We start from the raw sequence: 51,214 nt of genomic DNA on the forward strand, positions 1-51,214 counted from the left end.
TCACCGCCGTGCCGGAGGCGCAGCGCTCGGCGGAGGACTGGCTGTCCCTGGCCGAGGCGGATCTCGACATCGCCGGCCCCGCGGCCGCGGCGGCCGACCTGGCCAAGGCCCGCACCGCCTGTTCCGGCGTCAGCGTCCCGGCGGCGCGCGCCTTGGCCAGGTCGGCCGCCGCGGCCGCGGGGCCGGCGATGTCGAGATCCGCCTCGGCCAGGGACAGCCAGTCCTCCGCCGAGCGCTGCGCCTCCGGCACGGCGGTGACGCGGCGCTGCGCCTCGCGCCGCTCGCGGGCGGTGGTGTGGGAGGCGGGAAAGGAGTCGAAGACGCTGCCCGGCGCCAGCCAGAACAGCATCTGCTCGCGGTCCTTCGGCGTGGTGACGATGATCTTGGCCGGGGCGCTGCCGACCGCCGCCACCGCCGCCTCGCCGCGGCCGACGCTGACCCGGCCGAACGCGTTGCTCAGCTCGACCACGCCGGACAGCACCACCAGCGTGGTCCTGCCGTCCGGCCCGACCGCCAGCGACCAGTCGGTGCCGCGGATCGCCGCGGTCGCGGCCGGAGTCGCGATCTCGACGCCGCTGCCCCCGGTCACCGCCCGGGCCCAGACCGCGCCGGAGTCCAGCTCCATCCGCGCCGGGGCGCCGTCGCCGCCGATGTCGCGGACCAGCAGCTGCGAGTTGTTGTGGACGCGGATCTGGGTCTGGTCCGCGAACAGGATCGCCAGGCCGCCCAGCGGGCCGGTGCGCAGCGCGTCGCCGCCCAGCAGCACCTGCTGCACCTCGACATCCTGCCACAGCTCGGCGGCGGTGAAGCGGATCTCGGAGCCGCCATTGGCCTGGACGACGGAGCCGGCGGCCCGGCCGTCGCGCGGCACCACCGCCGCCCCGGCCGCATCGACGATGAACAGTGGAAGAGCGAGGCCCAGCGAGCCCGACAGAATCCGCCTGAGAACAAGGCGGCGCCCCGAACAATCGACCTTCATCAAATCGGACCCCCGCGGGGACTTATCAAAAACGAACGACCGCGGCCCCCCAGCCGGCAGACATCAAGACAATAAAGCGAAAAATGCCCGTGATCTCCCCTCCAATTGGAGGGGGTGAGGCGGTTTTGGCGATATCAATGGGGGAAGGACCGCCGCGATCGGGTATGAGGAGGCGCGGGGAGGGGCGATCAGTTCAGCTGTCATCCTCGGGCTTGACCCGAGGATCCAGGGGCGGCCAGAGCGGCTCTTGGTGGCCCCTGGATTGCCGGGTCAAGCCCGGCAATGACAATAAAGGGCGGGATCAGGGGCTCTATCCACAACCCCAGAAGCTCAACCGGACACCCCTGGGTCAAGCCCGGCAATGACAGCAAAAGAGAACGGGGCTCCCTTCGGCTCAGCGTCTGAGCTTCTTCCGGTCCAGCACCGCCTCGTTGACGCAGTTGCGCAGGGCGCCGCTGCGCAGATAGGCGACCGTGGTCTCGGCCGACAGGCGGCGGGCGTCGGCCTGGCTCTCCGGGCTCGACCACGCCGCATGCGGGGTCAGGATCAGCCGGCCGCGCAGCCAGTCCGGCTGCTCGTGATAGGCCTGCAGCAAGGCCGGCAGCGGCTCGGGCGGCGGCTCCTCCGGCAGCACGTCCAGCGCGGCGCCGGCGATCCGCCCGGCCTGCAGCGCACCCAGCAGCGCGTCGAGGTCGACGATGGCACCGCGGGCGGTGTTGATCAGCACCGCATGCGGCCGCATCACCGAGAAGGCGGCGTCGCCGAACAGCCGGTGCGTCTCCGGCGTCAGCGGCGCGTGGACCGAGACGATGTCGGAGGCCGAGAGCAGGTCCGACAGCGTCTCGACCCGGGTGACGCCCAGCGCGATCTCCATCCCGCGCGGGATGTAGGGGTCGTAGGCCAGCACCTCCAGCCCGAAGGCCTTGGCCCGCATCGCCGTGGCGGTGCCGATGCGGCCCAGCCCGACGATGCCGATCGTGGTGCCGCGGATGCGCCGGGTCAGGCGCCCGGCCTCCAGCGTGTAGTTGCCCACCGGGTCGGCCTGCAGCGCCCGGTCATAGGCCGGGATGCCGCGCAGCAGCGCCAGCATCAGGCCGATGGCGTGGTCCGCGACCTCGCTGGTGCCGTAGTCGGGCGTGTTCGCCACCGGGATGCCGGCGGCCCCGGCCGCGGCCAGGTCGATATGGTCGAAGCCGACTCCGGCGCGGACGATGATCCGGCAGCGCGGCATCTTGTCGATCACCGACTGGTCGACGCGCAGCTCGTGCCAGGTCAGCAGCGCGTCGCACTGGGCATAGACCTCGTCGGGGATCTTCTTCCGGTCGCGCTCGCGCCGGATCACGAATTCGACATCGGCGCCGCCGGCCTGCCGTTCGATCACGGCGTCATCGGCATATTGCGCGTCGGGCGTCAGGACGGTGAAGCGGGGCGCCATGTCCGGCCGGCCGGTCAGTGGTCGCCGCGGTGCAGGACGCTGCCCGCCAGCCCGGTGTCGTAGGCCAGGCCGTCGGCGGTGACGATGGCCGCGCCGGGGAAGCCGGAGCGGATCAGCCCCTTGCGCTCGAGCGCCGCGAACACCGCGATGTTGTGCAGCCCGGTCATGTCCCGGCCCATCACCACCGCGTCGCCGACATGGTAGTGGTCGCCATGCGGCGGCGGGAAGCTGGAGACCAGCACCGTGCCGTCCTCCTGCTGCGTGGCGAAGCGCGGCGTCTGGGCCATGTGCTGCAGCACGGTCAGGGTCTTGAGCTGCAGCGGGTTGAGGCCGAGCGGGTTCTTCTTGGCGGGCATCGGGGATCGTCGCTTGTGAAACGGGGGGCCGCAGGGGCCTGTCACCGAACGGTAGCAGTGCCCGCCGCCGGCCGCCACCGTCCTTGGGCGTCAGATCCCGCCGGGCGCGATGCCCTCGCGCATCAGCAGCCGGCGCAGCGGCGCCACCCGCTTCACCGCCTGCAGCGCCAGGGCGCGCAGGGCCAGGGCAGGGGCGGCGTCGGTCAGCAGCGACCGGTTCAGCAGGTCGACCCCGGCGGTGCGGCTGGCGACGTCGCCGCGCCGCCTAGCCTCGTAGCGGGCGGTGGCCTGCGCGGCGCCGGGATCGGTGCCGGCCCGGACGGCGGCGGCCACGATTCCGACGATGGCGTCGGCGTCGCGAAAGCCGAGATTGAGGCCCTGGGCGCCGATCGGCGGCAGGGCATGCGCCGCCTCGCCGACCAAGGCCACCCGCGGCAGCGCCAGTCGCCGCGCGGCGAGGCCGGACAGGGGGAACACCTGGCGCGGCCCGTCCAGCGTCACCGCGCCCAGGATCGGCTCGGCCCGCCGGCCGATCGCCCGGGCCAGGGCGCCGTCGTCCAGCGCCGCCAGCGCCTCGGCCTCGGCCGGCCGGGCCACCCAGACCAGGCTGGACCGCCGGTCGCCCAGCGGCACCAGGGTGAAGGGGCCGGCGGTGGTGTGGATCTCGGTCGAGATGTCGTCATGGGAGCGCGCGTGGCGCAGCGTGGTCACCAGCGCCGCCTGGTCGTAGCCCCAGCGCCGCACCCCGATGCCGGCCGCCGCGCGCACCGCCGAGTTGCGGCCGTCGGCGCCGACCACCAGCCGGCCGCGCACGCTCTCGCCGGCCGCGGTCCGCACCGTCACCCCGCCGACGCCGATGCGGATCTCCGCCGCCGCCTCGGATACCCGACGCAGCTTCGGGGTCTCGGCAACGGCTTGAGCAAGGGCGGCGACCAGGTCGCGATTGGCGATGTTGTGGCCGAAGGCGTCGCGCCCGATCTCGGCGGCGCGGAACAGCACCTCGGGCCCGCTGATCCGGCGGGCGGCATCGTCGATCAGCCGGATCGCCCGCATCGGCGCCGCCAGAGGCCGCACGGCCGGCCAGATCCCGGCCCGCTCCAGGATCGCGACCGATCCCGCCAGCAGGCCGGTGGTGCGGTGATCCTCCGGCGCCGGCGGAGCGACCAGCACGGTGTCGACGCCGCCCTGGGCCAGCAGCAGCGCCGCGAGCAGCCCGGCAGGGCCGCCGCCGCCGACGATCGCGTCGGTCTCCGGGGAGGGTGTCTTGCGGGTGCGAGTCATGCGCCGTTCATAGCAGCTTCCGCGGCCGGGCGGGGCGCGACACGCGGTCTGGCCCGCCGGCCGCCCCGCTCCCGCCACATCATTCCCGTAGGGATGCGGGGCGGTCGGGGAAGGGAGAGGGGGCGATGAGTTCGGGTGGATGGGCGCCTGCCCCTGGCCTGCGGCTGCGGGCGGCGGTGCTGGTGCTCGCATGGCTCTACCTCCTCTGCCCGCTGGCGATGGCGCAGGAGATCCCCGATCTGCGGGCACGCGTCACGGACGCGGCCGGCGTGCTGACCCAGGCGGATGCCGCCGGGCTGGAGGCCCGGCTGGCCACCTTGGAAAGGACCAAGGGAGCCCAGCTCGCCATCCTGCTGGTGAAGAGCACCGCGCCGTTGGATATCGACGCCTATGCCGGCCGCGTCTTCGAGCGCTGGAAGCTCGGCCGCAAGGGCGTCGACGACGGCGTCCTGGTCGTCGTCGCGACATCCGATCGCGCGGTGCGGATCGAGGTCGGGCGGGGGCTGGAGGGGGCGATCCCGGACGTCACCGCCGGGCGCATCAATCGCGAGCAGATGCTGCCGCGGTTCCGCGACGGCGACTTCGCCGGGGGGCTGGCCGCCGCCGTCGCCGCCATCGAGGCGCGGATCGCCGGCGAGGATCTGCCGCCGCCGGAACGGCCCCATGGCCCGGTCCCGCCATGGTGGTTCGTGATCCTTATCGCGGCCATGGCCGGCCTGATCCTGCCGCCGCTGCTCAGCATATTTCTGCTGATCCCACTTTCGCTCGTCGACCAGCCGCTTCCCGCGAAGGGCGAGGCGGAAGCCGCAAAGGCTTCGCGGTCGGAAAGCGATCGGCCGAGAAGGACCTCGTGGCTGTTCGCCGTGAACCTGCTCCTCGGCGCCGCGGCCGGATACTGGGTGTTGGGCAGCGTGTTCCACCTGACGGGCCTGCGGCTGGGAATCGCTCTTGCGATCTATTTGGTGCTAGGGGCGGGGGCGCTGCTCTGGATCCGGTTCCTGGCCCCGGAGCCGAAGGCGGGACCGGCCGGCGGGGCGGCAGGGACGCCGGCCGACACACCGTCATCCGACACGTCGGATTTCGGCAGCGGGTCCTCCGGCACCGATTTCTCCGGCGGGGGCGGCAGCAGCGCCGGCGGCGGCGCGTCGGATCGGTGGTAGCGCCGCTTCCCCTGGCCTTCCGAGCCCCCATGGGCTAAAACCCGGGCCTTCCCCACAGGGTTTGCGAACGGAGCGGCTTCCGATGGCCTCCTACCAGTACGTCTTCGTGATGAAGGACATGACCAAGGCCTATCCGGGCGGCAAGGTCGTGCTGGAGAAGATCTGGCTGTCCTTCCTGCCGGGCGTGAAGATCGGCGTGCTGGGCCCGAACGGCTCCGGCAAGTCGAGCCTGATGCGGATCATGGCCGGCATCGACAAGGAGTTCACCGGCGAGGCCTGGGTCGCCCAGGGCGCCAGCGTCGGCTACCTGTCGCAGGAGCCGGAGCTGGACCCGGCCAAGACCGTGGCCGAGAACGTCATGGAGGGCCTGGCGCCGATCAAGGCGATGGTCGACCGCTTCAACGCCGTCAGCGAGGCGATGGGCGAGCCCGACGCCGATTTCGACGCGCTGATGGCCGAGCAGGCCGAGCTGCAGGAGAAGATCGACGCCGCCGACGCCTGGGACCTCGACCGCACGGTCGAGATCGCCATGGACGCGCTGCGCTGCCCGCCCGGCGACAGCGCCGTGACCAACCTGTCAGGCGGCGAGCGGCGCCGCGTGGCGCTGGCCAAGCTGCTCCTCGCCAAGCCCGACCTGCTGCTGCTCGACGAGCCGACCAACCATCTTGACGCGGAATCGGTGGCCTGGCTGGAGCGGCACCTGGAGGACTACAAGGGCACCGTGGTCATGGTCACCCATGACCGCTACTTCCTGGACAACGTCACCGGCTGGATCCTCGAGCTCGACCGCGGCCGCGGCATCCCCTACGAGGGCAACTACTCCGCCTATCTCGAGGCCAAGGAAAAGCGCCTGGCCCAGGAGGCCAAGGAGGAGTCGAGCCGGCAGAAGACCCTGGCCGAGGAGCTGGAGTGGATCCGGCAGGGCGCCCGCGGCCGCCAGGCCAAGCAGAAGGCGCGCATCCACGCCTATGAGGACCTGCTGGCGCAGAGCCGCGAGCAGGCCCCGGGCCAGGCGCAGATCCTGATCCCGACGCCGGAGCGGCTGGGCGACAATGTGATCGACGCGACGGGCGTGTCGAAGGGCTTTGGCGACCGGCTCCTGATCGACGACCTCAGCTTCCGCCTGCCGCGCGGCGGCATCGTCGGCGTGATCGGGCCGAACGGCGCCGGCAAGTCGACCCTGTTCAAGATGATCACCGGGCAGGAGAGCCCGGACGGCGGCGCGCTGAAGGTCGGCGAGACGGTGAAGCTCGGCTATGTCGACCAGAGCCGCGACGACCTCTCCCCCAACAAGACGGTGTGGGAGGAGATCTCCGGCGGGCTCGACGAGATCGACCTCGGCAAGCGCAAGATGCCCAGCCGCGCCTATGTCGGCGCCTTCAACTTCAAGGGCGGCGACCAGCAGAAGAAAGTCGGCCAGCTGTCGGGCGGCGAGCGCAACCGCGTCCACCTGGCGAAGATGCTGAAATCCGGCGCCAACGTCCTGCTGCTCGACGAGCCGACCAACGACCTGGACGTCGAGACGCTGCGGGCGCTGGAGGAGGCGCTGCTGTCCTTCCCCGGCTGCGCCATCGTGATCAGCCACGACCGCTTCTTCCTCGACCGCCTGGCCACCCATATGCTGGCCTTCGAGGGCGACAGCGAGGTGGTGTGGTTCGAGGGCAATTACGAGGATTACGAGAAGGACCGCCACCGCCGCCTGGGCACCGAGGCGGACCAGCCGCACCGCATCAAGTACAAGCCGCTGACCCGCTGAGGCCTTCGGCGGGCTGAACGTCCCCCGCCCTCGTCATGGCGGGGGAGTGGGGCGGCCGTCATGCTCGGACGCCGAAAGCAGAGATGAGGCCACCGGCGGCTCCGTCACGGACGTCCGGACCCATTCGGGCGCGCGTCGACGCCCAGCTCCCGCGAGCCGGCGGGAGCGTCCGCTAGAGCATGATTGTTTCAGGTTGAATCACGCCGGTGCACTCCAGCCGAGGAACGACAGGATGCCGAGCGCCTTCGCGCGTTGCCTCTCCCGCCGGATGCGGGAGAGGTCGGGCGCCCGTAGGGCGACCGGGTGAGGGCTGGCCCAGGCCTCGACAAAATCCCCTCACCCGGAGCCGCTTCGCGTCTCCGACCTCTCCCGCAAGCGGGAGAGGCAACACCCGGTGCGGCTCCTCCAGCGTGACCCGACCTCAATTCATCCCACGCTAGTCAGGCCGATCAGCTTGCCGCTTCTGGGTGTTCCAGCCCTCCCGCCGGGCGAAGACCCGGGTCACCTCCGCCATGTGCTCCGTGCCCCAGGAGCAGAGCGGCACGAGGGCTTCGGCCAGGCTGCGGCCAAGGGGGGTGAGGCTGTAGTCCACCCGTGGCGGAACCTCCTTGTGGTCGGTCCGCTTCACGAGGCCGTCGGCCTCCAGCTCCTTGAGCTGCTGGATGAGCATCTTGTCGCTCACATCGCGGACGGCCCGCCGCAGCTCGCCGTAGCGGGTCGTGCCGCCCTGGGCGACGAAGTAGAGGATCAGCGGCTTCCACTTTCCGGCGATGACCCGCAACGTCGCGTCGAGGCCGCAGGTGAAGCCGGGCAGCGTCGGCGTGCAGCTCTGGACGGGCAGCGGGGTCGGGCGTGGCGGGTTTGACGACATTCTGGGTACTTACCAAAAGGTGCATACTTGTTGATAGGTGGGCACGTCGCCAGCTCAGTGCAACCTCAACCAAGGGGCACATCATGAGCAGACTGCAAGGTAAGACGGCCGTGGTGACGGGCGGCGGCAGCGGCATCGGACTCGGGGCCGCCAAACGCTTCGTCGACGAAGGAGCCTTCGTCTACATCTTCGGGCGGCGGCAGGACGCGCTCGACGCCGCCGTGGCGAAGCTCGGCTCCTCGGCGCGAGCTGTCAGGGGCTCGGTCACCGATCTGTCCGATCTCGACCGGCTGTACGAGGCGGTCAGGGCCGAACGAGGCGGGCTCGACATCCTGTTCGCCAATGCCGGGACCGGGGCGTTTGCGCCGCTCGGCGAGATCACGCCCGAGCATTACGACCAGATCTTCGACGTCAATGTGAAGGGGCTGGTGTTCACGGTGCAGAAGGCCTTGCCGCTGATGTCGGCCGGGTCGTCGATCATCCTGACCGGGTCGAGCACGGGGGTGATGGGGACGCCGCAATTCAGCATCTACAGCGCGACCAAGGCCGCGATCCGCAACCTGGCGCGCAGCTGGGCGCTGGACCTGCGCGGCACGGGCATCCGCGTCAATGTGCTGTCCCCGGGGCCGGTCAAGACCGAGCTGGCGCTGGAGATCGTGGGCGAGGACGCCATGGAAGCGCTCGGGGGCACCACGCCCGTGGGGCGCATCGGCGACCCGGCGGAGACGGGGGCGGTGGCCGCATTTCTGGCGTCGTCGGACAGCAGCTTCATGACCGGCGGCGAGGTTTTCGTCGATGGCGGCCTGGCCCAGGTGTGAGGCCTTGAGCCTCTGAGCAGGAGGGCTTCGGTCACCGGAACCGAAGCCCTCTTTCCGTCCTTCCCCTTTTTCGGCCGGTCGGGCTGAAACGGGGGCGCCCGAGGCCGGCCGCCGCAGGGGACGGCCCCGCAACGGTCATGACCGGACGCGGCCGGTTGGAGCCGCTCGAACCGCGGCGTAAGGTGAGACGATGAAGATCCGGCGGAGCACCATGGAGCATGTCGAGCCGTGGGCGCGGTTACGTGCTGCGCTTTGGCCGGACTATTCTGTCCAGCACCATCGGGACGACGTGGTTCGCACCTTCCTGGCCGGAAACGACCGGGCTGCCGCGTTCATCTGTGAAGCCGATGAAGGCGAAGTGATCGGATTTGCCGAAGGCACGCTGCGCAGCGACTACGTCAATGGCTGCAAGACCTCTCCCGTTCTCTTCCTTGAAGGAATCTATGTCCTGCCCGGCCGCAGGCAGAAGGGCGCGGCGCGACTGCTCTGCGATGCAATGGCAGGGTGGGGCAAGTCCGTCGGCTGTTCCGAGTTCGCGTCCGACGCCCTGCTGGACAATGCCGTGAGCCACAAGTTTCATGCGGCGCTGGGTTTCGAGGAGACGAGACGCGTCGTCTTCTTTCGTAAAAGCCTCTAGGACCACTCTCCGCCGCTTGCCGCCGGTGCGACCAGGCGGGGCCGCGCCATATCCGCGGGAGGACAGGGGCGCGGAGACTGTCACACCCCCGCGCAGCGGCCCGGTGGGCGCGGCGGGGCCGGGAAGAGCGTCGGCTTGCTGCGGAATGGATTGCTTCGTCGGCTTCGCCTCCTCGCAATGACGGTTTGGGGGCGAGCCGCCCTTGCCACCCCTCAGCGTCATCGCGAGCCCGGAGGGCGTGGCGATCCAGGTTGGCGCCGGCCGCGCCGGTTAAGGTCACGCAATGTTTCATTGCGCAGCCTCGCGATTCTCGTTCATGATACGTTCTATGGAGCCCGCACCAGAGGATCTCGACGTCCAGGCCTATTGCCGCAGCCTCGCGCTGCAGCAGATCCAGATGCTCACGCGCCTGGCCGAGATCGCCATGCAGCTGGCCGAGGCCGAAGGGGCGCGGGCGATCGCCGCCCAGGTCCGGGCTGCCGCACCCAAGGCCGATGAGGCCGCGGTGCAGGACGCCCGGGCCGAGGCGCAGGAGGCCGGGATGGCCTTCAGCCGCTTCTCCCGCTCGGTGCACCGCTCTCTGGCGCTGCGCAGCCGCGCCGCCGACAGCCTGTGCGCCCGCGACAAGGCCCAGGCCGCCGACCGCGCGGCCGCCCGCCAGGACCGCCGCGACCGCCACCGCAACGAGGTCGAGGGCGTGCTGCGCCACATGATCTGGGACGAGATCGGGGATTTCTCCCGNGGCGCCCGCGCCGTCGCCGCCCAGGCCAGGGCCGTCCAGCCCAAGGCCGATGAGGCCGCGGTGCAGGACGCCCGGGCCGAGGCGCAGGAGGCGGGGATGGCCTTCAGCCGCTTCTCCCGCTCGGTGCACCGCTCTCTGGCCCTGCGCGGCCGCGCCGCCGACAGCCTGTGCGCCCGCGACAAGGCCCAGGCCGCCGACCGCGCGGCCGCCCGCCAGGACCGCCGCGACCGCCACCGCAACGAGGTCGAGGGCGTGCTGCGCCACATGATCTGGGACGAGATCGGGGATTTCTCCCGCGTCGAGGCCCTGCATGCCGAGCTCGAGGAGCGGGTCGAGGAYCTCTACGATGACGAGACCCTCCGGGTCGAGGACCGGCCGTTGGGCTCGGTGATGGCCGGTCTGGCCTGCGGCCTGGGCCTGACCGAGGAATGGGGCCGCTGGTCGCCCGCCTGGCCGGGCACGCCGGACCCGGCGCGTCCGGCCGGCGACGCGGCCAAGGTCGCGGTCGAGCGGGCCCGGCGCCGGGACGCGGCCGTCGCCGCGGTCGAGCGCAGCTTCGCCGACCTTCCCGACCCGGCCCGGATCCCCGGGATCCGGGCCGGGCTGGCGGCCCGGGTGCGGGAGGCCGACGTCATCGCCTGGCTCGACACCGAGACCACGCAGACCGTCGCCCGGCGCCTCTGCCGGTCCCTCGGCATCGACTCCTATAACTGCTTCGAGAAGCCCGCCATCGCCGATACGGGGTGAGGGGCCGGCGGCGGCGCTGCGCCATTTTCCTCTGGATCGGCGAGAGTGAAGGGGCTCTCCTGTCCGCCGGCGCCGAACCGAAGGAATTGCGGCATGGGTGATCTCGCGAAGGTGATCGCGCTGGCGGCGGAGCGCCGGGGCGGGATGGACGTGCTCGAACGCGCGCTCGCCGAGACCGGGTCGAAGACGCCGGCCGAGATCGCCGCCACGCCGGACGACCGCATCCTGGCGGAGATGACCCGGCGCATCTTCAACGCCGGCTTCGCCTCCAAGGTCATCACCGCGAAATGGGAGGGCTTCGAGGCCGCCTTCGACGGCTTCGACCCCCGCCGCTGCGCCGCGCTGTCGGAGGAGGAGTCGGACGCGCTGCTGCAGGACAGCCGCATCGTCCGGCACGGCGCCAAGATCCAGTCGGTCGCGGCCAACGCCCGGTTCCTGCTGGACCTGGCGGCCGAGCATGGCAGCGCCGCCCGGTTCCTGGCCGACTGGCCGGATGCGGATTATGTCGGGCTGCTGGAGGTGCTGAAGAAGCGCGGCAACCGCCTGGGTGGCGACACCGGCATGCGGTTCCTGCGCGGCATCGGCAAGCCGGCCTTCATCCCGACCGGCGACGTCGTGGCGGCGCTGATCCGCGAAGGCGTGCTGACGAAGCCGCCCGGCGGCAAGGGCGACTTCAAGGCGATGCAGCAGGCCTTCAACCGCTGGTCCGAGGAGTCCGGCCGCGACCTGACCGAGATCAGCCGGATCCTGGCCATGAGCATCGGCAATGTCGGGCATGGCCGGCGGTAGAGCTGACAGGTTGCCTCTCCCGCTTGCGAGGCCGTTTCAGAATTCAAACACCGTCATTGCGAGCGCAGCGAGGCAATCCAGGGGCCGGTGCGCACCGGCCCCTGGATTGCTTCGTCGGCTTCGCCTCCTCGCAATGACGGCGAGGGATGCCGTTCAAGGAGCGAACCGCGTGAAGACGTAGTCATGGTCCTTCACATTGGCCTCATGGCAGCCCCAGCAGGTCTCGTGCTGGGCCTGGTCGACCGGCTTGCCGTCGATGAAGCGGCCGAAGCCCCAGCCGCCGGTGTCGGCATAGCGCTTCGAATCCTTGACCATGACCTGCACCGTGGTCGCGGCGCCGGGGACATAGGCCGGCGCGAACTCGGTCGACTGGACATGCTTCCAGGCCAGCTTCACCAGGATGGTGCCATCGGGGAAGGGCAGGGTGCCGGCTTGGTAGGCCTTGATCGCCGTCGGGTTGCCGACCACGACGCGCAGCTCGTTCAGCGGGTCGGTCTCATGCGCCGGGGCGATGAACTGCCACTGCCGGTAGCCCTCCGGGATCGTGACCCCGTAGATCGGCGAGGCGTTGGCGGGCGTGTCGGCGCCGCCGGCCTGGGCGGCCAGCGCGACCGCGCCGAAGACGGTGCAGGCCAGGGCGGCCCCGAGCAGGGCGGTGCAAGCGGGTTTCATCGGGGACTCCATACGGGCGACGATTCGGTGCGGCGCATCCCAGCAGAGATCGCGCCGCGCCGCCCGTTAGGAGTTGTGAGCGGCCCCCTGCCGCTCTGCCGTCCGCTACCGCTCGGCCGTTGCCCGTTTCGGCACCAGCGACATCGCGCCCAGCACCGCCAGCGTCACCAGGATCAGCACCACGGTCAGGGCGGCGCCCTGGAACACGTCGCCGCGATCGGTCAGGGCGAAGATGCCGACCGGCAGGGTCACCCAGCCCGGCGGATAGACCATCACCGTCGCCCCCAGCTCGCCCATCGACAGGGCGAAGGACAGGCTGAAGGCGGCCAGCAGATAGGGCGTCAGCAGCGGCAGGGTGACATGGCGCAGCCGGAAGCCGGGCCGCGCGCCCAGGCTCTCCGCCACCTGCTCGAACTCCGGCGCCAGCCGGGCCAGCCCGGCCGAGACGTTGCCGAAGGCGAAGGCCGAGATCAGCACCAGATGCACCACCAGCACGATCGCCACCGTGCCGTTCAGCAGCAGCGGCGGCTGGCTGTAGGCGACCAGCACGCCGAGGCCGACCGAGACCGAGGGCACGGCGCTGGGCAGGAAGAACGCCAGGTCCAGGATGCGGCGCAGCCGGCCGGCCAGCGGCCGCAGCGCCAGCGCCGCCCAGGTGCCGGCCGCCAGCGCGATCAGGCTGGCGACGGCGCCGGTGACCAGGCTGGCCCAGATCTGCTCCGCCGAGGGGCCGGAGACGGCGTCGGCGACGTGCCGCAGGGTCGGGTGGCTGGGCAGCACGCCGTTCCACTGGCTGGAGAAGGCGGCCATCAGGATCACCGCCAGCGGCGCGACGTAGAGCACGCCGACGATCACGGCGGTGACCGCCCAGGCCGCCGCGCGCCCGCGGTCAGACCACAGCAGCATGCCGCCCTCCCAACCGCCCGATCACCACCCGGTACAGCGTGAACAGGCCCAGCGACAGCACGACATTGACCACGGCGATGACGCAGGCGGTGGTGTAGTCGAACTCCTGGATCGCCTTGTCGTAGATCAGCAGCGGCAGGGTGATGACGCCCTTGGCGCCGATGAACAGGACGATGCCGAACTCGTTCACCGTCAGCAGCAGGCACAGGCTGCCGCCGGCCAGCAGCGCCGGCAGGGCGGCGGGCAGGATCACCTGGCGGACGATCCGCGCCGGCCGGGCGCCCAGGCTGCTGGCGACCTCGATCTGCGCCCGGTCGACCAGCGAGAAGGCGGCCATCAGCGGGCGCATGACGAAGGGGGTGTAGACCGTCACCTCCGCCAGGATCACGCCCCAGGGCGAGTACAGGAAGTCGACCGGCGGCGTGGCCAGGCCGAAGGTCTCGACCAGCCCGGCATTCAGCATGCCGGCGGAGCCGTAGAGGAAGGTGAAGGCCAGCGTCACCAGGAAGGTCGGCAGGGCGATGACGGTGTCGATCAGCCGGGCCACCAGCCCGCTGCCCGGGAAGGGCACGAAGGACAGCAGCAGCGCCAGGGCCAGCCCCGCCAGCAGGCAGCCGGCGGTGGCGGCGACCGCGATCTCGATGGTGTTCAGCAGCGCGTTGTGGAAGGCGCGGGTGCCGATCACCTGGGTGAAGTTGGCCAGGCTGGCCGCGTCGCCGTCGCCCACCAGCGCCTGGCGCAGGATCAGGGCCAAAGGATAGGCGAACAGCAATGCGACCAGCAGCAGCGGCGGCACCGCCCACAGCGCCTTGGCGCCGGGCAGCGCCGGTGCGGTGCGGTCCGAGGCGACCGTCACCGCCGCTCGTCCTCGGGCAGCAGGCTGGCATCGGCCGCGGCGAAGTGCAGCGCCAGCGTGCCGCCGATCTCCGGCGTCTCACGCAGCGGCGCCGAGACCACGCGGATCACCGTGCCGGCGATGTCGGCCGTGATGACGTGCTGCTCGCCCTGCCACTGCACCTCGCGCACCGTGGCCGGGACGGTGTTGTCGCACTCCGGCCGCGGCGCCAGCGACAGCGCGTGCGGGCGGACGCACAGCAGCGCCCGCGTGCCCCTGTCCAGGGACCGGTTCGGGGTGGCGGACAGAACATGGCCGCCGATCCGCACCTGCGCCGTCGGCCGGGCGTAGCCGCCCTCCTCGATCGTCACCGGCAGCAGGTTGGCGCGGCCCAGGAATTCCGCGGCGAAGCGGTTTGGCGGGGTGCGGTACAGCGGCCCGGTCGCGCCATGCGCATGCAGCCGGCCGTCGCGCATCACCGCGATGCTGTCGGCCAGGGTCAGCGCCTCGCTCTGGTCATGGGTGACATAGAGCACGGTCAGGTCCGGCAGGTCGCGGTGCAGCCGCGCCAGCTCCTCGACCATCGACCGGCGGATCTGCGCGTCGAGCGCCGACAGCGGCTCGTCCAGCAGCAGGACGCGGGGCTGGATCGCCAAGGCGCGGGCGATGGCCACGCGCTGCTGCTGGCCGCCGCTCAGCTCGCGCGGATAGCGCTGGGCATAGGCGCTCATGCCGACGATGCGCAGGCACTCGGCCACCCGCTGCGCGATCAGGTCGCGCGAGGCGCCCTGCGCCCGCAGCCCGAAGGACACGTTCTCGGTCACCCGCATATGCGGGAACAGCGCGTAGTTCTGCACCACCATGCCGATGCCGCGGCTGTAGGGCGGCAGATCGGTGACGTCGGCATCGCCGATGCGGATCCGGCCGGAGGTCGGGCGGACGAAGCCGGCGACGGCCCGCAGTGCCGTGGTCTTGCCCGATCCGGACGGGCCGATCAGCGCCAGGATCTCGCCCGGCCGCACCTCCAGCGTCAAATGGTCCAGCACCACGGTGCCGCGATAGGCGACGGTCACCGCGTCGAAGCTGATGCTGTTGCCGGCGCCCGCGGCCGTGGCCGCCGCCCGGACCGACGGCGCGTCCTGTGCGCCGTCGGCCATGGTGGAGGGGACTGATGTCAACTGCCGGTGACCTCGTGCCAGCGGGCCACGTCGGCCTGCAGGTCCTTCAGCACCGCGGCCCAGTCGGGCGTCCAGATCTCGACGCCCTGCATCGCCTGCTCGATCTTCCTGTAGTTCTCGTCGGTCGGCTTCACATCCTGCCGCACCGGCAGGCCAATGGCCACGGCGCTGACCTTCTCCTGCGCCTCGCGGCTCAGCAGGAAGTCGATCAGCTTCCTGCCGTTGGCGCTGTTCGGGGCGCCGTGGACGAGGGCGACGTAGTAGGGCAGGGCGAAGGTCGACCGCTTGCCGTCCTTGCCGGCCGGCCAGAACACCCGGATGTTCGGGTTGTCGGCCATCTGCGACATGTTCATCTGCAGGTCGCCATTGGCGACGAACAACTCGCCCTTGTTGACCAGCGCGGTCAGCTTGCCAGTCGAGGAGGACGGGCCGACATTGTTGTCCTGCAGCTTCTGCAGATAGGCGAAGGCCGCGTCCTTGCCGCCATAGGCATGGATCGCCTGGATCATCACGGCGGTGCCGTCGCCGGCCTGGCCGGGGGTCGAGTACTGGATCTTGCCCTTGAACCTGGCGTCCAGCAGGTCGTCGAAGGTCTTCGGCGCGTCGGCCAGGGTCGCGCCGTTGTAGATGAAGCTCAGATAGTTGTTCACCAGCGGCAGGTACAGGTCCCCCTTCTCCGCGGCCGGGATCTGGTCGGAGCCGGCGGCGGCGTAAGGCTCGAGCAGGCCGGTGGCGGCAGCGTTCTGGATGAAGGGCGGCAGCGTGACCAGGACGTCGGCCTGCGGGTTCGACTTCTCCTTGGCGATGCGGTCGACCACGACGCCGGAGCCGGCCTCGATGTACTGCACCTTGATGCCGGTGGCCTTGGTGAAGGCGTCGAACTGCTCGCCATACCAGCTCGGCGTGCCGTCATGCAGCCCGTCGGCGCTGTAGATGGTGACGACTTCGGCGGCAACGGCCGGGCCGGCGCCGAGCAGGGCGAACGCGCTGGCCGCGATCGCCAGGGTCTTGATCGACATGGGAGGACCTCTCGGTTCCACGGGAGTCGTGGCGCGCCGGAGCCTATACCCCTTATGTGAAGCTTCCGTGTCGGTCCGGACGCGGCCGGCGACCGTGGCGGATCGGCCGCCAAGCCGCTGGTCTATATGGGAATTCAGGCCTGCCCGACTCCGGCCGGGCAGGCTGCGTTCCGCCGCTCAGTTCAGTGGGATCGAGAAGTTCAGCGTCAGCGTCTCGACGCCGGGATTCACGTCGCCGATGCCGGCATTGGAGATGTGGTGGAAGGCGGCGCCGATCCGCATCTTGTTGTCGAACTCCCACGCCGCCTCGACGCCGGTGCGGAATTCGAGGGTGGAGCCCATGTCACGGCCATCGCCGTTGAAATAGGCGCCGAGCGCGGCGTTCGGCGACAGGATGAAGTGCTCGCCGAAGCGGACGTCGAACATGCCGCCGCCATAGACATAGGTGGCCGAGTCCGTGTTGGCCTCGACGCCGATGAAGGGCCGGATCCGCAGGAACTCCTGGTTGAAGCGCAGTTCCACCCGGCCGATGCCGGCGCCGCCCTTGTCGCGGTCCTCGTGGCCGGGCTCGCCCTTGTCGTTCAGGATGTTGTAGTAGCCGGCCCCGAGCGTCAGCGACAGCGGCAGGTCGCCGGTGCTGTTGCCGACCCGGATGTCGCCGATATCCGAAGTCTCGCCGAGGATGCCGGCGGCGAGGATCGCGGCCGAGCCGATGCCGATCCAGATGGGCACCGAAGCGGCCTGCGCCGCCTGCACGGATCCAAGCAAGACAGCAGCCGCCGCGACACCGGTCAGGAGCTTCTTCATTCTGCACCCTTCATTCCTGCCGGGACTGCGGCCCCGGGGTCGGGGATGATTACGGGCGCGCGAAACCCGACGCAACGCTTTTCCGCCGGCTCACTGTGCCGTGGCGGACGTGTCCGGGCCGCTGTCGCCGCGCTGGTCGAGGCGCAGCTCGATGCGGCGGTTGCGGCGATAGGCATCGGGCGTGCTGCCCGTGTCGAGCGGCTGCCACTCGCCGAAACCGGCCGCCGCCATGCGCTGCGGCGGAATGCCCTGGGTCGCCAGGAAGTTCAGCACCGACAGCGCGCGGGCGGTCGACAGCTGCCAGTTGCTGGCGAAGGGGCCGCCGGTGATCGGCTGCCGGTCGGTGTGGCCGTCGATGCGCAGCAGCCAGTCGACATCGGGCGGGAACTGGGCCGCGATTCGCTTCAGCGTGGCGGCGAAGGCGGCCAGCTGCTCCTCGCCGCCCGGCTGCAGATCGGCCGAGCCGACCGGGAACAGCACCTCGGACTGGAACACGAAGCGGTCGCCGACGACCCGGACATCCTGCCGGTCGCCCAGCACGTCGCGCAGGCGCCCGAAGAAGACCGAGCGCGAGCGGCTGAGCTCGTCCACCCGCCGCACCAGCGCCTGGTTGAGCCGCGAGTTGAGGTTGGCGATCTCCAGGTCCTTGGTGCTGACCGTCGCCTCGGAATCGCGCAGCGTCGATTCGATCTGCGACAGCTGCTGGCGCAGCGCCGCGGCCTCGGCCGCCAGCTGCTCGCCGCGGCTGCGCTCGGTCTCGCCGGCCGACTTCTCGGTCGCCAGCGCCGCGGTGGCGCGGTCGAGCGTGCCGCTGAGCTCGGCGATGCGGCTGTTGAGCTGCTCGACCCGGGCGGTCAGGTCCTGCACGTCCTTCTGCGAGGCGGCGACCTGCGTCTCCAGCGCCTGGGCCCGGTCCTCTCCCGCCTTCACATCCTGCTGCGCCGCGGCGACCTGCGCCTGCAGCGCCTGGGCGCGGTCCTGCCCGGCCTTGACGTCCTGCTGCGCCTGGTCCCGCTCGGACCGGGTGCGGTCGAGCTCGGCGCCGAGGTCCGAGGCCTCCTTGCGGCTGGCCTCCAGCGAGCTCGAAAGCTGGCTTGCGGTCAGGTCACGGTCCTGGGTGCCGGTGCGCAGGGTCGCCAGATCGGATTGCAGCTGCGCCAGCTCATGCCGCTGCCGGTCGATCGTCGACTGGTTGTCCTGGATCACGCGCGCCGCTTCCTTGAGCTGCGCGTCGCGGTCGGTGGTGCCGCCGGTCAGGGTCTGGATCTGGGCCAGGGCGGTGCGCAGCTGCCGGTCGATGGCGTCGCGGTCCTGCTGCAGGGCGGTGAGGCGGCTGCCGAGATCGGTGCGTTCCTTGGCGCTGCCCTCCAGGTCGGACGACAGCCGGTCGATCCGGGTCTTCAGGTCGCGCCCGCTCTCCTGCTCCAGCGCCAGCCGGTCGGTCAGCTCGGAGACCTGGCGGTTCAGCCGGCCGACGGTCTCGTCCCGGCCGCTGACCACGGTCGACAGGTAGAATTGCGAGGCCAGGAACACCATCAGCAGGAAGATGACGACCATCAGCAGGGACGACAGCGCGTCGACCCAGCCGGGCCAGACATCGACCTGGCGCCGCTCACCGAAAGAGTAACGGCCGCGCATCGCCATGGATCAGCGGGCCTCGGGGCCTTCCGCCAGCGCGGCGATGGTGCGGGCCAGCAGCTTGATCTCGCCGCGGATCTCGCCGGAGAGCTGGATCCGGCCGGTCGACATCTCCTCGATCATCCGGCGCATTGTCGTGTCGAGGCTGCGGATGTGCTGGCGGGTCGGCTCGTCCATGCCGAAGCGGTCGGATTCGAGCGCGGTGGCGAGGCGGGTCAGTACCGCGGCGGTGGCCTGCTCGCCCTCCGCCAGCCGGGCCATCAGCGCCTGCTGGCCCTGCAGGTGGTCGTCGATCGCCGCCAGCTGGGTGGCGACGGCGCCCAGCGCGCCGCCCTGGCCCCGGCGATCCTCCTCCGCCTGCACCGTCAGGCGGCGCAGGGCGTCGAGATTCTCGGCGGTCTGCGCCACCACCGATTCGATATAGGCGGGGAACACCGGCTCGCCGGCCTCCACCTGCAGGCCGCTTCCCTGCGGGCCGCCGGAGAGGCGGGTGTTGGCCGAGAGCCAGTCCTCCAGTTCATTATAGAAGCGGTTCTGCGCCTGGCTCGCCTGCAGCTCGAGGAAGCCGAGCGAGAGCGAGCCGGCGAGGCCGAACAGCGAGGCGCTGAAGGCGGTGCCCATGCCCTGCAGCGGCGCCTCCAGCCCGTGCTTCAGCGTGGCGAAGGCGGCGCTGGGGTCGGCCGATTCCATGTTCAGCCCGGCGATCACGCCGCTGGCCGAGCGCACGGTCTCCAGGAGGCCCCAGAAGGTGCCGAGCAGGCCGAGGAAGATCAGCAGTCCGATCAGGTAGCGCGAGATCTCGCGGCTTTCGCTGAGCCGGGCGCCGATGGCGTCGAGCAGCGAGCGCATGGCGAGAGGCGAGAGGCTGAGCTCGCCCTGCTGCTCGGCGATCACCCGGGCCACCGGGGCCAGCAGGCGCGGCTGCACCGCCGCCATCCGCCCGCCATTGACGCGCTGCGCCAGATGGGCCTCGATCCAGCGGATGTCGGGCTCCAGGTTCAGCACCGCCCGGAAGCAGAAGACGATGCCGAACAGCGTGGCGGCCAGGATGACGCCGTTCAGCGCCGGGTTGGACATGAAGGCCGAGGACACGCCGGGCGCCAGCAGGGCCGCGACGATGGCGACGATGATGACGAAGGCCGTCATCCGGACGACATACCGCCTTGGGCTGGACATCGCCGGGCGCATCGAGGACGGGCGGGATGCCAGGGCGGTCATCGACATCAGGAGGCTTTCTACTGGATCCGGAGGTCGACCCGGTCCGCGGGCTGGTCCGGCGGCGAGGTGTTGCCGAGCGCGCGCAGGGCGATGCGCTTGCTGTCGATGCCGCGGTCGATCAGGAAGGAGCGGATGTTGAGCGCGCGGCTGAGCGAGACGCGGCGGGCATTGGCCGGGTCCGGCTTGGCCCCGGCATAGGCGCGGATCTCGATCTGGCTGCCGCCGTCGGCGGCCAGCTTCTCGACCAGGCCGGACAGCAGGTCGCCGGCCTCGGTGCCGATCTCCTCGGCGCCGGGGGTGAAGCGGATCCGGAAGCCGTCTCCGACCAGGAGGCCGACCATGTCGTTGGGGTTCATCCCCGGCATGGCCTTGACCTTGACGTTCGGGTCGGCGAAGCCGGTGCCCTTCACCATCACGTCGGCGTCATAAGCCGGCGCCGGCTCGTCGACCAGGCCGGGCAGGGACGGGATGGCCGCCGGCTGGTACGACGGCTCCAGGAACGGGATCGGGCCGGTGACCGGGCCGGCGGAGGTCGGCACCGGCAGCGGTGCCGGACGCGCGGCCTCGCCGCGGGTCAGGAGCCGGGTGTCGAGCGACAGGTCGCCCCCGGCGAGCGGATCCTCCGCCCTCGCGATCGCCGTCCCCAGGACCAGGGCGGCAGGAAGCACCAGGACCGCCGCGCGGGCCCATGCCCGCTGGCCGGTCTGCTGACGATTGGCCAAGCCGAACCTCATAACGCTACGGACCATGGATCATACACCCGCATGCGACGGCGCGGACCATAGCCTAGCGGAGGAGGGCGAAACAATCGCCAAGCAGCGTCAGGACAGGCCTATCCGTCGAAGGAAGGCAGCCTTACGACGGATATCCTAGATCAGGACGCCGCAGCCGTCTTCGGCGCGCGCGGGGCGCGGGCCTTGGTGATGGCCAGGGCCAGGGTCTTGTGGATCAGCACGTTGCCGGCCACCGCGGTGTTGGCGTTCAGGGCAGGGCTCTTGCCGTCGACATCGGTGACGAAGCCGCCCGCCTCCTGCACCAGGACGATGCCGGCGGCGATGTCCCAGGGGTTCAGCCCGGTCTCCCAGAAGCCGTCGAAGCGACCGGCGGCGACATAGGCGAGGTCGAGCGACGCCGCGCCCATCCGGCGGATGCCGGCGACATGCGGCATGATCATCTGCAACTCGCGCTGATAGGCGAGGCTGTCGCCGCGGCCCATGAAGGGCATGCCGGTGCCGATCAGCGCATCCGGCAGGTTCTTGCGGCTGGAGACGCGCAGGCGCCGGTCGTTGAGGAAGGCGCCGGCACCCTTCTCGGCCCAGTACAGCTCGTCGGTCACCGGGTTGAAGATCACCCCGGCCACCGGCACGCCTTCCTGCTCCAGCGCGATCGAGATCGCGAAATGCGGGATGCCGTGCAGGAAGTTGGTGGTGCCGTCGAGCGGGTCGACGACCCAGCGGCGGTCCTTGTCCTCACCCTCGATCACGCCGCCTTCTTCCATCAGCCAGCCGAAGCGCGGGCGGGCGCGCGTCAGCTCGTCGCGCAGGGTCGCCTCGGCCTTGAGGTCCGCGGCCGACACGAAGTCGGCGGGGCCCTTGCGGCTGACCTGCAGGTTCTCGACCTCGCCGAAATCGCGGACGAGGCCGCGCCCGGCCTTCTGGGCCGCGCGGATCATGACGGTGATGAGGGGGGAACGTCCGGCCATAAGAGAAGATCAGTCCTTCGCGCGCTCGAGATAGGTGCCGTCGGCCGTGTTGATGACGATCCGGGTCTCCGAGGAGATGTGCGGCGGGACCATGACGCGCACGCCGTTCTCCAGCACCGCCGGCTTGTAGGAGGAGGAGGCGGTCTGCCCCTTCACCACCGGGTCGGCCTGGGTGATCAGCATGGTGACGGTCTGCGGCAGCTCGACCGACAGGGCCGAGCCCTCATACATGGTCACGGTGCAGACCATGCCTTCCTGCAGGAAGCGCGCCGGCTCGCCGACCACGTCGACCGGCACCTGGGTCTGCTCGAAGCTCTCATTGTCCATGAAGGTGAAGTGATCGCCTTCCTGGTACAGGAACTGCATCTCGTGCTCGTCCAGGCGGGCGCGCTCGACCGTCTCCTGGGTGCGGAAGCGCTGCTGCGTCTTGGTGCCGGTGCGGGCGTCGCGCATCTCGACCTGGATGACGGCGTTGCCCTTGCCCGGCTGAATGATCTCGATCTTGGTCACCAGCATCAGCTTGCCCTCGTATTCGAGGACGTTGCCGGGCCGGATCGTGATGGCGTTGACCTTCATGGCGGATCTTCTGCAGATAAATGCGTTTCGCGCCCCGCTGGCGCGCCGGGGCGGCACGACAGGGTGGCGCGATGGGCGCGGACCCTAGCAGCAAGTCCCGCCAAGGGCAACGTCGAGTCGGTACGATGACAGCAACGCTGCGCCGCGCCCGGCGACCTGCTATCGAAGCGGCATGACAGGATCGGACGGGATCATGAGCACGGAACCGGGCATTCGGGGCTTGCGCGGCCGCTGGTGGCAGAGCGGCGTCTATGCCCGCAAGCGGCCTTACCTGGAGGCGCGGGCGCGGATCACCGCCGCGGTGCGGCAGGTCTTCGCCGGGCGCGGCTTCCTCGAGGTCGACACCCCGGCGCTGCAGGTCTCGCCGGGGCTGGAGCCGCATCTGGTCGCCTTCGCGACCGAGCTGCGCGGGCCGCATCCGGACGACGCGCAGCGCCTGTACCTGCACACCAGCCCCGAATTCGCGATGAAGAAGCTGCTCGCGGCCGGGCTGGAGCGGATCTTCCAGCTGAGCCACGTCTTCCGCAACGCCGAGCGCAGCGCCACCCATCATCCCGAATTCTCGATGATCGAGTGGTATCGGGCCGGGGAGGGCTACCGGACGCTGATCGACGACTGCCAGGCCCTGTTCCAGGCGGCGGCCCGTGCTGCGGGACGGGACAAGCTGAGCTGGCGGGGGCAGGAGTGCGACCCCTTCGGCGAATGGCGGGTGCTGACGGTGCAGCAGGCGTTCCTGGAGTTCGCCGGCATCGACTTGCTGGCGACCACGCCGGATCCGCTGAACCCCGACCTGGCCCTGCTGAACGCCGCGACCACGGCGGTCGGCATCCCGGCGCGCGACGGCGACCGCTGGGACGACCTGTTCTTTCGCGTGTTCCTGGAGCGGATCGAGCCCAAGCTGGGCCTCGGCGCCCCCTGCGTGCTGATCGAGTACCCGGTGTCGATGGCGGCGCTGTCGCGGCCGAATCCGGCCGATCCGCGCACGGCGGAGCGGTTCGAGCTCTATGTCGCCGGGCTGGAGCTGGCGAACGCCTTCGGCGAGCTGACCGACGCGGCGGCGCAGCAGGCCCGGTTCGAGGCCGACATGGAGCTGAAGCAGCAGCTTTACGGCGTGCGCTACCCGATCGACGAGGACTTCCTGGCGGCGCTCGATCCGGACCGTGGCGGCGGCCTTCCCGATTGCAGCGGGATCGCGCTAGGCTTCGATCGCCTGGTGATGCTGGCGACCGGGGCGGACCATATCGATGACGTGCTGTGGGCGCCCGTCATCGGGACGATGACAGCTCGATGACGTCATCGGAACGATGGTCGCGCGCCGAGCGTTTCGGCCGGGCACCGAGCACCGTCCCGTCGATCCGGAGTTCTTGATGATCCTGCATCCCGACTGCGAGGCGTATCTGGAAGCGGTGGAGCGCTGGCGGGAAAAGACGAGCATCCAGTCCTGGGCCGATATCGGGGCGGACCGCGCCAAGGCGGTGTTCAGCGAGCTGAAGCTGTCGCGGATGCCGAAGCTGCCGGAGATGGATCTCGTCGAGGACTACGAGATCGAGGGCCGGGCCGGGCCGCGCCGGGTGCGCATCCTGCGGCCGAAGGGGGCGGGGACGCGCCCGCTGCCGGTGGCGCTGTACTTCCATGGCGGCGGCTATGTGCTGGGCGGCATCGAGGAGAGCGAGGACGAGGCCAGGCGGATCGCGGCCAACACCCCGGCGCTGGTGATCTCGGCCAGCTACCGCCTCGGCCCCGACCATCCGTTCCCGGCGGCGATCGACGACGCCTATGACGCGCTGCTCTGGGCCGCGCATCACGCCGCGTCCTTCGGCGGCGACCCGCGCCGGCTGATGGTCGGCGGCACCAGCGCCGGCGCCGGCCTGGCCGCCGCGATCAGCCGGTTGGCGGCGACCGAGAACGGGCCGCGCATCGCCCTGACCTATCTGCTGTGCCCCTGGCTCGACCTGACCATGAGCCAGCATTCGGTGCTGGATTACGGCGACGGCTACGGGCTGGACCGTGTCGACCTGGAATGGTTCCGGCAATGCTATCTCGGCCCGGACGAGGCGCCGGACCATCCGCTGGCGTCGCCGATCCTGCATCCGGTGCCGCCGCGGCTGCCGAAGACCTTCGTGCTGGCGGCGGAATGCGACCCGCTGCGCGACGAGGCGCGGGTCTATGCCCGGATGCTGAAGGAGGCGAAGGTGCCGGTGACCTATGTCATGGCGCCGGGCATGGTCCATGCCTTCAATGCCCTGATCCACCTGATCCCCGGCGGCCTGCCGCAGATCGCCGCGATCGACGAGGCGCTGCGGGGCGTCTGACGCTCAGCCCCGCCCGCGGCAGGTGAAGACGGCGACTTCGGTCCGGGGACCGGCCGGATCGGAGCCGGCCTGCCTGTCCCGGACTTCGATCCGTTCGAAACAGCCGGCCAGCTTGTCACGGACCGTGTCCTCCTCCAGCGCGATCTCGTGGATGGTCTCGGCCAGGAGCTCGTAGTGGTCCGGCGAGGCCGGCGTGAAGATGCGGATGTGCATGTCGACGGCGATCGGTCCGGGGCGATCGCGCCGCGCGACCTCCATGATGTAGTGGTCCCGGCCGCTCGTGTGATAGCGCGCCGGGGCGCCGGCCAGCCGCTCCAGCTTGGCCGGCATGTTGAGCTCGAGCACGAAGAGCCCGTTCGGCCGCAGGTGCTGCGCGGCCCGCCGGAAGACGAGATCCCAGTCATCGGCCTCCGGGACCTGGTTCAGCGAGTTGAAGAGCAGCAGGATGACGTCGTAGGATCGGCCGGTCTCGAAGGACCTCATATCGGCCTGGATAAGTGTCGCGTCAGGCAGCTTCCTGCGGGCCTCGTCGATCATCGCCGCCGACCTGTCGAGGCCGGTCAGGCGGAAATTCTCTCGAAACGAGAGGAGCATCTCGCCAGTGCCGCAGGCGAGCTCGAGCAGATCGCCCTGCATGGTGCCGTTGCGGTCCAGGATCTCTGCCAGATAGTGCCGATCCGCGGTGCGGTCGCCGATGGCGCTGTCGTAGCGGCGTGCGATCGCGTCATAGGGCGCGCTGGTCAAGGGACTGTCCTCCGCCTTTCATGATCATCACCCGGACTGGACGCCTGCCGGAGGGTACTGCCCTGCGGACAGGCATTGCGGTTGCCTGCGTGTTGGGTAATCTTGTTCCATTCGATCGATCTTTTCTTGCTTCGACGTCACTCCGTCCGGTTCGGCCGAGCGATGCGACTGAGACCCGACTCGCCGATGTTGACCCTCCTGCTGGGAGGGGTTGCGGCATTGCCCTCCTGGGCGATCGACGCCGCGTTGCCGGCCTTTCCGGCGATCGGGCGGGACCTCGCCGCGTCTCCGTCCCAGATCGGCTTTACGATTGCCGCCTTCATGGCCGGGCTCGCTGTCGGCCAGCTGGTCTTCGGGCCCCTGTCCGACCGGCTGGGCCGGCGACCGAGCCTGTTCGCCGGCATCGGGCTGTTCGTCCTCTCGGCCCTGGCCTGCATGCTGGCGCCGGGCGCGACCACGCTGATCGTGTGGCGCCTGTTGAGCGGCATCGGGGCGGCAGCCGGCGTGGCCATTGCCTTCGCCATCATCCGCGATCTCTTCGACGGTGCCCGGGCCCGGGCGAAGCTCGCTTTCGTGAATCTCCTCTTCGGCCTGGTCCCCCTGGTCGCTCCGACCCTGGGCAGCTGGGTCCTGGCCTCCTTCGGATGGCGCTGGATCTTCGGCGCGCTTGTCGTCATCGGTTCCGCACTGGCCCTGATCACCTGGTTCTGTCTCGATGAATCCAAGGCGCCGCGCCGGGCATCGGACCGCGTGGGCATCGTCGGCCTCTACGTCCCGGTCCTGGCCAACCGCGCCTTCGTCGCACGCGTGCTGGTCGACGCCCTGAGCTTCGGCGCCATGTTCACCTTCGTGGCCGGTTCGTCGCTCGTCCTGATGACGGGCTTCGATGTCGGCCCGTCCACCTTCAGCCTCCTGTTCGCCTGCGCCGCGTTCGGGGGCATGATCGGGGCCTGGATCAACGGGCCGCTCGGCCGGCGCGGGGTCGGCGCCGGCGCGATCCTCGATCTGGGCCTTAGCCTGTCCGCGGCCAATGCGGTCCTCCTGGTGGTGCTGTCGATCGCCGGGCTTGCCAGCGTCGCGACGATGATGCCGAGCCTCGTGCTGGCCCTGTTCTGCCGTGGCCTGGTCATGCCGAGCATCGTTCAGGCCGCGTTGGAACCGATGGATGGTCGGGCGGGAGCCGCCTCGGGCGTCCTCGGATGCCTGGAGATCCTCGCCGGAACCGCGGCCAGCGCCCTCGTCTCGCTCCTCTTCGGTTCTCTGGGGGCGGCTAGCATGCCGCTGGCCATGGCGCTGTTCGCCGTCCTGGCGCTTGCTCTCTGGGGTTCCCTGGTTCGTCCAACCCTCCAGCGGTCCGGCTTCGTCCAGGCCGGGCCGCCCGACTCTCAGTAGATCTCGAAGTATTCCTGGTGCTCCCAGTCGGTGACGCTCGCGAGGAAGCGGGCGACCTCGAACTCCTTCAGCGCGACGAGATAGGTGCTCAGATGCCGGCCGAGCGCGGCCTGCAGCAGATCGTCCCGCCGGAACGCATCGATCGCCTCCATCAGGCTGCGGGGCAGGCGGGGCTGCCCGCCCTGGTAGCCCGCGCTCGCCGGCAGGCCGGCATCGAGCCGCCGTTCGATGCCGTCGAGCCCGGCGATGAGCTGCGAGGCGATGTAGAGATAGGGGTTGGCGCAGGGCTCGCCGACCCGGTTCTCGATATGGATCTGGCCGCTTTGCCGCGCGCCGACGATGCGCAGCATGGTGCCGCGGTTCTCATGCCCCCAATTGGCGTGGCATGGCGCGAGGCTGTCGGGCCGATAGCGCTTGTATCCGTTGATCGTGGGCGTGGTCAGGACCGAGGTCCCGGCGGCATGGGACAGCAGCCCCGCGAGATAGCGCATGCCGGTTTCGGACAGCGGCGCTGGCCCGCCGTCACCGGCGAATGCGTTGGCGCCGGTCCGGATGTCCTGGAGCGACTGGTGCAGGTGCCAGCCGCTCGCCAGAGCGTTCGGGATCTTCGGAAGGGTCATGAAGGTGGCGTGGCAGCCGCGGCGGCGGCAGAGCTGCTTGACCGCACCCCGCAGCAGCAGCATCGCGTCCGCCGCGGCGAGCGCCGGCATCGGCTGGAAGGTGATCTCGCACTGTCCAGGGCCCCATTCCGCGTCGAGGCCGGCGAGCGGCAGCCCCATGTCGAGCATGGCGGAGCGGATCGCCGCCAGCACGTCCTCCAGCTCGTCGGTGCGGTTCTCAGACATGTACTGGTAGCCATGCGCGAGATTCGCCACCGCGGGAGGGGCGGGAGGGTTGCCGGACTGCTCCGCACCGAGGCGGGCGTCGACCAGCCTGAAGATGTGGAACTCGACCTCCAGGCCGATGATCGGCTCGAAGCCGGCCTGGTTCAGCCGCGCGATCTGACGCTTGAGGAACTGGCGGGTGCACAGGGGGTCGGGCTGGCCGTCCTGCAGATGCATGTCGCCTAGAACCCAGGCGGTGCCTTCCAGCCAGGGCAGCCTGCGGTAGGTCGAGGGATCCGGCAGCAGCACCACGTCCGGCAGCCCCGATATCCCCGGCAGATCCAGATGGTTGCTGTCGGAGAACGGGTAGAGGATCGGATGGTTGGTCGTGTCGAAGATGGTGAGGCTCGGGAAGTCCTTGCCGGTCTCGACGGAGCTGAGGAACTCCCCGGTCGTCAGGGTCTTGCCGCGGACGATGCCGTGCTGGTCCCCCCAGCCGAGACGAACCTGGCGGATGGCGTGTTCCTGCAAATCACGCTCGAGGCGAGCAAGCGGCGACGCAGAATCATCCTGGTTCCGAGGCATGGTCGACCCTCCGTCCACCCCACGGGCCCGGTCCGGCTGTTATCCACCTATGGGACGGGGCTCCCATTCCGCAGTCTGGCAGATCTCTCCGCGAACGCCAGACCTTCAGTCGGCCTAGCGGATCGTCGTTAGACCAGCCCTCCGCCGCCGATCCTGCGCCGGATGGTGGAGGCAGCCGGCTATCCGTAATCCTGCTCGACCCGGAACCGGGTGCCGACCACGGCGGCGATGCGGATGCGGGTGCCGGCCGGCAGGTCCGGGCCTTCCACGCCCCAGGTCGCGTCGGCGATGCGGATGCGGCCGACGCCGTTGGCGATCGGCTCGCTCAGCGTGACCACCCGGCCGACATACTGCTCGCCGCGGCGGTTCAGCGTCGGCTGGTCGCTGGCCTCGGTGTGCGGCTTCAGCCAGGCACGCCAGGCCACGACGCTGATCACCGACAGCACGGCGAAGATCAGCACCTGGAACTCCCAGCCGATCGACGGGACCAGCCAGGACAGGAGGCCGACGATGCCGGCGGAGATGGCGAGCCACAGGAAGAAGGTGGCGGGCACCATCACCTCGAGGATCAGCAGCACCACGCCGGCGATCCACCACCACCAGAATTCCGGGCCCTGGATCATCATGCCTTCGGTCCCCACGGGCCGCCCTCGGGCGCCGGGGCGCCGGGATCGGCGGGCGGCCGCCGCGGCGGGACGGCCGGCGGCGCCCCGCCGTCCGGCCTCGAGCCGGAGGGGCCGAACGCCTCACGCGCGATCTCGGCGATGCCGCCGATGGCGCCGATCACGTTCGACGCCTCGAGCGGCATGAACAGCACCTTCTGGTTCGGCGCACTGGCGATCGCCTTCAGCGAATCGACATATTTGGTGGCGACGAAGTAGTTGATCGCCTGGACGCTGCCGGACGCGATGGCTTCGCTGACCGCCGTGGTGGCCTTGGCCTCGGCCTCGGCCGAGCGCTCGCGCGCCTCGGCATCGCGGAAGGCCGCCTCGCGCCGGCCCTCGGCCTCCAGGATCGCCGCCTGCTTCATGCCTTCGGCGCGCAGGATCTGCGCCTGCCGGGTGCCTTCGGCCTCCAGGATGGTGGCGCGGCGGTCGCGCTCGGCCTTCATCTGCCGGCCCATGCTGTCGACCAGGTCGCGCGGCGGGGTGATGTCGCGGATCTCGATGCGCGTGACCTTGACGCCCCAGGGTTCGGTGGCGTCGTCCACCACCTTCATCAGCCGGGCATTGATCTGGTCGCGGTTGGACAGCAGCTCGTCCAGGTCCATCGAGCCCATGACCGTGCGGATGTTGGTCATGGTCAGGTTGATGATCGCGGTTTCGAGGTTGCCGACCTCATAGGCCGCCTTCGCCGCGTCCAGCACCTGGTAGAAGATCACGCCGTCGACCGTCACCATGGCGTTGTCCTTGGTGATGATCTCCTGCTGCGGCACCTCCAGCACCGTTTCCATCATCGACAGCTTGGCGCCGATCTGGTCGACGAAGGGGACGATCAGGTTCAGGCCGGGGCGCAGGGTGCGGGTGTAGCGGCCGAACCGCTCCACCGTCCATTCGCGGCCCTGGGGCACCGATTTGACGCCCATGAAGATGACCAGGATCGCCAGGACCAGGATGGCCAGGACGACGATCGCGAACGGGGAAATCGGCATGATGGGCTTCCGTTCCTCTTGGCGCGGCCACAGTGTGCCATAGCGGCCACAGGGCCGGCCGGATTATTTCACCGGAACTTTGTGGCGGAATCTCAGCCGACTTCAGCGGTCAGAGGGCGTCGCGAAACTCGCTCCGGCGAGTCAGCTGGCGTGGTTTTCGAGAACCGGCGCGCAGCGGACGTTCAAGTCCGTGAGCACCGGAAGCGCTGAAAACCGCGTCAGATGGCCGTCGGAGCGAGTTTCGCGATGCCCTCTACGGCTCGAACTGTTCCTTCAGGATTCTCTCCTCCAGCGTCTTGCCGGGGTCGAACAGCAGATTCAGCGACACGGTCCGGTCCTCGGCGATCTCGACCCGGGCGACGTCGCGCACCTCGGTCGAATCGGCGACGGCGCTGACCGGGCGCTTCGGCAGCTCCAGCATGTCGAGCACGATCTTCGCCCGGTGCGGCAGCAGGGCGCCGCGCCAGCGCCGCGGCCGGAACGCGCTGATCGGCGTCAGCGCCAGGATGCCGGCGCCGAGCGGGATGATCGGGCCGTGCGCCGACAGGTTGTAGGCGGTGCTGCCGGCCGGGGTCGACACGATCGCCCCGTCGCAGGTCAGCTCCGGCATGCGCACGATGCCGTCAACCGTGATTCGCAGCTTCGCCGTCTGCCGGGTCTGGCGCAGCACCGACACCTCGTTGATGCCCAGCGCCTCGTGCACCGTGCCGTCGACCGTGGTCGCCCGCATCCGCAGCGGGTGCAGGATCACGGTGCGCGCCGCCGCCACCCGGCCCCCCAGGTCCTCTTCCTGGAAATCGTTCAGCAGGAAGCCGACCGAGCCGCAATTCATGCCGTAGATCGGCCGTTTCCGCTCGACGCAGCGGTGCAGCGTCTCCAGCAGGAAGCCGTCGCCGCCCAGGGCCACGATCACGTCGGCCTGGTCCGGGGAATGCTGCCCCCAACGGGCGACGAGCCGGGCCTGGGCCGCCAGGGCCTCGGCGGTGTCGGCGGCGAGAATCGCCATGCGGGGCGAGGCCGGGGCGGAGGAGGCGGAGGTCATGGCCGGCGACTGTAGCCGAAGGGGAGCCCTGGTCTACCCCGTCCGTGAACACCTGTGAAAGAGCCGTTCACGGTCGTTTCACGGTGGAAGGGAGAGAGTGACGGCGTCATCGACGAAAAAAGCCGAGAAGGAGGTAGGGGATGATGGTCCCGGCTTTGGTGGGAACGTTCGTGACGCTCGCCGTGCTGCTGTCGCGCTGCGGCCTGCATTTCGCGGTGGTGACGGCCGGCACGGCGGTGTCGGGCACGATCCTGATGCTGACGCTGTCGTGAGTCAGCCGCCGGTCACGCTCATGTGCCGCGCCACGGCGGGCTGCATGTGGCGCCGGTCGATGAAGAAGTCGTGCCCCTTGGGCTTGCGCAGGATGGCCTCGCGAATCGCGGCCTCCAGCGCGGCATCGGACCGGTCGCTGCGCAGCGGCGTCCGCAGATCCGCGGCGTCGTCCTGGCCCAGGCACATGTAGAGGGTGCCGGTGCAGGTCAGCCGCACCCGGTTGCAGCTTTCGCAGAAATTATGGGTGAGCGGGGTGATGAAGCCGAGCCTTCCGCCCGTCTCCTCCACCCGGACATAGCGCGCCGGCCCGCCGGTGGCGTAGTCGGTCTCGGTCAGCGTCCAGCGTCGGGCGAGGTCGGCCCGCACCTGCGACAGCGGCAGGTACTGGTCCAGCCGGTCCTCGCCGCCGATGTCGCCCATCGGCATGACCTCGATCAGCGTCAGGTCGTGGCCGTTCTCGCCGCACCAGCGGATCAGCGAATCGAACTCGTCGTCATTGACGCCCTTCAGCGCCACGGCGTTGATCTTGATCTTGATGCCGGCGGCCTTGGCGGCGGCGATGCCGTCCATCACCTTGTCGAACTTGCCCCAGCGGGTGATGGCCAGGAACTTGGCCGGGTCCAGCGTGTCCAGGCTGACATTGATCCGGCGCACGCCGCAGGCGGCCAGGTCCTCGGCATGCCGGGCCAGCTGGCTGCCATTGGTGGTCAGCGTCAGCTCTTCCAGCGCGCCGGTGCCGAGATGCCGCGACAGGCTGCGGATCAGCGTCATCACGTCGCGCCGCACCAGCGGCTCGCCGCCAGTCAGGCGCAGCTTGCCGACGCCGTAGCGCACGAAGGCGCTGCACAGCCGGTCCAGCTCCTCCAGCGTCAGCAGCTCCGCCTTCGGCAGGAAGGTCATCTCCTCCGCCATGCAGTAGACGCAGCGGAAGTCGCAGCGATCGGTCACCGAGACGCGCAGATACTTGATGGCGCGACCGAACGGATCTACCAGCGGGGCGCTGGAAGACGGCGATGGATCGATCTTGGGCGTCGGCAGCTGGATCGTCATATACGGCAATATAGTGCGCCCCCTCGCCGAACGCGATAGGCCGCCCATGGCGGAGCGCGTATGCTTTTCCGCGATGTGGAAAGACAGTGGGGACCGATGATCCACAGGCTGATCGGCGTGCTGCTGCTGGTGGCCGGCGCGTTCATGGTGTTCGGCGCGGTCACCGATGCGTGGGATCGCGAGCAGTGGCGTCAGGATGCGGTCTGGCTCCAGGGCGTGGTGCTGCCGCCCGGGGCCGGGGACCGGTCGACGCCGGCGCTGGCCGCGGCGAAGACCGTGGTGCGCCTGGGCACGCTGCGCGCGATCTACGCCGCCGTCGACACCGGCCTCGCGACGGCCCCGCAGCCGGGCCAGCGCGTGGCCGTCCTGATCGATCCCGACCGGCAGGACCAGGCCGTGCTCAACGATCCCCTGGCGATCTGGGGCAACCAGATGATCGCCGGCGGTGTCGGGGCGATCATGGCGCTCGTCGGACTCGGCATGATGCGCGGCCGGTCCCGCCGCCCGGCGGCGACGGGCGATGCGGCGGCGGCGCTCACCTCCGTGATGCGCCAGGTCGCGGCCCGGCGGGCGGAGGCCCGATCCATATCACGGCCGACGAGGACGCCTCCCGCCCGGTCGCGGGCTGCATCAGGCGCCGTGATCCAGCGCATGCGCGACAGCCCGGTGACCGTGCAACGGGCCGGCGGCCCGGCCGTGACCCGCACCATCGAGCGGCCGAGCGGCATTCTCCCGATCCTGATCTTCGTCGTCGTGGTGCTGGCCCTGGCCGCCTATCTGGTCGCCGGCGCTTAGACTCCGGCCGCCTATTGCTGGGGAAAGGCCCGGCCCTGCAGCCGCAGATGTTCCAGGCGGATCGGCGGCGGCGGCAGGGGCGACAAGGCCAGGACCCGCTGCAGCGCTTGCCGGTCGACGTCCGGCTCCCCCGTCGATTGCGTCACCGTGGCGGAGCTGATGGTGCCGTCCAGCTCGATCGTGACGACGATGGTGAAGGGGGCCACGCCCGGGAGCTTCCCCGTCAGCTGCCAGCGCATGCGGCCGTTCAGCATGGCGCCGTAGTCGGCCAGGCGCTGCGTGAATGCCGCCTCGGAGATCGGCTGCGCTTCGTCCCCGCGCTGCTGGCCGGCGTCCGGCGCCGGCTCGATCGGCGCGGGAATCATCGTTGCGGCGTCGCTGTCGGAGGTCAGGATCTCGAATGGCAGGCCAAACCGTGCCTGTCCGTCGCTGCCGGCCGCCGCGGCCTCCCCGCCGGGCGGCGGCGGGGGCTTGTCGATCTCCGATGGCCTGTCCGCGTCGGCGAGGGGGCTCTGCCCGACGCTGAAGGGCGAAATCCAGCCGGCCTCGGCCGGCCTCGGGGCCACCGCCGGGCCGGCGGCATCCTGCCGTGGTTCGGGCCGACCGGCCGCCCGGGCGGCGTCGATGGATGCCGCGTCGCTGGATGTCACTGCCGGCGCTGGATCGTCCTCGGCCACGGCCCGCGCCGATGGGTCGTCCTGCAGGGGCTGGGCGGGCGGTTCCGTCGGTGGGTCGTCCAGCCGGACGAGATCGACGGAGATCGGCGGCGTCGCGGCGGGAAGGCTGCACCGGTATGGCAGCAGCGCGAGGATGGCAACGGCATGGATGGCCACGGAAGCGGCAAGGGAGAAGCCGCCGATGCGAGGACGCGACACATCGGGCCGATCTTGCCGCTTCACGGATTGCCCCACGCCGGAGATGCATCAATATGGCGCATCCTTCAGCGCAAGGCAGGTCTCCTGGTGAAAGGACTCGATCGGTGATGGCAGCGGACGCCGCGCTCGGCGTGATCCTGGCCGGCGGCCTGGCCCGGCGCATGGGCGGCGGCGACAAGGCGCTGCGGCTGATCGGCGGCGTCACGCTGCTCGACCGGGTGATCGCCCGGGCGGCGCCGCAGGTGTCGGGGCTGTGGCTCAATGCCAATGGCGACCCGGCCCGCTTCGCGCGCTGGGGCCTGCCGGTGGTGCCGGATGACGTGCCCGGCGCGCCGGGGCCGCTGGCCGGAATCCTGGCGGCCCTGGACTGGGCGGCCGCGACCCGGCCGGAGGTCGATTTCGTCGCCAGCTTTCCCTGCGACGCGCCCTTCATCCCGCGCGACCTGGTGGCGCGGCTGGCGGCGGCGCGCCGCGAGGAGGGGGCGCAGATCGCCGTCGCCGCCTCGGGCGGCCGGATCCATCCGGTGGCGGCGCTCTGGCCGGTGGCGCTGCGCCACGACCTGCGACGGGCGCTGGTCGAGGAGGGGATCCGCAAGGTCGAGCGCTGGGCCGGCCGTCATGGCTTTGCCGTCGCCGATTTCGCCGGCGACCCGGTCGATCCGTTCCTCAACGGCAACACGCCGGAGGATCTGCAGGAGGCCGAGCGGCTGCTGGCCGCCCATCCGGAGCTGGCCTGACGGCCGCCGGGCCGCGGCGGCGGCCAGCGCGCGGTGAAGCCGCTAGCGCGCCTCGATGACGAAAGGCGCCGTGATCTGTGTCGCAAACCCCTCGGGGGGTTCAGGGGCGGACAGGCGCCCCAACACCCGCAGCACGTTGTCGTCGACCCCCTCGCTTTGCGACGACGCGACGATCACCGGATTCTCGATCTCGCCATCCGGGTGGAGGATGAAACGGATCGTGATGGTGGTGTTCTGTCGGACCCTGATGCCGGCCCGGTTCAGCCGCGACTGGATGTAGCGCATCAGCTTGTTCTCGTATGCGGCCTTGGCCTGCGAACTCGCCGCGGACGCTGCGGCCGGCGGCGGCGGCTCGGCGCGCGGCGGCGGCAGCGCGGCGGTCTGGGTGGGCGTCTCGACAGGCCGTTCGATCCGGCGCGGCGGCTGGCGCTGCGGGCGCCGCTCGGCCGGCGGCTTCGGCCGGACCGCCGGCGGCGGTACGATCTCCGGCTCCGCGGCCTGGACGGTCTCCGGCACCGCGGCGACCACGGCCTCGGTCTCGCCGGTCGTGGTCACCAGCTCCGGCGGCGGCTCCTCGGGTGCCGCTTCCGGCGGCTGGATCTCCGCCGTCTCGGTCTCCGGCGTCTCGGCCGGCGGGGGCGGCTCCTCGGTCACGGCCTCGACCGGCTGGTCCTGCACCGTGTCGGGCGGCACCGTCTGCACCGGTTCGGGGGGCACCGTCTCGGTCGGCGGGACAGGCTCGGCCTGCGCGGTCTCAACCGGTTCCGTCGCGTCGACCGCCTCCGAGGTCCCGGCGAAGCTGGGCATCTCGATCGCCATCGGCGTCTCGGCCGGCGTCGGTGCCGCCGACCCGGTCAGGCTGGGCAGCAGCGCCCAGACCACGCCGCCGTGAATCAGGGCGGACGCGGCATAGGCGACGCCGCGTCCCGACAGGCGCAGGCGGGTCATGGCGCGGTCGGCGCGGCGCCGGCCCCGGCTGCAGGTGTGGGGCTGCCGGCCGCGGGTGTCACGATGCCCGCGGCCGGCTGCGGCGCCATCCCCTGGGCGATCAGCGACACCTTGGCGAAGCCGGCCTGGCCGACCACGCCCATCGCCTCCATCACCTTGCCATAGGGCACGTCGCGGTCGCCGCGGACATAGACGATGGCGTCCGGGTTGGCCTGGTGCGCCGCCTGCAGCGCCGCCGGCGCCGTCTCCGGCGTCAGCACCTGGCCGTTGTCGATCGACCAGGTGCCGGCCTTGTCGACGGTCAGGATCACCGGCTTCTGCGGCTGGCCGATCTTGGCGGCGCTGGTCTTCGGCAGGTCGACCGGCACGCCGACCATCATCAGTGGCGCCGCGACCATGAAGATGATCAGCAGCACCAGCATGACGTCGACCAGCGGCGTGACGTTGATCTCGGCCAGCGGCGCGTAGTCGTCGCCGTCGCCGCCGGAATCGAGCAGGGCGCCGGCCATTACTCGGCGGCCTCGCGCCGGGCGGCGGCGGCGCGCCGCGTGCCGGACAGGTGCTCGGCCATCTGGCCGATCGCGGTGATGAAGGTCTGGTTGATCCGGCGCAGATCGGTCGAGAACTTGTTGTAGGCCATCACCGCCGGGATCGCGGCGACCAGGCCGACCGCGGTGGCGAACAGCGCCTCGGCGATGCCCGGGGCCACCACCGCCAGGCTGGTGTCCTGCGAGCTGGCGATCGAGGTGAAGCTGTTCATGATGCCCCAGACCGTGCCGAACAGTCCGACGAAGGGCGCGGCGGAACCGATCGTGGCCAGGAACGGCAGGCCCAGCTCGCGCCGGCGCACCACCTCGCCGGCGGCGCGGCGCATGGCGCGCTCGATCCGGTCGCGGCATTCGGCTCGGCTTTCCTCATGGTCGACCGCCCGCCACTGGGCCAGGCCGGCCTCGACGATCGGCTTGGCCGGGTCGGCCGGGATCACGTCGATCTCGTGATCGGTGTCGACGCGGCGGCGCAGCGCGGCGGCGGCGCGGCGCAGCCGGCCGATGGTGAACAGCTTGTCGATGACGATGCCCCAGCATCCGATGGAGGCCAGGACCAGCAGCGCCAGCACGCCCTGGACGATGACGTCCGCCTGCTGCACCAGGGCGATGATCGAGAGATCGTGCGACATCGGGGACCTCCTCAGCGCATCAGGGCGACGGGCAGGCGGGACTTCGTCTCGACCCGGTCGATGCAGTCGGCCACGGCACCGGCCTCGGTGCGGCAGTCGAGTACGTCGTTGACCAGGACCGAGCCGATGGCGTCGCAGGCCAGGCCGGAGATCTCGAAGGCCTTGACGCTGGTCTTGCGGGCCCGCAGCGGCGCCGCGTCGACCGCCAGGCGCTTGCGGATGGCGCCGTCGGTGCCGAAGAAGACGAGGTCCAGCTTGAACGACTGGTAGGCGTCGTCGCCGGTGCCGAACACCATGTTCACGGCGCAGTTCTGGCCGCGCGGCTCGAGCGTGTTGAGCTCCAGGCTGACGCCGTTCGGCGCCGTCCCGGCAGCCAGGGCCGGCGCGGCGGAAAGGGCCAGAAGCAAGGCGGAGAGCGCGGACACTGATTGGCGTCGGCTGGTCATGATGTCCTCAAAGCGGAACAAGGTAGGGCCTGTCGGAATGCGGGTTGGGAACGATCTCGACCGGGCAGCCGAACACGGCCTCCACGGTCGCGGCGGTCAGCACCTCGGCCGGCGGGCCGGCGGCGAAGACCCGGCCGCGGCGCAGCAGCACGATGTCATCGGCGAAGCGGGCGGCCTGGTTCAAATCGTGCAGGATGGCCAGCACGCCGGTGCCGGCATCGGCCAGGGCGCGGGCGACGCGAAGCACCGCGGATTGATGCGCCAGGTCCAGGCTGGCGGTCGGCTCGTCCAGCAGCAGATAGGTCGGCGCGCCGGCGGCTCCGTGGATCTGGGCCAGCGCCCGGGCGAACTGGACCCGCTGCTGCTCACCCCCTGAGAGGGTCGGATAGGAGCGGCCGGCCAGCACCGTCACGTCGGCCGCATCCATGGCCGCGTCGACGGCCCGGCGGTCGGCGGCGGCATCGGCGACGCCGCGATGCGGGCCGCGGCCCAGCGCCACCACCTCGCGGGCGGTCAGCGGGAAGTCCAGCGTCACCTGCTGCGGCAGCACCGCCCGGCGCCGGGCCAGCGCTACCAGGTCCCAGGCCGCGATCGGCGTGCCGTCGAGCGTGATTCGGCCGGACGCCGGCGCGATTTCGCCGCACAGGCAGCGCAGCAGCGTCGACTTGCCGGCGCCGTTCGGGCCGATCACGGCGGTGAGGCGGCCGGGCGCCACGGCGAGATCGATGCCGTCCAGCAGCGGCGTGCGGCCGATGCGGTAGGCGAGGGCTTCGGCCCGGATCACGGCTCGGATCTCCGCCGCCGCAGCAGCAGCGCCAGGAAGACGGGGGCGCCGAGGCCGGTGGTGACGATGCCGATCGGCAGCTCGGCCGGCGCCACCGCGATGCGGGCGACCAGGTCGGCGCCGAGCATCAGGGCGGACCCGAACAGGGCCGCGGCCGGCAGCAGGCCGCGATGATCGGCCCCGATCACCAGCCGCAGCATGTGCGGCACCAGCAACCCGACGAAGCCGATCATGCCGCTGACCGCGACCGCCGCGCCGACCGCCAGTGCCACCGTGCCGACCAGCAGGCGCGTCAGCTTCTCGACCGGGAAGCCCAGGTGGAGGGCCACGGCCTCGCCCAGCAGCATGCCGTTCAGGGCGCGGGCGGCCAGGGCCACGGCGGCCAGCAGCACCAGGGCGAAGGGCACCACCGCCAGCACCGAGGTCCAGGTCGCGCCGCTGAGGCTGCCCATGGTCCAGAAGGTGATGGTGCGCATCGCGTTCTCATCGGCCTTGAACACGATATAGCCGGTGCCGGTGGCGACCAGCGCGTTCACCGCGATGCCGGACAGCAGCATCATGGTCACCGACACCCGGCCCTCGCGCTTCGACAGGCGGTAGACGGCGATGGTGGTGACCAGGCCGCCAAGGAAGGCCGCCAGCGGCAGGGCGTAGAGGTTCAGGAGGGGAATGCCGGCCAGCGCCCCCGGCAGCCCCAACGAGATCACCGCCACGCCGGCGAAGGCGGCGCCGCCGCTGACTCCGATCAGGCCGGGATCGGCCAGCGGGTTGCGGAACAGCCCCTGCATCATCGCGCCGGAGACGGCGAGCACGGCGCCGACCATGGCGCCCAGCAGCGTCCGCGGCAGCCGGATGGCGTCGATGATGGCGGCGTCGCGCGCGGTCACGGCGTCGAGGCCGCCGAGCCCGAGATGATGGCCCAGCACCGCCAGGACATGATCGAGCGGGATGTCCGCCGGGCCGATGCTGATGCTGGCGAGAACCGCCGCGGCCAGCAGCAGCACCAGCCCCGTGAGCGTGAGCGACAGGCGCTGAGCCCGCCGCCGCTCTGCCGGGGCCGGGGCCGCGCCGCTGGCCGTGAGCGCCGTCACGAACCCGCGCTCCATGCCCGGTCGGGCAGGGTGGGCGGGGTCCAGCCGGGATGCAGCACGACCGCCAGGTCGCGCGCCGCCTGCGGCGTCCGCGGCCCGAAGCCGAGGATGTAGAGGGAATCCAGCGAGACGATCCGGCCCGCCTTGGCCGCCGGGGTCTGGGCGAAGACCGGCAGCGCCGCGATCGTCTCCAGCCCGCCATTCGGCTCGACGGCATGACTGGCGATCACCACCACCTCCGGCGCCGCAGCGGCCACCGCCTCCGGCGACAGTGGCTTGTAGCGCTCCATCTCGCCGACCGCGTTGACGCCGCCGGCCAGCCGGATGATGCCGTCCGCCGCCGTGCCGCTGCCGCCGCCCAGCGGCGTGCCCTGGGTGATCGACAGCACGAACAGCACGCGGGGCTTCGAGGGTGCCTTGGCGACGGCGTCGGCCACCGTGGCGAAATCGGCCCGCACCGCCTGGCTCAGCCCCGGGTCGGCCACGCCGAGCGCCTTCTCCACGCCGACGATCTTGGCGACCACGCCCTCCGCCGTATACGCCTCGGGCAGCGCCTCGACCGGCGTGCCGGCGGAGCGGATCTGCTCCAGCACCGCCGGCGGGCCGGCCGACACGGTGGTCAACACCAGGTCCGGGCTCAGCGCCAGGATGCCCTCGGCCGCCAGCTGCCGCAGATAGCCGACCTGCGGCCGCTCCCGCGCGGCGCGCGGATACAGGCTGGTGGTGTCGACCCCGACGATGCGGTCCTCCGCATGCAGGGCGTAGACGATCTCGGTCAGGTCGCCGCCGGCGACGACGACGCGCTGCGGCGGTTCCGCCTGAGCGGGCAGGGCGGCGAGCAGCGCCGCGGCGGCGAAAGCGAGGGGAAGGAGGGGGCGCATCAGACGGCCCCCAGCGCGCTGACCTTGGCCACCAGCGCGCGCCAGTCGGCCCGCTCCGGCTGGCCCGGCTTGCGGGCGCCGAACAGCATCGCCATCAGCGTGCCGTCGACATCGAACAGCTCCAGCGAGGTGACGACGCCGTCCTTGGTCGGCTTGCGCACCACCCAGGCGCTGTCGATCCGGTCCTCGCGCAGATGCAGGTTGAAGCCGGGGTCCAGCACGTTCAGCCACGGCCCCATGTCGTGCAGCCGGTGCACCGGGCCGGTGTGGATCTGGATGCAGCCGGGGTTGCCGACGAAGACCATGATCGCGGCGCCGGTCGTGGCCGCGTCGGTCAGCACCCGGCGCAGCGCGTCGCGGCCGACCGCCTCGGCCCGCTGCGGCTCGGCCAGGCGCATCGCCTGCAGCCGGTTGAGGCGGTGCGACTTCAGCAGGCCGAAGAACTGGTGCGTGTCCTCCATGGCGTCCCAGCCGGCGCGGAAGCCGCCGACATCGATCTCGGAATCCTCGAGCACCGCCGGCCGCAGGATCTCCTGCGGCGCCAGCGCCGGGGCCTGGTCGGCATGGCGGAAGCGCTCGACCAGGGCGGCGAAGGCGGCGCGGTCGCTGCCCTCGGTCAGGAAGATCTTGTGCACCGCGGAGCCGGCGGCGTCGAAGAACTGCAGGCTTGGCTTGGGGTGATCGGCGCCGCCGACCGCGAAGCCATGCGCCCAGCGGGTGTAGAACAGCCGCAGATCGATGTCGGCGCCCAGCGCCAGACCGACATGGCTGCCGGCCGAGACGTTCCGGTACACGCCGGTCTTCTCGTGCACCACGCTCTCGTTGCGGGTCAGCGCCATGACCGGGCCGACCGCCTCGACCGCCTGCAGGACGGTGCTCCAGTCGCCGCCGATCCGGGTGGATCCGGCCCCCACCTGCGAGGCGACCAACTCGCCCTCGCTGACGCCCAGCTCCGCCGCGGCGTCGCGGGCGCGCAGCTGCGGCTTCTCGGCCCGCAGCGCCGCCCAGCGCGCGGCGAGGGCGGTCGGCGGGGCGGGGAGGTCGGTATCGAGGCTCTGCATCATGCTCTCCGATCACCGGGGGCGAGGGGCGCCGGCGGCCGGCGGGGTGCGACAGGACATGCGAAAGCGCGGCCAAAACGGGGGCCGCCGGGACTGCGAAGCATGACGAGAACCTGTTCGGGCGACGGGTTCTCGCGCAGACCTGGCGGCGGGCGGTGCCCGGCTTGCTGGGGGCGCGAGCGAGGGAGGGCTACTTGGTCAGGATGAGCTTGCTGTTGCGGGTGATCCGCAGGCGGTAGACATCCTCGCCGTGCTGGATGGTCAGCTCGCGGCGGGCGCCGAACAGGTCGCGGGTGTCGAGGCTGGCAGGGGCGGGCCGCTGCGGCTCGACGGCATGCGCTGTGGGTTGATCCAGCATGGTCCCCATCCACGGTGAGATTGATCGGACAAGACGATGTTGAGAGTCATTCTCATATCCATCGAGGCTGGTCAAGCAAATGCGTGTCATTCCTAATTGCATTTATCAGAAATGCCCTCGGGCCGGGCGGCCGGCGGCAGGGCGCAACGCCGGCGTCAGCGTCGCGGGGCGAGGCCATCCAGAAGGAAGCCGAGGCCCCTGGTGAAGGTGCCGCCCCAATCGTCATCCAGCAGCAGGCCGGAGCGGTCGATGGTCGGGTAGCGCTCGCCGTACCCCGGAAGGCGCTGCCGCGCGGCGGCCCTTTCGTCGTCCGAGAGGTCGAAGCTCGCCCGGGTGATGGTGGCGCCCATCACATAGTTCCACAGCGACCAGATCGCGACATTCATGTCCGCTTCCGCAACCTCGGCCCTGGACAAGGCGCGGCTCAGCAGTTCCAGGCGTCCGAGGATGTTCGGGCCGAGCGCCCGGCGCGGCAGCAGCGATGCCGACCAGGGATGGCGCAGCATGCTGGCGCGCCAGTCCTCGAGCATATGGCGGACGTCCTCGCGCCAGTCCCGGGGCTCGCCGTCCTGCGGCGACCCGCGGTACTCGAGCACCGAGTCGAGCGCCAGGTCGAAGACGTCCTCCTTGTTGTCGACGTGCCAATACAGGCTCATCACGCCCGAGCCGAGGCGATCGGCCAGCCGGCGCATGGTCAGGCCCTCGATGCCCTGGGCGTCCAGCAGTTCGACCGCCGTCGCCACGATGCGCTCCAGGGAGAGGGGCGGCTCCTGTCTGCGTCCGGTCCCCTCGCTCATCCGCTGAGACCGCTTGTCCCGGGTGCCGTCCCGTTTGCCTGCCATCCGTCTTCCCCGCTGGTCGGACCGTCGATTCTGGCCGGCAACGCCACGGATGTCGACCCTGGCCGATTGACTCGTATGGTGTACGATGCGATCCACTCGTATGCCGTACGAGTGGATCGCACGGCGATCTGATCGAAGGTGAAATCATGCCGCGCGCAGCCAGGCATCTGCTTATCGGAGGGCTCTTCATCATGACCATGGGTATTGCCGCTGCGACGGCGGCGAATGAGAGCGATCTCGAGCTGACCATCGTCAATCCGAAGACGCTCCATGACCCGTCGCCGAACGGCTACAGCACGGCGGTGATCGTGCCTGCCGGAGCCCGTGTGGCCTACATCTCCGGACAGGGCGGCCAGGACGCCACGGGCGCCCTGTCGCCCAACTTCGCCGTCCAGGTCAGACAGGCCTACGCCAATCTCGGCGCTGCGCTCGATGCGCTCGGCGCCAGGCCGGATCAGGTCGCCAAGCTCACGGTCTTCGTGGTCGACCACGACATGTCCAAGCTCGGGGTGCTGACCCAGGCGGTGAAGGACATGTTCGGCGAGGCGCTGCCGGCGCAGACGCTGATCCCCGTTCCGAAGCTCGCCATCGATCCCATGCTCTTCGAGGTCGAAGCCGTCGTCGTCCTGAAATAGGCGGGCGCATCGCCACCCGAACGGGCCGGGGACGCCGGCGGCCCCCCAGGCCGGCCGGCCCCCGAGCGGACCATGGGCGCCGGAAACCTCCGGAAACGCGATGCTTGGTGCGGACCGCCGCGGCGCGCATATAATGCGGGCATCGATGAATGCCGCGAGGACGGGTGCGGATGGAGTCAGGGGCCGGGCGATGACAGAGGTGCAGGCGATCCAGCGCAGGCCGGCTGAGAGGCCGGTCCAGCCTTCAACCGGCCTTTCCGTCTGCGAGGACCGCGTCGTCGAGCGCTTCCTCGACCGCCCCACGGCCCCGGGCAGCGATACGGAGCTTCTGCGCCGGCTCAATCACAGCCTGTTCGACGAGCCGGACTACCGGCCGAGCGTGCCGAGCCTGCGTGCCCTGGTCATGGTGGCGGCGGTGGCGCTGCTGGCCGTGGGGGCGGCGGCGCTGATCGGCACCGCCTGGCACGATCTGAGCGGCGGCGGGACCCCGCAGCAGGAGGTCCGCTGAGCCGCCCGCCCGGTCCGATGGCCTCAGCTGTCGTATTGCAGCAGCGAGACCAGCGGCGCGTCGATCCTGTCGCGGCCGCCGAGGAAGGACAGCTCGATCAGGCAGGCAGCGCCGCGGACATCGGCGCCGACCCGGCGCAGCAGCTGGATCGCCGCCGTCATGGTGCCGCCGGTCGCCAGCAGGTCGTCCAGCACCACCGCCTTCATCCCCGGCTTGATCGCGTCGGCCTGGATCTCGATCGCATCCGACCCGTATTCGAGATCGTAGAGATGGCCGATCGTCTCGCCGGGCAGCTTCCCGCGCTTGCGGCACATCACGAAGCCGCAGCCTAGCACATAGGATAGTGGTGCCGCCGCCAGGAACCCGCGAGATTCGATGCCGACCAGGATGTCCGGCTGCCACGCCTGGACCTTGGCCGCGAGGCTGTCGACGGCATGCCGCCACGCTTGCGGGTGGGCCAGAAGCGGCGAGATGTCGTAGAACAGGATGCCTGGCTTGGGAAAATCCGGGATGCCGCGTATGTGCGACTTGAGATCCATGAGACGTCCTTGGTTGCGGGCCGGAGCGACCCTGCATCGTAGTGCCTGCGGCCCGAAAGGCAATTCGCAGGTGCGGGAACCGGTTGCCCGGGGGGCCGCCCGAGGAGCTGCATGATGACCGCAGCGGCGGCTGCCGACGCCGAGGCCCGGATCGACAGCCGTGTCGAGCGCGGCGTCACCAGGCTGCATCTCGAGGGGCCATGGGTGACGCGGGCGGCGGCACCCCTGGACCGCGAGCTATCGGAGCTGGTGCAGACATCGGTGAAGGGCGAGGTGGTGCTGGACCTGTCCGGCGTCACCCGGCTGGACACGGTCGGCGCCTGGCTGGTGCACCGCACCCAGGAGGATCTCGCGGCAGCCGGCGCCACGGTCCGCGTCGAGGGCGTGTCGGACGACCAGAAGGGCCTGCTGGAGGCCGTGTCGCGGGTCGAGCGCGACGAGCCGATCAAGCATCCCGACCGCAACATCCTGTACGAGCTGGCCTACCGCACCGGCAAGGCGACCTACCATTTCCGGGACGAGGCGGTGGCGCTGCTGAGCTTTCTCGGCATGCTGGTGGTCAAGAGCATCGCCACGCTGCTGCGGCCCAGCCGGATCCGCTTCACGGCGCTGGCGCACAACATCGAGGCCACCGGCCTCAACGCCATGCCGATCGTCGGCCTCTTGTCCTTCCTGATCGGCGTCGTGCTGGCCTATCAGGGGGCGGACCAGCTCAGCCGCTTCGGCGCCCAGATCTTCGTGGTCAACCTGCTCGGCGTCTCGGTGCTGCGCGAGCTGGGCGGCCTGATCACCGCGATCATCGTCGCCGGCCGCTCCGGCTCGGCCTTCACCGCGCAGATCGGCACCATGCAGGTGAACCAGGAGGTCGACGCGATGGAGACGCTGGGCCTCGACCCGATCGAGGTGCTGGTGATCCCGCGGGTCTTCGCCCTGGCCATCACCCTGCCGCTGCTGACCTTCTACGCCAGCCTCATGGCGATCTTCGGCGGCGGGCTGATGTCATACTTCGCGCTCGACATCAGCGCGCCGCAGTTCCTGCAGCAATTCAAGGCGGCGATCAGCATCAACACCTTCTGGGTCGGCATGGTCAAGGCCCCGGTCTTCGCCTTCGCCATCGCCATGGTCGGCTGCTATGAAGGGCTGAAGGTGTCCGGCAGCGCCGAGAGCGTCGGCCGGCTGACCACCCAGTCCGTCGTCGTCTCGATCTTCCTGGTGATCGTGCTCGACGCGCTGTTCTCCATCCTCTTCGCCACTCTGGGAGTCTGATCATGAGCGGGGACTCCCGGGCGCCGGCCCAGGCGTCGGACGAGGACGTCGCGATCCGCGTCCGCGGCCTCAAGACCCAGTTCGGCAGCCAGGTCATTCACGAGGGGCTGGATCTCGACGTCCGGCGCGGCGAGGTGCTGGGCGTCGTCGGCGGGTCCGGCACCGGCAAGTCGGTGCTGCTCAAGGAGATCATCGGCCTGATCCGGCCCGCCGCCGGCAAGATCGAAGTGCTCGGCGTCGACATGGACGAGGCCGACGAAGCGGAACGCAGGGCGGTGCAGCGGCGTTGGGGAGTGATGTTCCAGGACGGTGCTTTGTTCAGCTCGATGACCGTGGCCGAGAACATCCAGGTGCCGATGAAGGAGTACACCCGACTGTCGCACCACATGATGGACGAGCTGGCGCGGGTGAAGATCGCGATGGCCGGGCTGGCCTGCAGCGCCGGGCTGAAGCACCCGTCCGAGCTGTCCGGCGGCATGCGCAAGCGCGCCGCCCTGGCGCGGGCGCTGGCGCTGGATCCGGAGATCATCTTCCTCGACGAGCCGACGGCCGGCCTCGACCCGATCGGCGCCGCCGCCTTCGACCAGCTGATCTCCGAGCTGCAGCGCAGCCTCAAGCTGACGGTGTTCATGGTCACGCACGATCTCGACAGCCTGGTCACGATCTGCGACCGCATCGCCGTGCTGATCGACAAGAAGATCCTGGTCGACACCTACGAGAACCTGCTCGAGGTCGACCATCCCTGGATCCAGGAATATTTCCACGGGCCGCGCGGCCGCGCGGCGGCGGCCGAGCACGCCGCCCTGGAGCAGGCGCAGACGGGGGCGGAGGGCTGAGATGGAGACGCGTGCGAGCTATGTCGCCGTCGGCAGCTTCGTCCTGATCCTGATGGTCGGGCTGGTGGTGTTCGCCGTCTGGCTCGGCGGATCGGGGCTGCGCGAGAATGCCGAGCGCTACCTGATCTACTTCTCCGGCAACGTCACCGGGCTGCAGGAGGGCAGCCAGGTGCGCTACCGCGGCATCCCGGTCGGCTCGGTCGAGGATGTCCGGATCGACCCGTCGAATGTCGAGCGGGTGGAGGTGCGGATCGCGGTCCGGCCGAACACCCCGATCGTCAAGGGCACCGTGGCGTCGCTCGAGATCCAGGGCCTGACCGGCGGCGCCTTCGTCCTGCTCAGCGGCGGCGCCCAGGGCGCCGCGCGGCTGGAGAAGGAGGAGGGCAAGGAATACGCCGTCATCCCGTCGCGCCAGTCCGGGCTGCAGGCCATCGTCGACACCGTGCCGCAGCTGCTCGACCGGCTGTCCGACATCTCGCGCGAGGTCCAGCGGATCTTCTCCGAGGACAATGTCCGGAACATCTCCGAGGTCCTGGCCAACGTGAACACCCTGACCGCGGCGCTGGCGCAGCGCTCGACCCAGCTGGCGGCGACGATCGAGCGGATCGACACGCTGACCCGGAATGTCGACGGGCTGGTGACCGAGGCGCGGACCGACCTGGACCGGATCACCACCGGCGCCAACGGCTTCCTGACCACCACCAACACCCAGGTCAACGCCGCCGTGGCTGATGCCCGCGAGATGCTCGCCTCGCTGCGCCAGAGCGCCGACGGCGTGGCCCGGCTGCTGAAGCAGTCCGGCCCGGGGGTGGAGAGCTTCTCCACCGACGGTCTGTACGAGATCACCCAGCTGATCACCCAGCTGCGCCAGCTGACCGACAACCTGAACCGCACCCTGTCGCGGCTCGACCGCAGCCCGGCGCAGTTCCTGTTCGGCGGTTCGTCCGGCGGCGTGCCGCCGCAAGGTTCCCAGAGGTGAAGATGAGCGTTTCCCCCCTGTCCCGGCGCCTTTTCCTGCGGCAGGCCGCGGTCTCCTCGGCCGCGGCCGGCCTGGCCGGCTGCGGCGGGATCAGCGCCCTGGCCCCGGCGGCGCCGCAGGTCTACGAGCTGACGCCGAAGAACACCTTCGACGCCAGCCTGCCGAAGGTGACCTGGCAACTGCTGGTCGACATGCCGACCGCCAATGCCGGCATCGACACCGACCGTATCGCGATCAGCGAGACCCAGACCTCGCTGGACTATTTCGCCAAGGTGGCCTGGGTCGACCGGGCCCCGGCGATGGTGGTCGGCCTGCTGGTCGAGAGCTTCGAGAACACCGGCAAGATCGTCTCGGTCGGCCGCCAGATCTCGGGCCTGCGCGCGAACTACGTGCTGCAGCCCGAGATCCGCGAGTTCCGGGCCGAACGCTGGCAGGGCCAGCCCTACCGGGTGCGGGTGCGGATCGGCGCCAAGCTGGTGCGCTTCCCGCAGCGGACGATCATCGGCGGCGAGAGCTTCGAACGGGTGGTCGAGGTGCAGGGGCCGGACTTCACGGATGTGATCCGGGCCTGGGACGACGCCCTGGGCGGCGTGATGAAGCAGGTGGTCGAGTGGACCCTGCGCACCGGCGAACGGGACGATCGCGCCGCGGGCCGGCCGCGGCGCTGAGGGAAGGGCAGGGGCGGAAGCGGTGCCGCGCCGGCGCTCCGGCCGGCGGCGGGTGTCAGCGGAACGGCTGAGTCGTCAGCGGGTGACGGTCTGCCAGAAGAAGAAGGCGATCACACCGATGATGATGACCCACTCTGCACCCATGATCCGGTCCATCCCTATCTTCGTTGCCGCCCTTCATAGCACGGCGTGGCCCGATCGCAAGGCGCTCGCGGCGCCGCCGTGCGGGGGGCGATGTTCGCAAGTGAAAATATTGGCATCGTTTTCGCTTCCCCATTAGCATCCTTTTTCGTCCAGCCACGGGAAGCAGAGCGGCCATGAACGCCACGGCGCGCCAGAACCAGATCGTCGAGCTGGTCCGCCAGGAAGGCTATGTCACGGTCGAGATGCTGGCCGAGCGGTTCCAGGTGACGCCGCAGACGATCCGCCGCGACATCTCGCTGCTGCAGGACCGGTCGCTGCTGCGGCGGTTCCACGGCGGCGTCACCGCGCCCGGCAGCGTCGAGAACTTCGCCTATTCCACCCGCCAGGTGCTGTGCCTGGAGGAGAAGCGCCGGATCGCCCAGCTGGTGGCGCGGCAGGTGCCGGACAACGCCTCGCTGTTCCTCAACATCGGCACGACGACGGAGGAGGTCGCGCGCGCGCTGCTGGGCCATCGGGGTCTGCGGGTGATCACCAACAACATCAATGTCGCGAACATCCTGTATTCGAATGCGAGCTGCGAGGTGATCGTCGCCGGCGGCGTGATCCGGGCCCGCGACGGCGGCATCGTCGGCGAGGCGACGCTCGACTTCGTCCGCCAGTTCAAGGTCGATGTCGGAATCATCGGCATCAGCGGCATCGACGAGGACGGCACGCTGCTGGACTACGACTACCGCGAGGTGCGGGTGGCCAGGGCGATCATCGACAATTCGCGCCAGGTGTTCCTGGTGGCCGACCATACCAAGTTCGGCCGCAACGCCATGGTCCGGCTGGCCTCGATCGGCGAGGTGCACGCCCTGTTCACCGATCGCGTTCCTCCGGCGCCGTTCGGCGACGCGATCGCCGCCACCAGCTGCCAGGTCCACGTCGCCGACTAACGCCGAGTCGGACGGGCCGGCCTCAGACCAGGCCGTCCTGCTTCAGCCGCGCGACCAGGTCCTTGGCCGCTCGGGCCGCGAGATCGGCGAAGTCGGAACTGGAATTGCCGCGGGCGGTGGCCTCGCCGGTCCAGATCACGGTGCCGCTGCCGGACTCCTGCAGCCTGGCCTCGTAGCGGGCGGCCGGCTCGTCGACCCAGCCGCCGCCGGTGACCGGGCCGGCGAAGGCCGGGCGGCCATACCAGCCGCCATAGGGCCAGAATCCACCATAGCCCCCGCCATAGCCGTAGAAGAACGGGTCGCCGAGATAGGTCGGCGGGATGTAGCGGGTCACCGTGGCGCGCTGGTCGACGGCGATTCGCAGCACGGCGCGGACGCCGGTGGTCCGGATCGCCGCGGCCTCGGCGGCCGGGCCGCCCGGCCGTGTCGGCGGCACCAGGTCGATCATCCGCACGGCGTGGACCCCGTTCGCCGTGAGCTCGGCCACCGCCGCGCTCTCCAGCGCCTCGCGCTCCGCGAGCCGCGGTGTCTGTGCCGCGACCGCGATCGATCGGATGGCCGCGCCGCCGCGATAGGCGGGATCGACATAGCCCGCCACTCGCGTCTGCACGCAGGCGCCGAGCAGCAGGGCGGTCAAGGCAAGGACAAGGGCGCGCATCACGCCTCCTGAGAATCGGTCTCAAAGAGATGGCGCAGCGGATCGCGGCCGCCAAGGACTGTCGTTGCCATTGTGACAAATTTGTCTCTCACTGCCCGTGACCGGAGCGGAGGAGCGCATATCGCCTCATGCTGCGGCTGGGCTTCCGCGGGCGTCTTGTGTATTCAGGGCAGGTATTCGGGGGCCGTCCGGGGGGAATAATGGCCGTTGCGAGGAAGATTGCCAGTGTCGTTGCCGCGGCCGTCATTTCGGCCTGCACGGTCGCGGCGACGACGGGAACGGCGACGGCCAGCCCGTGGGCGGAGCCGGGCGATTCGACCCTGCGCAACGACATCCACATCCTGGAGAACTTCCGGCTGATCGACGGCGTGCTGAACGCCTGGCCGCTGCCCTGGGCCCAGATCACCTACCGCCTGGCGAAGGCCGACCGGGATGCGCTGCCGCCCTACGCCCAGGCCGCACTCGACCGCGTCCGCGCCCGGGCGGCGGCGGAGACCCGGCAGGGCCAGCTGCATGCCGAGCTGCGGGCCGACCTGACCAACCAGCCCGCCCTGGTGCGCGGCTTCGACTACACGGCGCGGCAGCGCGGCGAGATCACCGCCTCCTTCGAATACATGGGCGATTCGACCGCGCTGCGGCTGTCGGTCGGCGCCTATTCCCGCTTCGTCAAGGGCGACAGCCCCTGGTACTACGCCGGCGAGGATTCGTTCCAGCCGTCGCTGGACGGCACCTACCTGGCCCAGCGGGTCGACAACTGGATCCTCTATGCCGGCTGGCTCGACCAGTGGTGGGGGCCGGGCGAGACCACCAGCCTGATCCTGTCGACCAATGCCCGGCCATTCCCGAAGGCCGGCTTCATGCGGTCCAACCCGCACGCCTTCGAGACGCCGTGGCTGAGCTGGATCGGCCCCTGGCAGCTCACCGGCTTCCTCGGCGTGCTGCCGGACGACCGGGTCAACAGCAACACCCTGATGTTCGGGCTGCGGGCCTCGGTCAACCCGATCCCGGGGCTGGAGCTCGGTGCCTCGCGCATCATGATGTTCTGCGGCAGCGGCCGGCCCTGCGGCTTCCGCACCTTCATCGACGGCTTCTTCGGCAACACCAACGTCAACGCCGCGCAGCAGGCCCAGGACCCCGCGAACCAGATCGCCGGCTTCGACGCCCGCTACAGCGCCCAGCTGTTCGGCCAGCCCTTCGAGGTCTATGGCGAGCTGACCGGCGAAGACGCGGCCTATTCCGACATCGGCATCCCGCTGCCGTCGCGCAACGCCGCCGTGCTCGGCGCGTCGGTGTGGAACGGCTGGGGCGATGACGGGGCGGTGTGGAAGGTCAATGTCGAGTATTCGAACTCGACCGCGAATTTCCTGAACGACAAGATCTACAGCTATTTCTACGAGAGCGGCGCCTATCCGGACGGCTATCGCTTCTACCGCCGCGCGATGGGCGACAGCCTCGACGGCGACGCGGAGCTGTTCGGGGTGACCGGCACCTTCGTCGACAGCGACAACTGGACCTACAAGGCGGCCTACTACCACGCCTACTTGAACCCGACGAACAACCCGCGCAACACGGTCACCCAGAGCAAGGAAAACATCAACATCGTCGATCTCGGTGTCTCGATCCCGATGCGGCGCAACTCGGTCGGCATCAATCTGCGGCTGCAGGATGATTCGCCGAACAGCCCGGGCGAGCAGAAGCCGATGGCGGCCCTGGGCGTGTCGACGACGATCCGCTTCTGAGAGGCCACCCGAAACTCTACTGCGACGGCCATCTGACGCGGTTTTCTCCGCTTCCGGTGCTCACGGACTTTAACGTCCGCTGCGCTCCGGTTCTCGAAAACCACGCCAGCTGACTCGTCGCAGCGAGTTTCAGGCGGCCTCTCGCCGCATTCAGGGCTCTTCGAGTCTCACGACGTCGTCCTCGCCGAGATAGGGCCCGGTGCGGACCTCGATGAGCTCGAGGTCGATCTTGCCGGGGTTCTCGAGCTTGTGGTCGGTGCCGATGGGGAGGTAGACGGCCTCGTTCTCGCGCAGGATGCGGGACTGGCCCTCCATGG

Annotated in this window: 55 protein-coding genes; 19 read left to right on the top strand and 36 right to left on the bottom strand. The window is 70.4% G+C overall.

Annotated elements, in window-relative coordinates; genetic code table 11:
- From BWR60_RS20615 to BWR60_RS20630, 4 genes are all read right to left on the bottom strand, one after another.
- Positions 1 to 979, bottom strand: a 979-nt coding sequence (locus BWR60_RS20615; RefSeq protein WP_144445681.1) for a FecR domain-containing protein, incomplete at its 3' end; no start/stop codon positions are given.
- A gap of 394 nt (positions 980 to 1,373) precedes the next feature.
- On the bottom strand, positions 1,374 to 2,414 hold the full coding sequence (locus BWR60_RS20620) for a C-terminal binding protein (protein WP_088152895.1): 1,041 nt from the start codon (positions 2,412 to 2,414) through the stop codon (positions 1,374 to 1,376).
- Between the two features lie 14 nt (positions 2,415 to 2,428).
- Positions 2,429 to 2,770, bottom strand: coding sequence for a hypothetical protein (locus BWR60_RS20625; protein WP_088152896.1), 342 nt, complete (start codon positions 2,768 to 2,770; stop codon positions 2,429 to 2,431).
- A 90-nt stretch (positions 2,771 to 2,860) separates the two neighbouring features.
- Positions 2,861 to 4,051: a UbiH/UbiF family hydroxylase gene (locus BWR60_RS20630; protein WP_088152897.1), complete on the bottom strand. Its 1,191-nt coding sequence runs from the start codon at positions 4,049 to 4,051 to the stop codon at positions 2,861 to 2,863.
- A gap of 125 nt (positions 4,052 to 4,176) precedes the next feature.
- On the opposite strand from BWR60_RS20630, the gene BWR60_RS20635 reads away from it, so the two are divergent.
- Together BWR60_RS20635 and ettA are read left to right on the top strand one after the other, a co-directional pair.
- Positions 4,177 to 5,211 carry a TPM domain-containing protein gene (locus BWR60_RS20635; protein WP_179221862.1) on the top strand — a complete coding sequence of 345 codons (1,035 nt, stop codon included), beginning with the start codon at positions 4,177 to 4,179 and terminating at the stop codon, positions 5,209 to 5,211.
- A gap of 82 nt (positions 5,212 to 5,293) precedes the next feature.
- Positions 5,294 to 6,967: an energy-dependent translational throttle protein EttA gene (ettA, locus tag BWR60_RS20640; RefSeq protein ID WP_088152898.1), complete on the top strand. Its 1,674-nt coding sequence runs from the start codon at positions 5,294 to 5,296 to the stop codon at positions 6,965 to 6,967.
- Positions 6,968 to 7,403: 436 nt separating this feature from the next.
- Here the strand turns inward: ettA and BWR60_RS20645 are convergent, their stop codons facing one another.
- Positions 7,404 to 7,838, bottom strand: a complete 435-nt coding sequence (locus BWR60_RS20645; RefSeq protein ID WP_088152899.1) for a winged helix-turn-helix transcriptional regulator — start codon at positions 7,836 to 7,838, stop codon at positions 7,404 to 7,406.
- Between the two features lie 83 nt (positions 7,839 to 7,921).
- Between BWR60_RS20645 and BWR60_RS20650 the strand changes: the two genes are divergently transcribed.
- The 3 genes from BWR60_RS20650 (at position 7,922) to BWR60_RS20665 (ending at position 11,571) form a co-directional block, all read left to right on the top strand.
- Positions 7,922 to 8,656: an SDR family NAD(P)-dependent oxidoreductase gene (locus BWR60_RS20650; protein WP_088152900.1), complete on the top strand. Its 735-nt coding sequence runs from the start codon at positions 7,922 to 7,924 to the stop codon at positions 8,654 to 8,656.
- Between the two features lie 211 nt (positions 8,657 to 8,867).
- Positions 8,868 to 9,293 (top strand): aminoglycoside 6'-N-acetyltransferase, encoded by a 426-nt coding sequence (aac(6'), locus tag BWR60_RS20655; RefSeq protein ID WP_230983125.1) that lies wholly within the window; start codon positions 8,868 to 8,870, stop codon positions 9,291 to 9,293.
- A gap of 1,582 nt (positions 9,294 to 10,875) precedes the next feature.
- On the top strand, positions 10,876 to 11,571 hold the full coding sequence (locus BWR60_RS20665; RefSeq protein ID WP_088152903.1) for a DNA-3-methyladenine glycosylase I: 696 nt from the start codon (positions 10,876 to 10,878) through the stop codon (positions 11,569 to 11,571).
- Positions 11,572 to 11,724: 153 nt separating this feature from the next.
- On the opposite strand, the gene BWR60_RS20670 is transcribed toward BWR60_RS20665, so the two are convergent.
- The 11 genes from BWR60_RS20670 to efp all read right to left on the bottom strand — a co-directional run bounded on the left by BWR60_RS20670 (position 11,725) and on the right by efp (position 22,122).
- On the bottom strand, positions 11,725 to 12,243 hold the full coding sequence (locus BWR60_RS20670; protein ID WP_088152946.1) for a cytochrome P460 family protein: 519 nt from the start codon (positions 12,241 to 12,243) through the stop codon (positions 11,725 to 11,727).
- A 105-nt stretch (positions 12,244 to 12,348) separates the two neighbouring features.
- Positions 12,349 to 13,149: an ABC transporter permease subunit gene (locus BWR60_RS20675; RefSeq protein ID WP_088152904.1), complete on the bottom strand. Its 801-nt coding sequence runs from the start codon at positions 13,147 to 13,149 to the stop codon at positions 12,349 to 12,351.
- On the bottom strand, positions 13,133 to 14,005 hold the full coding sequence (locus BWR60_RS20680) for a 2-aminoethylphosphonate ABC transporter permease subunit (RefSeq protein WP_088152905.1): 873 nt from the start codon (positions 14,003 to 14,005) through the stop codon (positions 13,133 to 13,135). Before BWR60_RS20680 ends, BWR60_RS20675 begins: the two co-directional genes overlap by 17 nt.
- Complete coding sequence (locus BWR60_RS20685; RefSeq protein WP_218823598.1) at positions 14,002 to 15,162, bottom strand: ABC transporter ATP-binding protein; 1,161 nt, start codon at positions 15,160 to 15,162, stop codon at positions 14,002 to 14,004. Before BWR60_RS20685 ends, BWR60_RS20680 begins: the two co-directional genes overlap by 4 nt.
- A complete protein-coding gene (locus BWR60_RS20690; RefSeq protein WP_088152907.1) occupies positions 15,159 to 16,181 on the bottom strand; it encodes a 2-aminoethylphosphonate ABC transporter substrate-binding protein in 1,023 nt (340 codons plus the stop codon). Before BWR60_RS20690 ends, BWR60_RS20685 begins: the two co-directional genes overlap by 4 nt.
- Positions 16,182 to 16,358: 177 nt before the next feature.
- On the bottom strand, positions 16,359 to 16,988 hold the full coding sequence (locus BWR60_RS20695) for an acyloxyacyl hydrolase (protein WP_088152908.1): 630 nt from the start codon (positions 16,986 to 16,988) through the stop codon (positions 16,359 to 16,361).
- Positions 16,989 to 17,078: 90 nt separating this feature from the next.
- Positions 17,079 to 18,626, bottom strand: a complete 1,548-nt coding sequence (locus BWR60_RS20700; protein ID WP_179221863.1) for a peptidoglycan -binding protein — start codon at positions 18,624 to 18,626, stop codon at positions 17,079 to 17,081.
- Positions 18,627 to 18,635: 9 nt separating this feature from the next.
- On the bottom strand, positions 18,636 to 19,850 hold the full coding sequence (locus BWR60_RS20705; protein WP_088152910.1) for a flagellar motor protein MotA: 1,215 nt from the start codon (positions 19,848 to 19,850) through the stop codon (positions 18,636 to 18,638).
- A gap of 11 nt (positions 19,851 to 19,861) precedes the next feature.
- On the bottom strand, positions 19,862 to 20,566 hold the full coding sequence (locus BWR60_RS20710) for an OmpA family protein (protein WP_179221864.1): 705 nt from the start codon (positions 20,564 to 20,566) through the stop codon (positions 19,862 to 19,864).
- Positions 20,567 to 20,718: 152 nt separating this feature from the next.
- Positions 20,719 to 21,546, bottom strand: coding sequence for an inositol monophosphatase family protein (locus BWR60_RS20715; RefSeq protein WP_088152912.1), 828 nt, complete (start codon positions 21,544 to 21,546; stop codon positions 20,719 to 20,721).
- A gap of 9 nt (positions 21,547 to 21,555) precedes the next feature.
- Positions 21,556 to 22,122: an elongation factor P gene (efp, locus tag BWR60_RS20720; protein WP_088152913.1), complete on the bottom strand. Its 567-nt coding sequence runs from the start codon at positions 22,120 to 22,122 to the stop codon at positions 21,556 to 21,558.
- 193 nt (positions 22,123 to 22,315) lie between these two features.
- Here efp and epmA point away from each other — a divergent pair, with 193 nt between their 5' ends.
- Positions 22,316 to 23,413, top strand: a complete 1,098-nt coding sequence (gene epmA, locus BWR60_RS20725) for an EF-P lysine aminoacylase EpmA (RefSeq protein ID WP_088152914.1) — start codon at positions 22,316 to 22,318, stop codon at positions 23,411 to 23,413.
- A 76-nt stretch (positions 23,414 to 23,489) separates the two neighbouring features.
- The gene (locus BWR60_RS20730; protein ID WP_179221865.1) at positions 23,490 to 24,434 is read left to right on the top strand and encodes an alpha/beta hydrolase; all 945 of its coding nucleotides are present in this window, start codon (positions 23,490 to 23,492) and stop codon (positions 24,432 to 24,434) included.
- Positions 24,435 to 24,437: 3 nt separating this feature from the next.
- Here the strand turns inward: BWR60_RS20730 and BWR60_RS20735 are convergent, their stop codons facing one another.
- The gene (locus BWR60_RS20735; protein ID WP_088152916.1) at positions 24,438 to 25,178 is read right to left on the bottom strand and encodes a class I SAM-dependent DNA methyltransferase; all 741 of its coding nucleotides are present in this window, start codon (positions 25,176 to 25,178) and stop codon (positions 24,438 to 24,440) included.
- 186 nt (positions 25,179 to 25,364) lie between these two features.
- Here BWR60_RS20735 and BWR60_RS20740 point away from each other — a divergent pair, with 186 nt between their 5' ends.
- On the top strand, positions 25,365 to 26,570 hold the full coding sequence (locus tag BWR60_RS20740) for a multidrug effflux MFS transporter (RefSeq protein WP_179221866.1): 1,206 nt from the start codon (positions 25,365 to 25,367) through the stop codon (positions 26,568 to 26,570).
- On the opposite strand, the gene BWR60_RS20745 is transcribed toward BWR60_RS20740, so the two are convergent.
- The 4 genes from BWR60_RS20745 to BWR60_RS20760 form a co-directional block, all read right to left on the bottom strand.
- Positions 26,564 to 27,925 carry a glutamine synthetase family protein gene (locus tag BWR60_RS20745; protein WP_218823599.1) on the bottom strand — a complete coding sequence of 454 codons (1,362 nt, stop codon included), beginning with the start codon at positions 27,923 to 27,925 and terminating at the stop codon, positions 26,564 to 26,566. The two genes, BWR60_RS20740 and BWR60_RS20745, sit on opposite strands and share 7 nt — an antisense overlap.
- A gap of 233 nt (positions 27,926 to 28,158) precedes the next feature.
- Positions 28,159 to 28,605, bottom strand: a complete 447-nt coding sequence (locus tag BWR60_RS20750; RefSeq protein ID WP_218823600.1) for an NfeD family protein — start codon at positions 28,603 to 28,605, stop codon at positions 28,159 to 28,161.
- Positions 28,602 to 29,630: an SPFH domain-containing protein gene (locus tag BWR60_RS20755; RefSeq protein ID WP_088152919.1), complete on the bottom strand. Its 1,029-nt coding sequence runs from the start codon at positions 29,628 to 29,630 to the stop codon at positions 28,602 to 28,604. The genes BWR60_RS20750 and BWR60_RS20755 overlap by 4 nt, the downstream gene beginning before the upstream one ends.
- A 253-nt stretch (positions 29,631 to 29,883) precedes the next feature.
- Complete coding sequence (locus BWR60_RS20760; RefSeq protein ID WP_088152920.1) at positions 29,884 to 30,636, bottom strand: NAD kinase; 753 nt, start codon at positions 30,634 to 30,636, stop codon at positions 29,884 to 29,886.
- A 176-nt stretch (positions 30,637 to 30,812) separates the two neighbouring features.
- Between BWR60_RS20760 and BWR60_RS38710 the strand changes: the two genes are divergently transcribed.
- Positions 30,813 to 30,944 carry a hypothetical protein gene (locus BWR60_RS38710; RefSeq protein ID WP_275542394.1) on the top strand — a complete coding sequence of 44 codons (132 nt, stop codon included), beginning with the start codon at positions 30,813 to 30,815 and terminating at the stop codon, positions 30,942 to 30,944.
- Between the two features lies 1 nt (position 30,945).
- Here BWR60_RS38710 and moaA read toward each other — a convergent pair whose 3' ends face one another.
- Positions 30,946 to 31,995 (bottom strand): GTP 3',8-cyclase MoaA, encoded by a 1,050-nt coding sequence (gene moaA, locus BWR60_RS20765; RefSeq protein ID WP_088152921.1) that lies wholly within the window; start codon positions 31,993 to 31,995, stop codon positions 30,946 to 30,948.
- A gap of 96 nt (positions 31,996 to 32,091) precedes the next feature.
- Here moaA and BWR60_RS20770 point away from each other — a divergent pair, with 96 nt between their 5' ends.
- Positions 32,092 to 32,790, top strand: coding sequence for a DUF3592 domain-containing protein (locus BWR60_RS20770; RefSeq protein ID WP_088152922.1), 699 nt, complete (start codon positions 32,092 to 32,094; stop codon positions 32,788 to 32,790).
- A gap of 11 nt (positions 32,791 to 32,801) precedes the next feature.
- On the opposite strand, the gene BWR60_RS20775 is transcribed toward BWR60_RS20770, so the two are convergent.
- On the bottom strand, positions 32,802 to 33,689 hold the full coding sequence (locus tag BWR60_RS20775) for a TonB family protein (RefSeq protein ID WP_144445682.1): 888 nt from the start codon (positions 33,687 to 33,689) through the stop codon (positions 32,802 to 32,804).
- 83 nt (positions 33,690 to 33,772) lie between these two features.
- Here BWR60_RS20775 and mobA point away from each other — a divergent pair, with 83 nt between their 5' ends.
- Positions 33,773 to 34,402 carry a molybdenum cofactor guanylyltransferase MobA gene (mobA, locus tag BWR60_RS20780; protein ID WP_088152924.1) on the top strand — a complete coding sequence of 210 codons (630 nt, stop codon included), beginning with the start codon at positions 33,773 to 33,775 and terminating at the stop codon, positions 34,400 to 34,402.
- A gap of 42 nt (positions 34,403 to 34,444) precedes the next feature.
- Here the strand turns inward: mobA and BWR60_RS20785 are convergent, their stop codons facing one another.
- The 10 genes from BWR60_RS20785 to BWR60_RS20830 all read right to left on the bottom strand — a co-directional run bounded on the left by BWR60_RS20785 (position 34,445) and on the right by BWR60_RS20830 (position 41,891).
- Positions 34,445 to 35,350 (bottom strand): TonB family protein, encoded by a 906-nt coding sequence (locus tag BWR60_RS20785; RefSeq protein WP_088152925.1) that lies wholly within the window; start codon positions 35,348 to 35,350, stop codon positions 34,445 to 34,447.
- The gene (locus BWR60_RS20790) at positions 35,347 to 35,859 is read right to left on the bottom strand and encodes an ExbD/TolR family protein (RefSeq protein ID WP_088152926.1); all 513 of its coding nucleotides are present in this window, start codon (positions 35,857 to 35,859) and stop codon (positions 35,347 to 35,349) included. The genes BWR60_RS20785 and BWR60_RS20790 overlap by 4 nt, the downstream gene beginning before the upstream one ends.
- Complete coding sequence (locus BWR60_RS20795) at positions 35,859 to 36,527, bottom strand: MotA/TolQ/ExbB proton channel family protein (protein WP_088152927.1); 669 nt, start codon at positions 36,525 to 36,527, stop codon at positions 35,859 to 35,861. Before BWR60_RS20795 ends, BWR60_RS20790 begins: the two co-directional genes overlap by 1 nt.
- Positions 36,528 to 36,538: 11 nt before the next feature.
- A complete protein-coding gene (locus BWR60_RS20800) occupies positions 36,539 to 36,973 on the bottom strand; it encodes a hypothetical protein (protein WP_034848719.1) in 435 nt (144 codons plus the stop codon).
- 7 nt (positions 36,974 to 36,980) lie between these two features.
- Complete coding sequence (locus BWR60_RS20805) at positions 36,981 to 37,757, bottom strand: heme ABC transporter ATP-binding protein (RefSeq protein ID WP_088152928.1); 777 nt, start codon at positions 37,755 to 37,757, stop codon at positions 36,981 to 36,983.
- Positions 37,754 to 38,848, bottom strand: coding sequence for a FecCD family ABC transporter permease (locus BWR60_RS20810; protein WP_230983126.1), 1,095 nt, complete (start codon positions 38,846 to 38,848; stop codon positions 37,754 to 37,756). The genes BWR60_RS20805 and BWR60_RS20810 overlap by 4 nt, the downstream gene beginning before the upstream one ends.
- A complete protein-coding gene (locus BWR60_RS20815; RefSeq protein ID WP_088152930.1) occupies positions 38,845 to 39,729 on the bottom strand; it encodes a heme/hemin ABC transporter substrate-binding protein in 885 nt (294 codons plus the stop codon). The genes BWR60_RS20810 and BWR60_RS20815 overlap by 4 nt, the downstream gene beginning before the upstream one ends.
- The gene (locus BWR60_RS20820) at positions 39,729 to 40,790 is read right to left on the bottom strand and encodes a hemin-degrading factor (protein ID WP_218823601.1); all 1,062 of its coding nucleotides are present in this window, start codon (positions 40,788 to 40,790) and stop codon (positions 39,729 to 39,731) included. The genes BWR60_RS20815 and BWR60_RS20820 overlap by 1 nt, the downstream gene beginning before the upstream one ends.
- Positions 40,791 to 40,980: 190 nt before the next feature.
- Positions 40,981 to 41,148, bottom strand: coding sequence for a hemin uptake protein HemP (gene hemP, locus BWR60_RS20825; RefSeq protein WP_179221868.1), 168 nt, complete (start codon positions 41,146 to 41,148; stop codon positions 40,981 to 40,983).
- Between the two features lie 155 nt (positions 41,149 to 41,303).
- On the bottom strand, positions 41,304 to 41,891 hold the full coding sequence (locus BWR60_RS20830; protein WP_218823602.1) for a TetR/AcrR family transcriptional regulator: 588 nt from the start codon (positions 41,889 to 41,891) through the stop codon (positions 41,304 to 41,306).
- A 245-nt stretch (positions 41,892 to 42,136) separates the two neighbouring features.
- Here BWR60_RS20830 and BWR60_RS20835 point away from each other — a divergent pair, with 245 nt between their 5' ends.
- Both BWR60_RS20835 and BWR60_RS20840 read left to right on the top strand, forming a co-directional pair.
- Positions 42,137 to 42,625, top strand: a complete 489-nt coding sequence (locus BWR60_RS20835; RefSeq protein WP_088152934.1) for a RidA family protein — start codon at positions 42,137 to 42,139, stop codon at positions 42,623 to 42,625.
- 190 nt (positions 42,626 to 42,815) lie between these two features.
- Positions 42,816 to 43,133 (top strand): hypothetical protein, encoded by a 318-nt coding sequence (locus tag BWR60_RS20840; RefSeq protein ID WP_088152935.1) that lies wholly within the window; start codon positions 42,816 to 42,818, stop codon positions 43,131 to 43,133.
- A gap of 23 nt (positions 43,134 to 43,156) precedes the next feature.
- Here BWR60_RS20840 and BWR60_RS20845 read toward each other — a convergent pair whose 3' ends face one another.
- Positions 43,157 to 43,672: an adenine phosphoribosyltransferase gene (locus tag BWR60_RS20845; RefSeq protein WP_088152936.1), complete on the bottom strand. Its 516-nt coding sequence runs from the start codon at positions 43,670 to 43,672 to the stop codon at positions 43,157 to 43,159.
- 114 nt (positions 43,673 to 43,786) lie between these two features.
- Here BWR60_RS20845 and BWR60_RS20850 point away from each other — a divergent pair, with 114 nt between their 5' ends.
- The 5 genes from BWR60_RS20850 (at position 43,787) to BWR60_RS20870 (ending at position 48,500) form a co-directional block, all read left to right on the top strand.
- On the top strand, positions 43,787 to 44,938 hold the full coding sequence (locus BWR60_RS20850) for an ABC transporter permease (RefSeq protein WP_230983127.1): 1,152 nt from the start codon (positions 43,787 to 43,789) through the stop codon (positions 44,936 to 44,938).
- Between the two features lie 2 nt (positions 44,939 to 44,940).
- Positions 44,941 to 45,774, top strand: a complete 834-nt coding sequence (locus BWR60_RS20855; protein WP_088152938.1) for an ABC transporter ATP-binding protein — start codon at positions 44,941 to 44,943, stop codon at positions 45,772 to 45,774.
- A 1-nt stretch (position 45,775) separates the two neighbouring features.
- Positions 45,776 to 46,753, top strand: a complete 978-nt coding sequence (locus tag BWR60_RS20860) for an MlaD family protein (RefSeq protein WP_088152939.1) — start codon at positions 45,776 to 45,778, stop codon at positions 46,751 to 46,753.
- A 2-nt stretch (positions 46,754 to 46,755) separates the two neighbouring features.
- Entirely contained in the window at positions 46,756 to 47,421 is a 666-nt protein-coding gene (locus BWR60_RS20865) for an ABC-type transport auxiliary lipoprotein family protein (protein ID WP_088152940.1), read from the top strand.
- A 317-nt stretch (positions 47,422 to 47,738) separates the two neighbouring features.
- Positions 47,739 to 48,500, top strand: coding sequence for a DeoR/GlpR family DNA-binding transcription regulator (locus BWR60_RS20870; RefSeq protein ID WP_088152941.1), 762 nt, complete (start codon positions 47,739 to 47,741; stop codon positions 48,498 to 48,500).
- A 22-nt stretch (positions 48,501 to 48,522) separates the two neighbouring features.
- Here BWR60_RS20870 and BWR60_RS20875 read toward each other — a convergent pair whose 3' ends face one another.
- Positions 48,523 to 49,158, bottom strand: a complete 636-nt coding sequence (locus BWR60_RS20875) for a hypothetical protein (RefSeq protein ID WP_088152942.1) — start codon at positions 49,156 to 49,158, stop codon at positions 48,523 to 48,525.
- 200 nt (positions 49,159 to 49,358) lie between these two features.
- On the opposite strand from BWR60_RS20875, the gene BWR60_RS20880 reads away from it, so the two are divergent.
- Complete coding sequence (locus tag BWR60_RS20880; RefSeq protein WP_179221869.1) at positions 49,359 to 50,897, top strand: capsule assembly Wzi family protein; 1,539 nt, start codon at positions 49,359 to 49,361, stop codon at positions 50,895 to 50,897.
- A 150-nt stretch (positions 50,898 to 51,047) separates the two neighbouring features.
- Here BWR60_RS20880 and BWR60_RS20885 read toward each other — a convergent pair whose 3' ends face one another.
- Complete coding sequence (locus tag BWR60_RS20885; protein ID WP_088152944.1) at positions 51,048 to 51,212, bottom strand: hypothetical protein; 165 nt, start codon at positions 51,210 to 51,212, stop codon at positions 51,048 to 51,050.
- Between the last annotated feature and the right edge of the window lie 2 nt (positions 51,213 to 51,214).

It is taken from the genome of Inquilinus limosus (assembly GCF_002195995.1).
Taxonomy (GTDB): Bacteria; Pseudomonadota; Alphaproteobacteria; order DSM-16000; family Inquilinaceae; genus Inquilinus; species Inquilinus limosus_C.

Bases quoted from the DNA above. Each gene is read 5' to 3' on its own strand.
- BWR60_RS20630 (WP_088152897.1), bottom strand. From the start codon at position 4,051: ATGACTCGCACCCGCAAGACACCCTCCCCGGAGACCGACGCGATCGTC.
- BWR60_RS20675 (WP_088152904.1), bottom strand. From the start codon at position 13,149: ATGCTGCTGTGGTCTGACCGCGGGCGCGCGGCGGCCTGGGCGGTCACC.
- BWR60_RS20770 (WP_088152922.1), top strand. From the start codon at position 32,092: ATGATCCACAGGCTGATCGGCGTGCTGCTGCTGGTGGCCGGCGCGTTC.
- BWR60_RS20690 (WP_088152907.1), bottom strand. From the start codon at position 16,181: ATGTCGATCAAGACCCTGGCGATCGCGGCCAGCGCGTTCGCCCTGCTC.
- BWR60_RS20730 (WP_179221865.1), top strand. From the start codon at position 23,490: ATGATCCTGCATCCCGACTGCGAGGCGTATCTGGAAGCGGTGGAGCGC.
- BWR60_RS20650 (WP_088152900.1), top strand. From the start codon at position 7,922: ATGAGCAGACTGCAAGGTAAGACGGCCGTGGTGACGGGCGGCGGCAGC.
- BWR60_RS20785 (WP_088152925.1), bottom strand. From the start codon at position 35,350: ATGACCCGCCTGCGCCTGTCGGGACGCGGCGTCGCCTATGCCGCGTCC.
- BWR60_RS20845 (WP_088152936.1), bottom strand. From the start codon at position 43,672: ATGGATCTCAAGTCGCACATACGCGGCATCCCGGATTTTCCCAAGCCA.
- BWR60_RS20715 (WP_088152912.1), bottom strand. From the start codon at position 21,546: ATGGCCGGACGTTCCCCCCTCATCACCGTCATGATCCGCGCGGCCCAG.
- BWR60_RS20790 (WP_088152926.1), bottom strand. From the start codon at position 35,859: ATGGCCGGCGCCCTGCTCGATTCCGGCGGCGACGGCGACGACTACGCG.
- BWR60_RS20880 (WP_179221869.1), top strand. From the start codon at position 49,359: ATGGCCGTTGCGAGGAAGATTGCCAGTGTCGTTGCCGCGGCCGTCATT.
- BWR60_RS20855 (WP_088152938.1), top strand. From the start codon at position 44,941: ATGAGCGGGGACTCCCGGGCGCCGGCCCAGGCGTCGGACGAGGACGTC.
- BWR60_RS20815 (WP_088152930.1), bottom strand. From the start codon at position 39,729: ATGCGCCCCCTCCTTCCCCTCGCTTTCGCCGCCGCGGCGCTGCTCGCC.
- BWR60_RS20620 (WP_088152895.1), bottom strand. From the start codon at position 2,414: ATGGCGCCCCGCTTCACCGTCCTGACGCCCGACGCGCAATATGCCGAT.
- BWR60_RS20760 (WP_088152920.1), bottom strand. From the start codon at position 30,636: ATGGCGATTCTCGCCGCCGACACCGCCGAGGCCCTGGCGGCCCAGGCC.
- ettA (WP_088152898.1), top strand. From the start codon at position 5,294: ATGGCCTCCTACCAGTACGTCTTCGTGATGAAGGACATGACCAAGGCC.
- BWR60_RS38710 (WP_275542394.1), top strand. From the start codon at position 30,813: ATGATGGTCCCGGCTTTGGTGGGAACGTTCGTGACGCTCGCCGTGCTG.
- BWR60_RS20750 (WP_218823600.1), bottom strand. From the start codon at position 28,605: ATGATGATCCAGGGCCCGGAATTCTGGTGGTGGTGGATCGCCGGCGTG.
- BWR60_RS20840 (WP_088152935.1), top strand. From the start codon at position 42,816: ATGACAGAGGTGCAGGCGATCCAGCGCAGGCCGGCTGAGAGGCCGGTC.
- hemP (WP_179221868.1), bottom strand. From the start codon at position 41,148: ATGCTGGATCAACCCACAGCGCATGCCGTCGAGCCGCAGCGGCCCGCC.
- moaA (WP_088152921.1), bottom strand. From the start codon at position 31,995: ATGACGATCCAGCTGCCGACGCCCAAGATCGATCCATCGCCGTCTTCC.
- BWR60_RS20795 (WP_088152927.1), bottom strand. From the start codon at position 36,527: ATGTCGCACGATCTCTCGATCATCGCCCTGGTGCAGCAGGCGGACGTC.
- BWR60_RS20865 (WP_088152940.1), top strand. From the start codon at position 46,756: ATGAGCGTTTCCCCCCTGTCCCGGCGCCTTTTCCTGCGGCAGGCCGCG.
- BWR60_RS20645 (WP_088152899.1), bottom strand. From the start codon at position 7,838: ATGTCGTCAAACCCGCCACGCCCGACCCCGCTGCCCGTCCAGAGCTGC.
- epmA (WP_088152914.1), top strand. From the start codon at position 22,316: ATGAGCACGGAACCGGGCATTCGGGGCTTGCGCGGCCGCTGGTGGCAG.
- BWR60_RS20665 (WP_088152903.1), top strand. From the start codon at position 10,876: ATGGGTGATCTCGCGAAGGTGATCGCGCTGGCGGCGGAGCGCCGGGGC.
- efp (WP_088152913.1), bottom strand. From the start codon at position 22,122: ATGAAGGTCAACGCCATCACGATCCGGCCCGGCAACGTCCTCGAATAC.
- BWR60_RS20740 (WP_179221866.1), top strand. From the start codon at position 25,365: ATGTTGACCCTCCTGCTGGGAGGGGTTGCGGCATTGCCCTCCTGGGCG.
- BWR60_RS20670 (WP_088152946.1), bottom strand. From the start codon at position 12,243: ATGAAACCCGCTTGCACCGCCCTGCTCGGGGCCGCCCTGGCCTGCACC.
- BWR60_RS20860 (WP_088152939.1), top strand. From the start codon at position 45,776: ATGGAGACGCGTGCGAGCTATGTCGCCGTCGGCAGCTTCGTCCTGATC.
- BWR60_RS20870 (WP_088152941.1), top strand. From the start codon at position 47,739: ATGAACGCCACGGCGCGCCAGAACCAGATCGTCGAGCTGGTCCGCCAG.
- BWR60_RS20695 (WP_088152908.1), bottom strand. From the start codon at position 16,988: ATGAAGAAGCTCCTGACCGGTGTCGCGGCGGCTGCTGTCTTGCTTGGA.
- BWR60_RS20850 (WP_230983127.1), top strand. From the start codon at position 43,787: ATGACCGCAGCGGCGGCTGCCGACGCCGAGGCCCGGATCGACAGCCGT.
- BWR60_RS20820 (WP_218823601.1), bottom strand. From the start codon at position 40,790: ATGCAGAGCCTCGATACCGACCTCCCCGCCCCGCCGACCGCCCTCGCC.
- BWR60_RS20875 (WP_088152942.1), bottom strand. From the start codon at position 49,158: ATGCGCGCCCTTGTCCTTGCCTTGACCGCCCTGCTGCTCGGCGCCTGC.
- BWR60_RS20635 (WP_179221862.1), top strand. From the start codon at position 4,177: ATGAGTTCGGGTGGATGGGCGCCTGCCCCTGGCCTGCGGCTGCGGGCG.
- BWR60_RS20700 (WP_179221863.1), bottom strand. From the start codon at position 18,626: ATGCGCGGCCGTTACTCTTTCGGTGAGCGGCGCCAGGTCGATGTCTGG.
- BWR60_RS20625 (WP_088152896.1), bottom strand. From the start codon at position 2,770: ATGCCCGCCAAGAAGAACCCGCTCGGCCTCAACCCGCTGCAGCTCAAG.
- BWR60_RS20835 (WP_088152934.1), top strand. From the start codon at position 42,137: ATGCCGCGCGCAGCCAGGCATCTGCTTATCGGAGGGCTCTTCATCATG.
- BWR60_RS20755 (WP_088152919.1), bottom strand. From the start codon at position 29,630: ATGCCGATTTCCCCGTTCGCGATCGTCGTCCTGGCCATCCTGGTCCTG.
- mobA (WP_088152924.1), top strand. From the start codon at position 33,773: ATGGCAGCGGACGCCGCGCTCGGCGTGATCCTGGCCGGCGGCCTGGCC.
- BWR60_RS20800 (WP_034848719.1), bottom strand. From the start codon at position 36,973: ATGACCAGCCGACGCCAATCAGTGTCCGCGCTCTCCGCCTTGCTTCTG.
- BWR60_RS20885 (WP_088152944.1), bottom strand. From the start codon at position 51,212: ATGGAGGGCCAGTCCCGCATCCTGCGCGAGAACGAGGCCGTCTACCTC.
- BWR60_RS20705 (WP_088152910.1), bottom strand. From the start codon at position 19,850: ATGTCGATGACCGCCCTGGCATCCCGCCCGTCCTCGATGCGCCCGGCG.